The following is a 53,602-nucleotide window of genomic DNA, read 5'->3' on the forward strand; positions in this document are numbered from 1 at the left end:
TAATCGCGTCCTTCATCGGCTCCAGTGCCAGGGCATCCACCGTGGACCCTTAGTATCTTGACCCTTCCATTCATTCACGCACGTCCCGACCCACCCAGGCGAACCTGAGCGGCGCCCGGAAGGCGCTCTCTGTGCTTGTTCTCTCGCACACCTCTTCGCTTGTCATGCTCCCCGCCTCGCTTGAGGCTCAGAAAAGATACACCCCAACCCTGAACCTGTCAACACCCTCTATCTGTCCGTGCCTGAACCTCGCTCGGCCACCGGAAAAAGCTCACTCTGCCGAGCAAAATGCTTCGGCCTCGGCCCAAGTGCATCATGGAGAGCGTGACCCCGCACGTTCTCTCCTTCTTTCGACTCACGTTGCCCACCCTCCTGACCACCGCTTTGGTCGGGTGTGGGCAAGGGGAGGCCATGCAAGTTCGGCAGGTCACCTCAGGCGGCACCCTCTACACGGTGGCGACGGTGGACCTGACGCGGGACCGCCTGGAACTGCACTGGCTCAATCCCACCACGGGGGAGCCTTACGGAACGTTTCGGCAGGTCATGGCGCGGCTGGGCAAGAGTGGGCGGCGCGTGCTGTTTGCCACCAACAGCGGCATCTACGCGCCTGGGCTGAAGCCGCTGGGCCTGCATGTGGAAGGAGGCCGAACACTGGTGCCTCTCAACAATGCCCGTTCTGGCGGCAACTTTGCCCTGTTGCCCAACGGAGTGTTCTGGATCAGGGGCAAGCAGGCGGGGGTGACAGAGACTCAGGCTTACCGCCGTGCAGACCTGCGGCCCACCTTTGCCAGTCAGTCCGGGCCACTGCTTGTCGAAAAGGGGCGGCTGCATCCGGCCTTCAACAAGAGCGGCACCAGCTTCAAGGTTCGCAGCGGCGTAGGTGTGTGCTCGGACGGGAGGGTGCGCTTTGTGGTGAGCGGCGCACCCGTCAACTTCCACAGCTTCGCGGTCTTTTTCCGGGACACGCTGGGATGCCCGGACGCCCTTTATCTGGACGGCAGCATCAGTGCCTATGCGACACCAGGGACCGACACGCAGTTTGCGGAGTTTGCTGGAATCTGGACCGTCAGCCGGTAGGCAGCAAGAGGCCGCCCCCGAGGAGGCGGCCTGTGGAAGTAGGCGGGGTCAGTTGGCGACGGTCAGGTTGACGGTACTGAGGGGCTCGGCATTGGGGTCTTCCAAGGGGCGCACGTCATAAGTCACCTCGCCGGGACCGGGGCGGCTCTGGTAGCTCCAGCCGCAGGTACTGTCGAGCAGAACCCGCTTGGTGCCCACGACCCGCTCGCCCCGGCGCACCGTCACGAGGTAGCCCTCGCCCGCACCCACCCCGCCGAAGCGGAAGGGCTCGCTCACCGTCTGACCGTCGGAGATGCTGAGGCTGTAAGGCTCGTCGCAGGTGGCGGCGCTGGCGTTGGGATCGGCGGCGGCCACAGTCACGGAGACGCTGGTGAGTTCAGTACCCGCCTCGTCCTGCACGGCGTAGGTGTGGGCGCCTTCGACCGGGCTGGGCACGTCCAGGCTCCAGGTGCCGTCATCCGCGACTGTGACGGTGCCGAGGCTGGTGCCGTCTTCCAGAATCTGCACGCTCTGGCCGGGCTCACCCGTACCGCTCAACGTGAAGCCCCCAGCGGGCAGTTCGGCGTCGGCCGCAGGCTCGGCGATGGTGAAGGCCGCTGCGGGTTCGGTCGGCTCGGTCGCCGTGGTGTCGGGGGTCTCCTCCGTGGCCGCGCCCGCAGGAGGCGTGGCGGGGGGCTGCGCGGCCGGGGTTCCGGCGGCGGGGCGAGAGGGTGCAGTCGTCGCGCCGGACGCAGGGGTTCCACTGCTCGGCGAGGCAGGCTCGCTCGGCTGAGCGGCTGGAGTGGTGGCTTCGGTGGCTTCCTGCTGCGCCTGACCGTCCGACGCAGCGGTGTCGTCGGAGGCGTCATCCTCCACGACATTCACCCGGAACTGGCTCTGGGTGCCGTCCGAACCCTCCACGGTGTAGACGTGTTCCCCGAGGGTGGGGGCGGGAAGTTGGGCCTGCCAGTTGCCCGCGTCGTCCACCGTCGCGGTGGCGACCTCCTGACCCTGGTCGGAGACGGTGAGGGTGATGCCGGGCGTGGCGGTGCCGCTCATCTCGAAGGGTTCGGCGGGCAGATTCGCCCCGGCGGTAGGGTTGGTCACGAGGATGCTCTCGCCGTCTCCGGTTGCTGCGGCCGCGTCGTCCACGATGTTGACCTTGAACTGGCTGCGGGTGCCGTCCGAACCCTCCACCGTGTAGGTGTGTTCGCCAGGAGTGGGGGCCGGAATCTGGGCTTCCCAGTTGCCCGTGTCGTCCACGGTGGCGGCAGCGACCTCGTCCCCCTCGTCGGAGATGGTGAGGGTCACGCCGGGAGCCGCCGTCCCACTCATGACGAAGGCTTCGGCAGGAAGGTCGGCGTCCGAGGTCGGGTTGGTGACCAGAATGCTCTCGCCGCCCTGCTGGGTCGCGGCGGGGGCGCTGGCGGTCGCCGGTTCACGGTCGTTCTGCTGCGTCAGCCAGCAGCCGCCCAGGCCGAGCAGCAGCAGGAGGGGAATCAGCCACCAGGGGAAGCCGCCGCGCCGCCGCGTCTGGGTGACGGTGGTGGTGCTGGTCGTCGTGCTGGTGGCGGGAGTCGGCGAGGGCCGGGGCGCGGGGGCTGCCCGCACCTGCGGGGTCGCTGCCGCGACGGTGGGCGGATTCAGCAGGGCGGAGAGGCCCGACATTCCCGGAGGGATCAGCCCCGGCAGCAGGCCCGGTACCTCGCCCAGCACCCGGCTGAGGCCCGCCGCCGTGGTGCCAGTGGCCCGAGCCTCGCGGCCCAGCAGCCCCAGCACGACGGGAGCGAGGAGGGCCAGCAGCTTTCCGGCGCTGGCCCCCGAGCCGCCTACCGCCGAGCCGAGGCGCCCCGTCACGGCGTCGGCAGAGCCAAACAGGTGCGTGACGAGCGGACGGCCCTGTCCCTCCAGCCGGGCAACTTCGGCGGGATCGGTGGGGAGGGGACCGGCGGCCAAGTCCTCCAGGTCACGGCTGCGGTTCAGGAGGTCAGCCGCTCCAGCCTCGTCCTGCCCCTTGCGGGCGATGGCCGCGAGGAGGACAGGGAGAGAAGCCGATGCCGCACGGCCCGCCGTACTCGCCGTGAACCCGGCCGCGCGGCCCAGCGCCTCGCCGGACGACCCGCCCAGGCGACCACGCAGGGTCTCGATCAGCCCGGTAGCGGTCAGCCCGGCGGCGACAGGCGCCGTTCCCGTGCTTCCCCCTGTGGCCATTCCCACCAGATCGCCAGGCCTCATCCCCCGCCCTGCGAGCAGGCTCAGCAGGAGCGGCAGGGCAAGTTGCAGTAAGCGGGTGGTTCCCGCCGAATCCGCCGAACCGAGACGAGAGGCGAGGGACGGCAGCGGCTCGCGCAGCACGTTCGCGGAGAGCACCTCGCCCGCCTGCATCAGCTCGGAGGCGCCGCCGGGGGCATTCAGGGCCGCGTCCACGCTGGAGAAGTTGGGGATGGCTGCGTAAGCCTGGTCTATAGCGGCCCGGCCTTCCGGCGTGCGGTCAGTGTCGGCCAGCGCCTGGACGAGCAGCGGCAGGCCCTCGCGCAGCACGCGGCCGGAGTCGGCGGGAGACAGCCCAGCGACCTGACCCAGAGTGGGCGTCGCGGGGCCGAAAAAGGAAACGAGCGGGTCATTCACGGTCATGCAGGCTCCTGGGCAGACGGAAAAGGCGTGGGAAACTGCCGCCCACTGGGGCGGCCCGGCTCACCGTACCTCAGCGCCAGAGCCGTCTCCTGACCGTCACCATGACCTTTCCCTAAGGAAAAGAGGGAAGGCCGGGTAGCCCCTCCCCCTCTCCCCTGCCCGAGTCCTTACGCTTCCAGCGCGGGGTCCGCCCCGTCGCGGGACCGCTCCACTAGGGTCAGGATGTCGTAGGTGGCGACGAGTTCCTCATTCTGGTTGGTGATCTCGGCCCGCCACTCGACCACGCCGGTCGGCCGGGTTTCACCGGGGCGCAGGTCCTTGCGAATCTTGCGCTTGCAGGTGAGGCGGGTGCGGATGGTGTCCCCGATGCCCACGGGCGTGATGAAGCGCAGGTTCTCCAGGCCGTAGTTCGCCAGCACCGGCCCCGGCGCGGCGGAGACGAACTGCCCAGCAGCGGCGGAAATCAGGAAGTAGCCGTGCGCCACCCGCTTCCCGAAGATGCCTTCCTTCGCGCCGATCTCGTCCACGTGGGCATAAAAGTGGTCCCCGGTCAGGCCCGCGAAGTTCACGATGTCCGCCTCGGTGACGGTGCGGCGGTGGGTGAGCAGGCTGTCGCCCACCTGAATCTCGTCGAAGGACTTGCGGAAGGGGTGAACCACGTCCTCGCGCACCTCGGCGCCGGGCACGTACTCGCGGGTCACGGCGGCGAGCGTGGTGGGGTCGGCCTGCACCGCCACCTTGTTCATGTGGTGCTTGATGCCTGCTGCGCCCGCGAGTTCCTCGCCGCCTCCCGCCCGGCCGGGACCGCCGTGCTTGAGCTGCGGCAGGGGGCTGCCGTGTCCGGTGCTTTCCTTCGCGTTGTTCCGGTTGAGGACGAGCAGGCGGCCGTGCGTGCTCGCCAGACCCATCACGAGGTCGGTCGCCTCGGCGCGGTCGTGGGTGATGATGCTTCCGGCGAGGCTGCCCCGGCCCATCTTGGCTAGGCGCACGGCGTCGTCCAGCGTGTCGTAGGGCAGCAGGGTCGCCACCGGTCCGAAGGCCTCCAGCTCGTGTGGGCCACGGGCGGTCAGGGGCGAGTCGCACAGCAGCACGGTGGGGTCGAGGAACGCGCCCTTCTCGCGGTCGCCGCCCAGCAGGTCGCGTTCCTCGCCGCCGATAACCACGCGGGCCTCCTCGCGCAGCGCCTCCAGGGTGGCCTGCACCCGTTCGCGCTGGGCGGTGCTGACAAGAGCGCCCATCCGCACGTCGTCGCGGGCGGGGTCGCCCAGGGTCACCTTGCCGAGTTCCTTGCGGAGCGCCTCTACCACGGCTTCCACCCGGTCGCGGGGCACCAAGGCGCGGCGAATGGCGGTGCACTTCTGCCCGGCCTTGCCGGTAATCTCGCGGGCCACTTCCTTGACGTAGAGGGCGAACTCGGGGTCCTCGGGGCGCACGGTCAGGCCCAGCACGGAGGCATTCAGGCTGTCAGCCTCGGTCACGAAGGGCACGTTGCGGGCGACGATATTGGGATGGACCTTGAGCTTGGCCGCCGTCGCCGCCGACCCCGTGAAGGCCACCATGTCCTGTTCCTCCAGGTGGTCGAGGAGGTCGCCGGGGTCGCCCGTCACGAGTTGCAGCGCCCCTTCAGGGAGCAGGCCCGACGCCACGATGTCGCGCACCACCCGCTCGGTCAGGTAGGCCGTCTGCGGGGCGGGCTTGACGAGGGTGGGCATCCCCGCAATAAAGGCGGGCGCGAGCTTTTCCAGCATTCCCCAGACCGGGAAGTTGTAGGCGTTGATCTGCACGGCCACCCCGTCACGCGGCACGAGGATGTGACGGCCCACGAAGGTGCCTCCCTTACCGAGCTGCTCCACCTTGCCGTCGGGCAGGAATCGCTCGTCGGGCAGCTCGCGGCGGGCGAGGCTGGCGTAGGAGAACAGGGTGCCGATGCCGCCCTCGATATCCACCCACCCGTCACGGCGGGTCGCGCCGGTCAGCAGGTTGAGGGTGTAGTAGTCCTCCTTGCGCTCCATCAGGTGCGTCGCCAGCGCCCGCAGCGCCCGCGCCCGCGTGTGGAAGGTCAGCCGCCGGAGGGCCGGGCCGCCCACGTCACGCCCGTAGGCCAGCGCCTGCGCGAAGTCCACCCCCTCGGAGGAGATGACGGCGACGGGGCGGCCGTAGATGGCGTCCACCAGCGTCTCGCCGTCGGGGTTGGCGTGCCAGGTGCCGTACACGTAGGAGGCAGGGCGGAGGAGGTCAGGGGTGGGAAGGGTGGTCATGGGGACTCCTTACAGAGTGGGGACGAAAAGCAAAGGCAGATGGCAAAAAGCCTGAAGCCTTCTGCCATCTGCCGTTCGTCTGCGGCGGGATCAGACACTCTTGAAGCCCTCAAATGGCTCCTTGCACGCATCGCACACATACAGCCGCTTACACAGCGTCGGGCCGAAGCTGCCCGTCATGCGGACATTGAGCGAGCCGCAGCGGGGGCAGCGGGTGGGTTCGGGGTCCAGGGTGATCAGGGGCGAGTCGCCCGCTGGGGCCGGGGGCGCGATCCCGTACTGGCGCAGGCGTTCGCGGGCGTCCTCCTGAATCCAGTCGGTCGTCCAGGGGGGGGTGAGGGTGCTGCGAACCTCCACGTCCTGTACGCCCAGCGCCCGCACCGCCTCCCCAATGGAATCTCGGATGACGTGCAGGGCCGGGCAGCCGGAGAAAGTCGGCGTGAAGGTCACGCTGACCCGCCCCCCGTCCACCGTCACGTCCCGGACCATGCCCATGTCGGTGACAGACACAACGGGGATTTCGGGGTCGGGCACGGCGGCGAGCGCGGTCCAGACCTGTTCGGGGGTAACGGGGAGGGTTGTCATGGTTTCACCAGACCTCGGCGTTCGGCACCGCGCGGGCCACGCTCTGCATCTCGGCGAGCAGCGGGGCGAGGTGCTCGGTGTGCGTGTCGCGTCCGGCCCCGGCGTCGGCGGGCACATCCGGCAAGGTCAGGCCGCACTTCCCGGTCAGGTGGGGCAGCACGAAGCTCTCCCAACTGCCGCGCAGCTTCTCCAGGTCGGGGACGATGCGGGCTGTCACCAGCTCGGCCTCGCCGGGCACAGGCTGAAACAGTTGCGCCGCGTAGGGCCACAGCTCGTCCAGTGCGGTCTGGGTGCGGCGGCGGCTTTCCTCGGTGCCCAGCGCCAGCCGCTCGACCCACAGCGCGGTGTGCTGAAGGTGGAACTTCTCCTCGCGCAGGGCCTTGGCCGCGACCTCGGCCAGCGGCGCGTAGGTGCTTGAGCGGGCCGCTTCCAGCCACAGCGCCTCGTAGGTGTCGAAGAGGAACTGCCGCAGCATAGTGAAGGCCCAGTCGCCCTTCGGCAGCTCCACGAAACGGGTGCAGCGGTACTCAGACGCGTCCCGGAAAAAGGCGAGCCGGTCGGCATCCGAGCCGTCCAGCGCCCGGCGCAGCTCCAGGTACAGCCCGGCGTGTCCCAGTTCGTCCTGCGCGATGTTCGCCAGCGCGATGTCTTCCTCAAGGATGGGCGCGTGCCCGGTCCACTCGCCATCCCGGTGCGCGAGGACGATCTCGTCGTCCGCGAGGGCCGTGAGCTTTTCAATCAGAGCGGCCCGCAGGCCCTCGGAGAGCGTCTCGGCGGCCTGCTGTTCGGTCGCAGTCATTCCTGCACCCCTTCCTTCGCGCGGCCGGGAATCAGGCCCTCGCGCTTGAGTTCCCCGATGTGGCGGCCGATGACCCCGTAGAACTGCTGCTGCTTGTAGGTCTTGTCCTTCGCGGGGGCGAACCAGCTTTCCACGGTGCCGGGGTCCTCGTCGGTGCGGACGACGGCGGACTCGGGAAAGACCAGCCAGGTCAGCGCGTCGGGATGCTGCCCCCGCGCCTGCCGCAGCGCGTCACCGGGGCCGCTCGCCTCCACGGTTCCCACGAGGTCCACGAAGGTCATGGAGCGCTTGTGCGTGCGCTTGAGTCCCACGTGGTAGGTGCCCGCCTCGCCGGGGGTGTCCAGCACCTCGGGGCGGGCGGCGAGTTCCTCCGGGGTGGCGGTCAGGATGTCGGCCTCGCGCACGGTCCACAGGCTCACGGCGGCGGGGCGACGCACAAAGACGTTGCGGGCGGTCACCAGCGCGTGCTGCGGGTCCCCCGCGTGGATGCTCCCCACCGCCTGATGGGGGCGGTTAGGGGCATCTTGCTTGAACACCTCCCAGCGGGGCCACTGGGTGTCAGGCGCGGTCATCAGTCCGCCGCCTGTCCCATCTGCCGGGCGGCGTAGGCTTCCAGCGCCTCGCGCACCCAGGCGCCGTCCTCGTGGGCCTCGCGGCGGGCACCGAGGCGCTCCCTGTTCAGCCCCTGCTGGCCTTTCACGACGGCCCAGAACTCGTCCCAGTTAATCGGGCCGTGCTTCCAGTTGCCGTCGGCGTCCTGGTGCAGTTCGGGGTCGGGGATGGTCAGCCCAGCTTCCAGCAGTTCGGGAGCATGCTCGTTGATAAACTCCTGGCGGACCTCGTCGTTCGTCTTGAGCTTGATGCCCCACTTGCTCAGCGCCCCGGTGTTGGGGCTGTCGGCGTCGTGCGGCCCCAGCATCATCAGGGCGGGCCACCACCAGCGGTTCAGGGCGTCCTGCGCCATCTGGCGCTGCTCGGGCGTGCCCTGCGCGTAGGCGACGATCATCTCCTTGCCCTGCTTGTGGTGGAAGGTCTCTTCCGAGCAGATGCGGACCATCGCCCGGCTGTAGGGGCCGTACGAGCAGCCCGCCAGCATGGTCTGGTTCTTGATCGCCGCGCCGTCTACCAGCCAGCCGATCATGCCCACGTCGGCCCAGGTGTGGGTGGGGTAGTTGAAGATGGACGAGTACTTGGCCCGGCCCGAGAGCAGCGCGTCCAGCATCTCCTCGCGGGAAATCCCCAACGTCTCGGCAGCGTGGTAGAGGTACTGCCCGTGCCCCGCCTCGTCCTGCACCTTGGCGATCAGGATGGTCTTGCGCTTGAGGGTCGGCGCCTTGGTGATCCACTCGCCCTCGGGCAGCATCCCGACGACTTCCGAGTGCGCGTGCTGCGAGATCATGCGGATAAGTTGGCGGCGGTACTCGGCGGGCATCCAGTCGCCGGGCTCAATCTTTTCGCCCCGCTGGATGCGGGCTTCAAAGGCGGCGTGCTGCTCGGCGGTCTCGGCGGGCGTCAGGGTCTGGGTCATGGCGGGCTCCTCCTGGGTCGGGACAACTTGCCTAACGAGCGTTTGTTAGATGGTACAGGATAGCAGCCTCCGCCACCCTCCCTGGCTCACAAAGTGAAGGGGGAGATCAAGGTTGAAAGTCGTCGTGGGGCGCGTCCGCGAGGGCTTGCAGGGCCGGGCGCAGAGCGGGCAACTCCACCCGCGCCGTGTGCCACACCAGCCGGGGGTCCACGCCGAAGTAATCGTGCGCGAGCAGGTTGCGAATGTCGCGCAGCCGGGGCCAGGGCACGCCGGGGGTGCGGTCCTGCACGCTCTGGGGAATGTATTTGGTGCCCTCGCCCAGCCGCAGCAGGTTGTGCAGGACGGCGTCCTGGCTGCGCTCGTCGGCGAGGAAGGAGGCCAGGGTGTGACCGTCCGTGGAGGCGGTCACGCGGTCCAGCGCCCGCAGCAGGTCGTGGACCCGCCAGCGCCAGCGCTTGCCCCGGTGCGAGTGGGGCGGCGGGTCGGGCACCTCCAGCACGTCCACGGCGTCGGCCAGAATCTCGCCGCGCAGGGCGGGGTGCAGACCGCCTTCCGTCAGCACGTCCACCCGGCGGCCCAGCAGGTCCTCAAAGACTTCTTTGGCCCGCATCAGGTCTAGCAAGCCCATCTCGCCCGCGAAGTCCAGCAGCAGGTCTATGTCGGCCGACGAGTCCGCCTCGCCTCGCGCGACCGAGCCGAAGACGCGCACGCGGGAGACGCCCGCTGCCCGCCACGCGGCCTCGCCGTCGCGCAGCACGGCGGCGATGGTGGGGAGGCGCAGGTCGGGGAAAAGGGGGGGAGGGGGCGACGCCACTGCCCCGGAGTGTAGAGCGTCGGCGCGGTCATTCCGCCCATGTTCCCCGGTCCACGCTTTACGATCCGACCTGTGATCGTCGCCATCGGCCATGACCTCATCGAGATTGAGCGCATTCGGGGCCTGCTGGTGCGGGAGGGGCGGCGGGCCGAGAAACTGTTTGCCCCGTGCGAGCTGGCCTACTGCGCTGAACATGCGGACCCCGCCCCCAGCCTCGCGGCCCGGTTTGCGGCCAAAGAAGCCTTTCAGAAGGTCTGGCCGCGCCCGCACGGGTGGCGCGACGTGTGGGTAGAGCGCGAGCGGACGCCGGACGGTCCCTTCCCCTTCGCCCGCCCGGTGCTGGGCTTCGCGCCAGAGATCGCGGCGGAACTGGAGGCGCGGGGCTGGGTGGCGCACCTGACGCTGACCCATACGAAGGAGCACGCGTCGGCAGTGGTGGTGCTGGAGGCGCGGTCAGGGCGCTAACGGGGCAAGGAGCGTATTCCTTCCACCCCAGTGAGTTGCTCGGTCAGGCGCACCCCCTCCACCAGATGCGCCCGCAGCACGCCAGGCAGCCAGGGGAGGCAGTCCGGCGGCAACGCGTCCGCTGCGAACCACCCCACCTCGGAGGTCTTGTCCAGTGGCTGTGGCTCGCCGTCCCAGGCGCCAGCCAGGAACAGGAAATCCACGCCCGCGACCGGGCCGCCCAGCCCGATCACGTCGTATCGGGACACGCCCAGCGAGCGCAGGGCGGCCGGGTCCACGCGCAGACCGACTTCCTCCCACGCTTCGCGGGTCACTGCGTCTAGTAGAGCCTCGCCCGGCTCCACCGCGCCGCCGGGTAAATTCCACAGGCCATCCGCAAAGGTCGTCCCCGAGCGCCGCCCCAGCAGCACCCGGCCCGAGGCGTCCCGCACGACCAGCCACACGATGAGGTGAATCACCGCCCCAGCGTAGAGCCTGCGCTATGCTGCCTCCGCGTCACCGGGGGTGCCCTGCTGCGATCAGCACGGGCTGAGATCACACCCCAGGAACCTGAACCGGGTCATTCCGGCGGAGGGAGCGTGACGGAAGGGCCGCCCCCCGGCGCGTGCCTTCCTCGGCTTCCCCTCGTGACGCGAGGGGGATTTTTTATGCGCAAAACACTGCTGCTCGGCCTGCTGCTCGCGGGGGCCGCCCACGCCCAGACCACCCTGACGGTGATTACCCATGACTCCTTCGACGTGGATAAGAAACTGGTCGCCCAGTTCGAGCAGGCGAACAAGGCCCGCGTGCGCTTCGTGCGGGGTGGGGACGCGGGCGAACTCCTCAACCGCCTGATCCTGACCCGCCGCGCCCCGATTGCCGACGTGGTGTACGGCCTGGACAATGCCATGCTGCCCCGCGCGAAGGCCGCCGGGATTCTGGAGGCGTACCGCTCGCCCGCGCTGGCGAGGGTGTCCGCCGCCTCCCGCCTGGACGATGCGGGGCTGCTGAACACGGTGAATTCCGGCCTAGTGGCGCTGAACTATGACCGCGCGGCCTGGGCGAAGACGGGCCTGCCCCTGCCCCGCAGCCTGGACGACCTGAAAAAGCCGCAGTACGCCCGCCTGACGGTGGTTTCCTCGCCCGCGACGAGCAGCCCCGGCCTCGCTTTCCTGCTCGCCACCGTGAACCACTACGGCGAGGCGGGCGCGTGGGCGTGGTGGCGCGAGGCCCGCGCGAACGGCATGAAGGTCACGCGCGGCTGGTCGGACGCCTACAACAAGGACTTCAGCAAGAACGGCGGCAAGTACCCCATCGTCCTGAGCTACGCGAGCAGCCCCGCCGCCGAGGTCTACTACGCGGACGGCTACGACCCGAAAAAGCTACCTGCCCAGGCGCCCACCGCCAACCTGTTCCTGCCGGGCAGCACCTTCCTGCAACTGGAGGGCGTGGGCGTGCTGAAGGGGAGCAAGCAGCCCGCGCTCGCCCGCAAGTTCGTGGACTTCATGCTGTCGGGCGGCGTGCAGGCCGACATTCCCACCCGGATGTGGGTTTACCCGGCGGTGAGCGGCACCAAACTGGACCCCGTCTTCCGCTTTGCCGAGAAGCCCGAGGTCAAGCCTGTGAAGGCCAGCGTGGCGGCCAACCCGCAGCGGCTGGTGGACGCCTGGGTGACGCAGGTACTGCGGGCACGGTGAAGGGGACGAGCTTCGCCCGCCACCCCCCTCTGCTTCGCAGCTCTACGAGTCCCAGCCTCCCCCGCAAGGGAGGATTAAAGACGCCACAGCTTGAGCCTCCTCAAAAACAGGCACAGTGGACGCCGCACAGGTGTGGGCCGGTGGCGTCCGCACCGCCTTCACCACGTCGGCTCGCGCAGCGAGACGGTGGCCGCAGCCAGCACGCACCAAGATCAAACTTTCCGCGCCGATTGCGACGACCCCCACCGCACCGGACGAAGGCCCTGCCCAGCGCAGCGCCGCTCCCCCTGCCCCCTCGGGGGGTAGGGGGCTGGGGGGTGGGGGCAAAACCGAATCAAGACCTCCGGCCCCCCAGCCCATGACCCCGTCCCCCCGCCTCGGCTGGCTCCTCGCCCTCCCGTCCCTCCTCTTCCTGACCCTCCTCCTCGCCCTCCCCCTCACCCGCACCTTGCTGGAAGGCGGCATCAACCTCGCCGTCTGGCAGGACCCCTACTTCCTGGGTCGCCTGACCTGGACCCTGGCCCAGGCGGGCGCGTCCGCCCTGATCGCCCTGCTGATCGGAGCGCCCCTCGCCTACCTTCTGTCCCGGTACACGGTCCTCGGCAAGGCCCTGCTCCTGCGCCTCCTGCTGCTGCCCTTCGTGACCCCGACCCTGGTGGCCGTGCTGGGCCTCTCGGCCCTGCTGGGACCGCAGGGCTGGATCAGCCGTCCGCTGGGACTGGACTTGGAGGAAACGCCTGCGCTGCTGATCCTCGGAAACCTCTTTTTCAACTTGCCCGTGATGATTCGGTTGGCCTACGCGGGCTTCTCGCGGGTGTCGCCGGGCCTGACCGAGGCGGCGCGAACGCTGGGGGCGTCGAGCCTGCGGGCGGCGCTGACGGTGGCACTGCCGCTGGCACTGCCGGGGCTGCTGGCCGGGGTCATCCTGGTGTTTCTCTACTCAGCGCTGAGCTTCGGACTGCCCCTGGCGCTGGGCGGCGAGCGCTACGCCACGCTGGAGGTCGAGATCTACACGCTGACGGCCTACCAGTTCCGGCTGTCGGAGGCGAGTGCCCTGATCGCCGGGCAACTCGCGCTGACGCTGGGGGCGACGTGGGCATATGTGGCCCTGCTGCGAGGCGGGACGGGCGTACCCGCGAGCGGTCTGCCCCCGGCGCGGGGCGTGGCGGCGGCGGGCCTGTGGGGCCTCACGGCACTGGTGGGCCTGATCTGCTTCGGGCCGCTGGTCGCCGTCGTGGCGCGGGGGCTGCTCGGGTCAGCCGGACCGACGCTGGCCTACTGGCAGGGCATCCTGGCAGACCCGGAGACACCGCTGCTGGTGGGCAACACGCTGCGCTTCGGGCTGCTGGCGCTGCTGGGGGCCGTGGGGCTGGGCGGATTACACGCGCTGGGGGCGTGGCGGGCGCGGTCACGGGTGCTCGACCTGCTCTCGCTATTGCCGCTGATGGTGTCGCCCGTGAGTCTGGCGGTGGGCTACCTGCTGGCGTACCCGGCGCTGTCGGCCACCCTGCCCCTCCTGATCGCGGCATATACCTTGCTGGGCTTTCCGCTGGTGACGCGCAGCCTGCTTCCGGCGCTGCGGGCACTGCCCCCCCACCTGACCGAGGCCGCCCGCACCCTGGGCGCCCGGCCCCTCGGGGCGCACCGCACGGTCACGCTCCCGCTCACGCTTCCGGCGCTGCGGGGCGGCGCGGCGCTGGCGCTGGCGACCGTGCTGGGCGAGTTCGGGGCCACGCTGGTCCTGACCCGGCCCGAGTGGGCCACCCTCAGCGTGGGCCTCTACGACCGCCTGGGCCGCCCCGGTGAGCGCAATCTGGGCGAGGCGTGTGCGCTGGCGACGGTGCTGCTGCTCCTAGCGGCTGGAGCCTTCACATTGCTGGACGGCGGGGAGGGGGAGGTGACGTAACTGGGGATGTCATACACTGTCAAACGGAGGTGCGAAATGCGCGTGAAACTTGGCAAACACGGCAACAGCCTGGGCTTCGTGGTGCCCGCCAGTGTGGTCCGCGAGGAGGCGCTGGAAGCGGGGCAGGAGTATGAACTGACGGTGGCCGCGAACGGTGGGTTCCACCTCCTGCCGGTCGAACGCCCCGTCTGGCGGCCCGACCTGAGCATCGACGAACTGCTGGCCGGGTTGCCGGAAGGACCTCTGAAGTACGAGGACATCCCCGAGTACAGGCCGGTGGGCCGGGAACTGGACTGGTGAGTGGCCCGGAGCAGAGTGACCCAGAGCGGGGGCAACTTATCTGGGTCACCTTCGACCCCAGCCTGGGCCACGAGCAGGGAGGCCGCCGCCCGGCTCTGGTGGTCAGCAACACCCGTTACAACGAGCGCACCGGGCTGATGATCTGCATGCCCGTGACCTCACGCGCCAAGGGCTACACCTCGGAGATCGCGCTCCCGGAGACTCTGAGCATCCGTGGAGTCGTGCTGGCCTCTCACGTTTACACGATGGACTGGCGGGCGCGGGACGTTCAGGTCATCGAGACGGTTCCCGCCGAGATTCTGACGGCGGCTCTGCAACGTCTGGCCGTCATCCTCTTGCAATGAGTTCTCCCGCCCTCGCCCTCCACCACCTCTCCAAGCGCTACGGCTCCACCGTCGCCGCCGAGGACGTCTCGCTGACCGTCGGCGCGGGCGAGACGGTCGCGCTGCTGGGGCCGAGCGGCTGCGGCAAGAGCACCGTCTTGAGGTGTGTGGCTGGGCTGGAACGCCCTGACGCGGGCCGGGTCGAGATCGGCGGACGGGACGTGACCCCCCTGCCCCCGGAGGCGCGGCACGTTGGGCTGGTCTTTCAAGACTATGCGCTCTTTCCGCATCTGAGCGTCCTGGGAAACGTCACCTACGGCCCCCGGATGCGCGGAGCGCGGCGGGCGCAGGCCGAGGGGCGGGCGCGGGAAGCCCTGGCGCTCGTGGGCCTGGAGGCCTTGACTGGGCGCACCCCCGCGCAACTCTCCGGCGGACAGGCACAGCGGGTGGCCCTGGCACGGGCGGTGGCGACCGGCTCGCCCTTGCTGCTGCTCGACGAGCCCCTGAGCAATCTGGACGAGCAACTCCGGGCGCGGCTACGCTCCGATCTGCGAGCACTGTTCGGGCAGGTCGGCGCAGGCGTCTTACTCGTCACGCATGACCAGCGGGAGGCGTTGGCGCTGGCCGCACGAGTGGCGGTGATGCGGGCCGGGCGGCTGGTGCAGGTGGGCGGGGCCGCCGAAGTCTTTGCCCGGCCCGCGACCGCGTGGGTGGCGGCCTTCCTGGGGCACACGAACGTGCTGACTGCCCCCGGCGGCCTGGCGCGGCTGGTCCCGGAAGGCGCGGTGCGGCTGGGCAAGGGTAACCCCCTCCCCGTCACCGCCTATCAACCCACCGATACCGGGACCGAGGTCACGGTCGTGCATCCCCTCGGCACCCTCACCCTGCACCTCAGCCCTCGGGAGGCGGGGGGCATTGATGAAGGACGGCTCAGGCTGAGCGTGGACGAGGGGCGGGTCTTGACCCTGCCCGACGACCGGGAGGGCGCGTGACCGCCTGGATTCTCGTCGGCGGACGGCTGGTGCCCACGCCTGCCCTGGCCGCGCTTCCCCACCCTGACCTCGTGGTGGCGGCGGACGGGGGGGCACGGCACGCGGCGACCCTGGGAGTCCGGGTCGACGTGTGGGTGGGCGACTTTGATTCCTCCGGGGACCTGGAGCTGAATGCCCCCCGCGAGATTCACCCCGCCGCGAAGGACGAGACGGATGCCGAACTCGCCGTGCAGGTGGCGCGGGACAGGGGCGCGACCGAACTGGTCTTTCTGGGCGCCTTCGGGGGCCGCTTCGACCATGCGGCGGCGCTAGCGCTGGGTGCGGTGCGGCTGGCGCGGGAAGGGCTGAGGGTCACTCTCCACAGCGGCGACGAGAGCGGGCATCCGCTGGTGCCGGGACAAGTCCTGAGCCTCGAACTTCCTCCCGGTGCCACCCTGAGCGTGCTCGCTCTAAGCGACCTCCACGGCCTGACCCTGACCGGGGTGCGCTGGCCGCTCACGGGCGCCGACGTGCCGCTGGGCAGTGGTTGGACCGTCAGCAACGAGGCGCTGGGCGGCGAGGTCCGGGCCAGCCTGGAGGCGGGCCTGGGGCTGGTGACGGCGCTGCACCGTCGGGAGGGTCAGACCGCGCTCGCCCGGTAAGGCCGGTTCAGGCGGCGCTCCAGCAGGGCAAACAGCCGCGCCGCCACGTTCGACAGCAGGAAGTAGATCAGCGCGACCGCGAGGTACAGCGGCACCGGCTGGTAGGTGATGGACACCAACCCACGGGTGGTCAGCAGCAACTCGGACACCGTGATCACGCTGGCGAGGCTGGAATCTTTCAGCAGACCGATAAACTGATTGCCCAGCGCAGGCACGGCGGTGCGGGCCGCCTGCGGAATCAGGACCAGCCGCAGAATGTCCCAGGGCTTCAGGCCCAGCGCACGCGCCGCCTCGGTCTGGCCCCGGTCCACGGCGTTCAGGCTGCCCCGAATAATCTCGGCGGCGTAGGCCCCGGCAAAGAGGCTCAGGCCCAGCACCGCCGTGTTGAAGGCGGGCAGAGAGACCCCCGTGATCTGCGGCAGCGCGAAGAAGAGGAAAAAGAGCTGCACCAGCAGCGGCGTGCCCCGGAAGGTTTCGATGTAGGCGCCCGCCAGCAGCCGCACCGGCGCGAGGCGCGACATCCGACCCAGTCCGGCGATCAGGCCCAGGATCAGCCCGAAGATGCTGGACAGGACCGTGAGAGACAGCGTGAGCTGGGCGCCGCGCCACAGGGCGGCCAGGGCGTCGGGCGTGAAGACCGTGGAGAGGGTGGACAGCATGAAAAACCTCCTTGCCTGCGGAGCCAGAAGAAGGGGCCGCACGGCTGATCCGCACGGCCCACTTCCGGCTTCCTGGGGTTACTTGGCGGGCACCGTGATGTCCGAGCCGAGGTACTTCAGGCTCAGACGCTTGAGAGTGCCGTCGGCCCGCATGGAGGCCATCGCCTTTTCCACGGCGGCCTTGAGCTGCGGCTGGTTCTTGCCCAGGGTGATATAGGGGTTGTCCTGTTGCAGCACCGGTCCCGCCAGCCGGAGCTTCAGCCCGTTCTTGATGGCGACGCTGCCCACCGTGCGGGTGGTGATCATCCCGGCGGCGCGGCCCGCGTTCAGCGCCAGGAAAATCTCCTGCTCGCCGCTGTAAGTCGCGACGTTGGTGTACTTGCGGTCTCGCAGGAACTTCTCGAACACGGTGCCTTGCGCCACCGCGACGGGCCGCCCGTTGAGGCCCGCGAGGGTCCGCGCCGACGAGTTGGCGGGCACGACCAGTTGCAGGCCGTCGTAGTAGTATGGGCGGCTCAGGAAGTCCACCGCCCGCTCGCGCTCGGGGGTCTTGCTCTGGGAGGCGACGGCGAGGTCGAACTGCCCGGCCTGCAACCCCGCGATGATGGAGGGGAACTCGGCCTTGATCAGCCGGGCGCGGACGCCGAGGCGCTTGGCGATCTCGCGGGCCACGTCGGCGTCGAAGCCGGTCAGCGAACCGTCGGGGGCGGGCTGCGAGAAGGGCGGGTACTCGCCGCTCATCACGACGCGCAGTTCGCCGCGCTTGCGGACATCGGCCAGTTCGGCGTGCGCCACCGAAGAAACGGTAAGCGCGAGGGTGGACAGCAGCAGCAGACGGGATTTCAACATGGGATTCTCCTGACCCTGGAACGTGAAAGAGGGCAAACGGGACCCACGCTACCCCGTCTGCCCTCCGATTGCCGAGAAGGGTTTCTTAAGTTGGTACGAGGGACTACAGGTCAGCGCCTGAGAATCATGGCGTTGCCGGGCACGCCTCCACACCCGCACGGGTCTTGCGGGTAAAGCGGCAGCCGTAGGTGGGACTGGCAACCGTCGCGGCCGTGAGCACGTCGTCCCCGGCAGGCCTGACCCCCGTGCGCTCCCAGGTCACGAGGTCGTTGAACGCCTCCACCAGTTCGGCCCCGTCAAACTCGCAGTGGCCCCCTGCGCGGATCGCCCGCTGCACGAGGCGGTCGCCGTTGCCATTCGCCTGTGCCGCCTGGCGGTAGAGCTGCTGGTGCCGGAAGGGCACGTAGAAGTCGCCCAGCGTGTGCAGGGTCAGCACGGGCACGCTGAATTCCCCGTTCACGGCGGGCAGCCAGCGCAGGCCACCGGGCCGGGCGGCGTTCGCGGCGGGATCGGCCCGCACACGCAGGATCACGTCGTTGAAGGTCTTCTCGGCGGCGGTGGGGTCGGCGGCGCTCGTCCAGCGGTAGACCCGGCCCTCGTTGCCGTAGAGGTTGCGGGTCAGGATGCCGTTCACGGTGCCGTCCGCTCCGCCCGTGCTGAACACCGCGTTCTGCGTCCCGGCGAGACGGAAACCCTGCTCGAAGACGGGACGGTCCCCGCCGGTCAGGCGGCGGGCGATCTCGCGCAACCGGGCGCCCTGGCCCTCGTTCTCGGTCCAGGTCGGCCCCTCGGTCTCGGTGAACAGCGCCTGTTTGATCGCGGGCAGCAGCTCCTGGTAATTGCTCTGGGGAAAGGTGCGCGGCCCCAGCCCGGCGAGTTGCGCGGCGGCGAGGGTGTAGTCGCCCAGCCACTCGAACTGGTACGCCTCGTCCATCACCCCGCACAGCGGGAGGGCGGCGGCGTAGTTGACCCGGCTCTTGGCCGTCGCCAGCGTCTCCTTTTCCACGGCGGCCCCGGCGATGTGGCCGCCCATCGAAACGCCCATGATCAGGTACTTGCTCGGTTTGGCGTGCTTGCCCCCGGTCAGGCGCTCGAAGGCCAGCGCGAGGGCGTTGGTGTCCTCCACCCCGGCCTGCACGTCGTAGTAGTTGGCCGAGTAGCTGCTCGCGGCCCAGGCGTACCCCTGAGACAGCAGGTAGGGACGCAGCGGCGGCGGCTCCACGGTGAGGTTCTCGCCCTCGCCCCGGTAGCCGTGCGCGTACATGACCAGGGTGCCGTTCCAGTTCGCCGGAACCTCGATCTGGTAGGCGGCGTCGCCGCGCAGCCCGGCGTAGCTGCCCTGGTAGAGGGTGGCGCCCGCCACGGGGGCGAGGGTCGGCGGGACGACCTTGAAGGTGCGGCCTGCCTGGGCAGGAACTTCGGCGGGAGGCCGAATCTGGGTGCAACTGCCCAGCAGGAGGCTGGCGGCGAGGAATGCGGGCACAGGGGAACGGAAGAGCGTCATAGAACCTCCGAGAAAGGGGGAGCCGTCCGGCGACCACGCGGGGTACCGGGGAGAGGCGAACGGATTGTGAAGAGAAGCCCCCCCAGTTAAGGGCACCCGCCGGGGCGCTGTCAATGCGGAAGCGGGCCACCTGGGCCGGGAACCACCCGCCCGCCTCGCCCGTATGGTGAACATATGACGAGACGTGGACCCGGATGTGGCTGCCTGGGGTGTGGGGGCGGCGGTTTGCTCGTGCTGGTGGTGCTGGGCGCACTCGCGTGGTTCCTGGTGATCCAACCCGCCCGCACCTTTCTGGAGTCGTGGCAGGGGGCAGGGACCACCACCACCCAGACGCAGACGCCGCCCTCCTCCACGGACGGGACGGGCATCGACGTGCCCACCCTGCCGGGGCCGAACGGCACGGCGACCACGCCCCCGCAGGAGGGGGGGGCAGCCCAGCCCGCACCCCCGGCGGGAGCGCCGCTGACCGCGCAGGACGTGCAGCGCTTCCTGGCGGTACGCCGCGACGTGCAGGCGGCGCTGGGCGACAGCTTCACGCAGCTTCAGCAGGTCTGGACCGATATCCAGCAGGGGCAGTCGCCCAACATCCTGACGCTGGCGCAGGTGCTGGGGCAGGTCAGCGGCAGCGTGGGCGCGGCCCGCACCGCCCAGGCCCAGGCCCTGACCCGCGAGGGCCTGACCCCCGAGCGCTACGCCCAGATTCGCGGTGCGGTGAACCGGGCGCTGGGCGTGCCCGACATCGATTTCGCTCAGGCCGCCGAGGCCCTGCGCTCGGGCCGTCTGCCCGACCTGGGCACCGCCGTGCAGACGGCCACCCCGGAGGAACGCGCCCTGGTCGCGCCGTACCGCGCCGAGCTGACGCAGACGGCGGCGCTGGGGTTGCTGGGGCTATAAACGTCGCTCCGCACGGACAGAGATGCCCTGGCCACGGCTGGGGCACCTTTTCTGTTGGCAGGCTCAGCCCGGATTACTGACGGGCCTTCCCCACACCCCGTAAGGTAGGCCCATGACCACCGAGTCCCTTCCTTCCACCGCCCGGTCGGAGGCGCTGTTTGCCCGCGCCCGCGCCGTGACGCCCGGCGGCGTGAACAGCCCGGTGCGGGCATTCAGAAGCGTGGGCGGCACCCCCCGCTTTATCCGGGAGGCCCACGGCGCCCATCTCACGGACGCGGACGGCACCCGCTACCTCGACTACATCGGCTCGTGGGGGCCAATGATCCTGGGGCACGACCACCCCGCCGTGCGGGAAGCCATCGCCTCGGCGCTCACGGGCGGCACGTCCTTCGGGGCACCGAATGAGCGCGAGGTGCAACTGGCGGAAACCGTCACCCGCATCACCGGGGTGGACCGCGTGCGCTTCGTGAACAGCGGCACCGAGGCCACCATGAGCGCCCTGCGACTGGCGCGGGGGTTCACGGGCCGGAAATACATCCTCAAGTTCCGAGGCAACTACCACGGCCATGCCGACGGCCTGCTGGTGGAGGCCGGAAGCGGCCTGATGACGAACGCGGCGGGCGCCCTGGGACAGGCGGCCCCCAGCAGTGCGGGCGTGCCCCAGGAGTACGCGGCCCTCACGCTGGTGAGCGAGTACAACGACCCGGCGGCGCTGGACACCCTGATGGCCGAGCGCGGCCACGAGGTCGCCGCCGTCATCTTCGAGCCGGTGGTGGGCAATGCCGGGGTGCTGATTCCCACGCCCGAGTTTCTGGCCGCGCTGCACCGGGTACGCGAGCACGGCGTTCTCCTGATCGCAGACGAGGTGATGACGGGCTTTCGCCTCAGCCTGAAAGGCGCGACCGGGCTGCTGGGCTTGACTCCCGACCTCACCTGCTGGGGCAAGATCATCGGCGGTGGGCTGCCGGTGGGGGCCTACGGCGGGCGGGCCGACGTGATGGACTTTGTATCGCCCCAGGGGCCGGTGTACCAGGCCGGAACGCTCAGCGGCAATCCGCTGGCGATGGCGGCGGGCCTCGCCACCTTGGAGATCTTGGAGGGCGACCCCGGCCTCTACGGGCGGCTGGAGGCGTACACGGGCACCCTAGCGGACGGCCTGCGCTCGGCGGCGCGGGAGGCGGGCGTGATCCTCAGCGTGAACCACATCGGCTCGATGCTCACCGCCTTTCATCAGGACGCGCCCGACGGGTCCATCCGCACCTATGCGGACGCGGCCCGCAGCGACACGGCGGCCTTTGCCGGGTGGTTCCAGCACATGCTGGGCCGGGGCATCTACTGGGCGCCCTCGCAGTTCGAGAGCATCTTCGTGAGTGGGGCGCACACCGACCACGACCTGAACGCCACGCTGGACGCCGCCCGCGCCGCCTACGCCGGGCTGGGAGGAGCCGCATGACCCTGCTGGAAAGCACCCCCGACGTGATTCGCGTCTTGCAGGAAAACAAGGTGGTCGCCGTGGTGGGCTTTCACCCCGATCCGATGAAACCCGCCCACTATGTCCCCGAGTACCTGCACCGCCAGGGCTACACGGTCATTCCGGTCAACCCGGCGCTCGCGGCGCGGGGCGAGAGCTACTTCGGGCAAAAGGCGGTCGCCACCCTCGCCCAGATCGGCACCCCGGTGGACGTGGTGGAGATTTTTCGCCGCAGCGACAAGGTGGGGCAGCATCTCGACGACATCCTCGCCATGCAGCCCCTCCCCCGCGTGGTGTGGCTGCAACTCGGCATCCGCGACGACCGCACGGCGCGGGCACTGACGGGGCGCGGCATAGACGTGATTCAGGACCGCTGCATGCTGGCGGATCACCGGGCGCTGCTTTGAGTCGCCAGTCGCCAGTCACCAGGAGAAACGCTGGAGCGGGAGCTTTGGCCGGACTGCCCTGGCGACTGGCGACCGGTCACTGGCGACTCAGACCCACACCACCTCCACCTCCTCCCCCACCCGGACACCCGGCCCCTCCGGGATGACCACCAGCACGTCCGCCTCGCCCAGCGAGCGCAGCACCCCGCTGCCCTGCTGCCCGTAATCGCGGACCTCGCCGCCCGACACGACGCCGCGCCAGAAGGCCGTCTTGTCGGGCAGCCCCCCAAAGGCGGTCCCCGCCCGCAGCCGCAGCGTCCGCAGAGGTTGTCCGGTCAGCACAGGCCGCACGATCACCCCAAACACGACGAGGCTGCTCACCGGATTGCCGGGCAGCCCGAAGACCGGCAGGCCCTCCCAGCGTCCCAGAAGGGCAGGACCACCCGGCCGCATCCGGATTTTCCAGAAGGCCACCTCGCCGCGCCCCAACAACAGATCGCGCATGAAGTCATACCGGCCCATGCTGACGCCCCCGCTGGTGAGCAGCAGGTCCGCGCCGCCCGCCGCCGCGAGGGACCCCGCCAGCGCGTCGGGGCTGTCGGGGGCGTGGCCGAGGTTCAGGACCTCGCAGCCGCACTCCTCCAGCAGGGCCGTGAGGCCGTAGCGGTTGCTGTCGTAGACCTGGCCGGGCAGGAGGGCCTCTCCCGGCTCGCGCACCTCGTCCCCGGTGGACAGCAGGGCCACGCGCAGGCGGCGGCGCACGGGCACCTCGGCGTGCCCCAGCGCTGCCGCAAGCGCGACGCGGGGGGGCGTCAGGAGGGTTCCGGCCCGCAGGACCACCTCGCCCGCCCGGAAGTCGCCCCCCTCGGGCCGCACGTCGGCGGAGAGGGCCGGGCGGCGCAGGAGGACGTGGTCGGGGCCATCCTCCGCCAGTTGCTCGACCGGACAGATCGCGTCCGCGCCGGGCGGTAGCGGCGCCCCGGTGTAGATGCGGACGCACTCGCCTGGCCCCACCGTGCCCGCGAAGGGCAGCCCCGCGCGGCTCTCGCCCATCACCCGCAGCCGTGTGGGTGTGTCCGAGCTGGCCCCTATCGTGTCGGCCTCCCGCGCGGCGATGCCGTCCAGCGCACTCTCGGTCGCGCTGGGGTGGCTGACGCGGGCGGCGAGGTCGGCCGCGAGGGTCCGACCCCGCGCCCCGGCCAGGGGAACTGGCTCGGTGCCGGGGTCGGGGAGCAGGGCCGCGAGGCTCTGCCGCGCCTCGGCCACACCGACGTGCATGGGAAAGGTCGGGCGGGTCATGGGGGCAGCATAGGGCGGCGGGCAAGCAAAGCCGGAGCGACAGGGTAGACTCCGGGGGTCAGTCCCTTTGTAGAGGCCACGCTCAAGGCCGCCGATTCGTGAAACGGAGACTCGCCGAATGCACATCACTCAGGACAAGGTTGTCGAGATTGACTACGTGCTCAGGGTCGATGGTGAGGTTGTCGACGCCAGCGAACCCAATGAGCCGCTCAACTACCTGCATGGGCATGGCAACGTCATTCCTGGCCTGGAACGCGCCCTAGAAGGCAAACGTCCGGGTGACAGCATGCGCGTCACGGTGCAGCCCGAGGACGGCTACGGCACCCGCGACGACGAAAACGTCGAGACCCTCTCTCGCGCAGATTTCGATGACAACATCGAAGTCGGCGCAACCTACTATGCTCAGGCGGAAGACGGCTCTGTACTGCCCTTCACCATCCTCGCTGTCGATGGGGACACTGTGCAGGTGGACTTCAACGCGCCCCTCGCGGGCAAGGTGCTGGACTTCGACGTGACGGTCAAGGCCGTGCGCGACGCCACCGCCGAGGAACTGGAGCACGGGCACGTCCACACGCCAGGGATGTACGGCAGCGCTGAACCGTCCCCCACCAACGAAACGGAGACTCCCATGAACATTACCCAGGATAAGGTCGTCGAGATTGATTACGTGCTCAAGGTGGACGGCGAGGTCGTCGACGCCAGCGAGGGCGGCGAGCCGCTGACCTACCTGCACGGCCACAACAACATCATTCCCGGCCTGGAGCGGGCGCTGGAAGGCAAGCGCTCCGGCGACAGCCTTCACGTGACCGTGCAGCCCGAAGACGGCTACGGCGCCCGCGACGAGGACAACGTCGAAACCCTCGACCGCGAGGACTTCGAGGATGACATCGAGGTCGGCGCGACCTACTACGCGCAGGCCGAAGACGGCTCCGTGCTGCCCTTCACCGTCCTCGCTGTCGATGGGGACACTGTGCAGGTGGACTTCAACGCGCCCCTCGCGGGCAAGGTGCTGGACTTCGACGTGACGGTCAAGGCCGTGCGCGACGCCACCTCCGAGGAACTGGAGCACGGACACGCGCATACGCCGGGCATGCACGACGAGGAGTAAGCTTTCAGCCGTCAAAGAACGCTCCGGCCTGAAGCTGGAGCGTTTCTTTTTGTGCTGGGAGCTGAAAGCTGTCCGCTCCTACACCCTCGCCGCCGCCCGCCCCGCCAGCACGTCCACCAGATGCGCCCGGTACTCGGGGCTGGCAAAGCGGTCGCCCAGCAGGTTCGCGGCGTCCACCAATCCCTCCCCGGCGGGCTGGCCCGCGTTCAGGCGTTCTTCGAGGAGGGTCAGGCGCTCGGCCTTCTCCCCCGCTCCGGTGTAGGCGGCGCGAATCTGTCCGTCCGCGTGCCTGACGACCGCCACCCCCGCAATCGCGTAGTGGCTCGCCGGGTGTTTGAACTTCTCGTAGGCACTGGCCCGCACAGTCGCCGGGATGCGGACGTGGGTCAGCAGTTCGCCGGGCTGCACGGCGCTCTCGAACATGCCCACAAACATCTCGTCGGCGGGGACCACGCGCTCGCCTCCCATACCCCGAATCACGAACTCCACGCCGAGGGCCAGGGCCGCCGCCGGGTAGTCCGCGCTGGGATCGGCGTGCGCGAGCGAGCCGCCGAGGGTGCCCCGGTTGCGGACCATCGGGTCCCCGACCTCGTGGGCGACCTCGGGAAAGAGGGGCAGCTCCGAGCGCAGCACCTGCGCGTGGGTGGTCATCGCGCCGACCACGAAGGTGCCGCCCTCGCGCCGGATGCCGCGCAGTTCCTCCAGCCCGAACACATCGAGCAGGGCGGGCGGTTGCGCCAGCCGCAGCCGCATGGCGGGCAGCAGCGAGTGCCCCCCCGCGATCACCTTGAGGTCGGGATTCTCGGCCATCATCGTCAGGGCTTCCTGCACGCTGCTGGCGCGGTGGTAGTCAAAGTTGACGGGGTACATAGGCCTCCTTGTGCTCGGCGTCGAGAGGTCGGGAACCGCTTACCTCCCCGACTTCCTGACCTCTCGACTCATCTCAGTCGTCCGCCGCCTGCCCCATCCCCGCTCCCTGCCGGGCCTCGCGGATCGCCCGCCAGACCTTCTCGGAGGTATAGGGCATGTCCAGATGCGCGATGCGGCACTCGTGCCACAGGGCGTCCATCACGGCGTTGGCGACGGCGGCGGTGCTGGCGATGGTGCCCGCCTCCCCGATGCCCTTGACCCCCAGGGGGTTGTGCGGGCTGGGGGTGACGGTGTGGTCGGTCTGGAAGTTCGGCAGGTCGTCGGCGCGGGGCACGGCGTATTCCATGAAGGTCCCGGCCAGGAAGTTGCCCTCCTCGTCGTAGGCGGCGTCCTCCCAGAGGGCCTGCCCCGCCCCCTGCGCGATGCCGCCGTGGACCTGCCCTTCGGCAATCAGCGGGTTGATGAGCGGGCCGCAGTCGTCCACGCAGCCGTAGTCGCGCAGCTTGACCACACCCGTATCGGTGTCGATCTCCACGACCGCCACGTGCGTCCCGAAGGGGTACACGAAGTTCTTGGGGTCGTAGAAGGCGGTCGCCTCCAGCCCCGGCTCCATGCCGTCGGGCAGGCTGTGGGCGAGGTGGGCCATCAGCGCCACGTCGAAGAAGGTCTTCTGCTGCCCCGGAGCGCCCCTCACCCGGAAGACGCCGCCCTCGTGCTCGATGTCCTCCTCCGAGGCTTCGAGAAGGTGCGCGGCGATCTTTTTCGCCTTGGCGGTGATCTTCTGGAGGGCCATCTTCAGCGCGCTGCCGCCCACCGCCGCGCTGCGTGAGCCGTAGGTGCCCCAGCCGTAGGGCATCCGGCCCGTGTCGCCGTGGATGAGGTCGATGTCCTCGATGGGAATCTGGAGTTCGTCGGCGGCGATCTGCGGGAAGGCCGTCTCGTGGCCCTGCCCGTGGCTGTGCGAGCCGGTGTAGAGCTCGACCTTGCCGGTGGGGTGGACGCGCACCAGCGAGCTTTCCCACTGCCCCGCCTGCGCCCCGAGTTGACCGACGAGCGCGGACGGCGCCAGCCCGCACGCTTCGAGGTACGAGATCACGCCGACGCCCAGAATCTTGTTCGTGCCCTTCATCCGCTCCTGCTCGGCGCGGAGCTCGCGGTACTTCATCATGTCCAGCGCCATGTCGAGCGCGGGTTCGTAGTTCCCGGAGTCGTAGACGAGCGCGACCGGCGTCTGGTACGGGAACTCGTCGGGCTGGATGAAATTGATGCGGCGGAACTCGGCCGGGTCCATGCCCAGCTCGTGCGCCATCACGTCCACCGTGCGCTCGATCAGGTAGGTGGCCTCCGGGCGGCCCGCGCCCCGGTAGGCGTCTACGGGCACGGTGTTGGTGACCACGCCCGTCACCTTGGCGTGAACGGCTGGGAACTTGTACACGCCGTTGAGCAGCGTGCCATACAGGTAGGTCGGCACGGCGGGAGCGAACAGGGTGAGGTACGCGCCGAGGTTGGCGACCGTGTTCACCCGCAATCCCAGCATCCGCCCGTCCGCGTCCACGGCGAGTTCGGCTTCCGATTCGTGGTCGCGGCCCTGCATGTCGGAGACGAAGCTCTCGGAGCGGCGGGCAGCCCACTTGATCGGCTTGCCCAGCAGCCGGGCGGCGAGCAGCACGACCACTTCCTCCTGATACTGGAAAATCTTGGAGCCGAAGCCCCCGCCCACGTCCGGGCTGATGACCCGCAGCTTATGCTCGGGGATGTTTAGCACGAAGGCGGCCAGGATCAGGCGGTGGATATGTGGATTCTGCGAGGTCGTGTACAGCAGGTATTCGCCGCTCGCGGGCGAGAACTGCGCCAGCGACGCTCGCGGCTCAATCGCGTTGGGCACCAGGCGGTGGTTCCGCAGCTTCACCTTCACCGTCTTGTGTGCCCGGTTGAAGGCCTCGTTCAGGGCCGCCTCGTCCCCGATTTCCCAGCGGAAGGCCACGTTGCCGGGCACGTCGTCGTGGACCTGCGGGGCACCCTCCTCCAGGGCCGCGCTCCCCAGCGCCACCGAGGGCAGGGCGTCATAGTCCACCGCGAGCAGGGCCGCCGCGTCCTCAGCCTGCGCCCGCGTCTCGGCCACCACGACGGCCACGATGTCCCCGACGTGGTTGACCTCGCCCTGCGCGACCGCGTGGTGCGGGGGCACCTTGAGGTCGGGCAGCAGCCAGCCCACCGGGATCGGCCCCGCGCCCGCCGCCGCCACGTCCTCGCCGGTCAGGACGGCGACCACGCCGGGCATCTCCTCCACGCTGCTCTTGTCAATCCCGGTGATCCGGGCGTGCGCGTAGGGACTGCGGACCATCGCCGCGTGCAGCATCCCCGGCAGCACGAAGTCGTCGGTGTACTGCCCCGCCCCGGTGATAAAGCGCGGGTCCTCCTTGCGCTTGAGGGCCTGGCCCATGTACTTCTCGGTTCGGTCGGTCATTGTGCCTCCCTTTGTTCGGCGTCGAGAGGTCGGGAGTCGAGGGGCCGAGGAAATAAGCGGTTCTCGACTGCTCGACCTCTAGACCCATCTCAGTCATCCGCCGCCTGCCCCGCCTCCCGCTCCCGCATCGCCGCCGCCGCGTGCTGCACGGCGAGGACGATGTTGTGATAGCCGGTGCAGCGGCAGTAGTTGCCTTCGAGGTGGTGGCGAATCGTGGCCTCGCTGGGGTCGGGGTCGTGGCGCAGGAGTTCGGCGGCGCTCATGATCATGCCGGGCGTGCAAAAGCCGCACTGGAGGCCGTGTTTCTCCCAAAAGCCTGCCTGGAGGGGGTGGAGGTCGGCGGCGGTGCCGATGCCCTCGATGGTCGTAACCTCCATGCCGCCCGCCTGCACCGCGAGGACCGTGCAGCTTTTGACCGCCTCGCCGTTCAGGTGGACCGTGCAGGCCCCGCACTGGCTGGTGTCGCAGCCAACGTGGGTGCCGGTCAGGCCCAGGTTCTCACGCAGGAAATGCACCAGCAGGGTGCGGGGTTCCACGTCGCGGGTGTGGGCCTTGCCGTTGACCGTCACGGTGACGTTCACGGCCGCCTCCCGGCGCGGGCGGGAAGAGGAAAGGACGGGGAGCGCTCCTGCATGGTCGACCTCCGGGTGGGGGGTGAGCGGGCGGGGCAAGCAGCAACCGGGTTGTGTGTACCTCCCCATTCAAGCATGAACGCTGGCCCCATACGCCGGGATGCCGCCTGGCGTCCCCCCGACCCGGCCCCGCCCTGGAGAAATCCCCTAGACCTGGTGTTCCCGGTGACAGACCGGGTTGGTGTAAGCTGTACGCTGTTGTCACGACCGGGGCAGACCCCCCGGCGGCTTTTTGTGGGACGCTCCACCGCCCCGGAGCCAACTCGTGAATTCCTTCACTGGAGAGTGTGCATGAAGACCCTGATCCTCGGTGCTGGCTACGCGGGCCTCGCGGTGGCCACCAAACTCAAGCCCATGCCGGGCCTCGAAGCCCTGCTGGTCGAACAAAACCCCTTTCATACCTTTGAGACCCGGCTGCATGAGGCCGCTGCCCACAACACCCGCGTGACCCTGCCCATCGAGCCGCTGCTGCGCGGCACGGGCGTGGGGTTCGAGCAGGCCTCGGTCGAGGGCGTGGACATTGACGCCCGCGAGGTCACCCTCAAGGACGGCCGCGTGCTGACCTACGACACGCTGGTCGTGGGCCTGGGGTCGGTCACCAACTTCTACCGGATTCCGGGGCTGGCCGAGCACGCCTCCGAACTCAAGCAGCTCAGCGACGCCGACGAGATCTACGGCTTCGTCAATCAGGTCTACTCGGGCGAGTACGAGGGCAACCGCGACATCGTGGTGGGCGGCGCGGGCCTGACCGGCGTCGAGCTGGTCACCGAGCTGGCGCAGCGGGCCGAGGTGCTCTCCAAGGCGCGGGGCCTGCCTCCCTTCCGCATCTACCTCGTGGAGGCCGGACCCAAGATCCTGCCTATCCTCGACGAGGCCCTGCGCCAGAAGGCCGAGCGCGTGCTGCGCGACTACGGCATCGAGATTCTGGTCGGCCACCGCATCACCCAGGCGACCGAGGGCAGCGTGACCGTGCAGACGGCAGACGGCGAGCAGAAGGTCATCGAGGCGGGCAAGATCATCTGGACCGGCGGCATCCAGGCCCGCGACATCGTCAAGGGTGAGCGGCTGGAGAAGGGTCCCGGCGGGCGCATCGCCGTGGACGAGTTCCTGCGGGCCAAGAACTACCCCGACGTGTTCGTGGTCGGGGACATGGGCCTCGCCCTGAACCAGGAAGGTAAGCCAGTGCCCACCACCGCGCAGCACGCCGGGCAGCAGGGTCGCCTGACGGGCAAGAACATCCTGCGCCTGGTGCGCGGCGAGGAGCTGGAGGCCTACGAACCCAGCACCCTGGGCGAGTTCGTGTCCCTCGGCGGCCTGATGGCGGTCGGCTGGATGAAGCTGCCCTGGAACCAGAAGCTCGCCATCACGGGCGGGATCGCCCACGTGATGAAAAAGGCCAGCGAGTGGCGCTGGCGGGCCAGCATCGACTGACCCCCAGGGGGTCGAGCGGTCAAAAACGTCAAGAAGTCGAGGGGGCTACCTACGGGGGGCCTCCTCTTGCGTTGCAAGAAAGATTCTCCAACCCGTCTAGCTCTGGGAGAGGGGCACTACGCGGCAGCGGGGTGAGGGCTTCCCCGCTGTCAGACCTCTGCATGAGTGCCTCCCCTACACTGCCCCTCATGGTGCGCGGTGATCTGGCGGTCTTTCCGTTCCTGCCCGTGATGCAGATGTTGCTGTCGAGCGGTCGCCGGGGGCGGCTGAGCGTGGCGCACGCACGGGGCGGCGAAGTGTGGGTCGAGCCGGGCGAGCTGGTTCACGCCCGCTCCGGGGGGCTGACCGGTGAGGGTGCCCTGCAGGTCCTGAGCACGCTGGACGGCGGGCAATTCACCTTCGCCCCCGACGTACCCGCCGCCGAGCGCACGCTCTCGCTGCGGCGCGAGGCGGCCCTGCGCCGACTCATTGAGGAGTCGGACGCCTGGGGGCCGCTGCTGCACGTCTTCCCTGACTGGAGCCGCCCGCTGCGCTTCACCGCCCGCTGGACCGAGGCCCAGCCCGTGACCCGTTCGCAGTACATGGCCCTCAGCCTCGTGCCCGAGGGGTTGCCGCTGCGAACCATGCTCGACCGCTGCGGACTTCCGCCCCGAAGCGCTCTGGAAACCATTCACCCCTTCGTGACGGCGGGGCTGGTGGAAGTCGCCTAACTAGGCCCGGACCTCTCCCAGCGCGGAGAGCGGCACCGTGCCCCGGTAGAGCACGTGGGGCACGTCCGACCACAGGATCAGCGGGGCTTGCGGCGGGAGGGACCGCAGCCGTTGCAGGGTCGTGGCAGACGGCTCGCTGACCCGCGCCAACGTGGGAGCGTCGTAGGGCGCGTAGTCCTCTAGGACGGGCGGTGTGTACCGTCCTCCTGGCCAGGGCCGAACCCGCTTCACGCACGCCCGCGCCGGATTGAGCGCGTCCGCCCGCAGGGTCCAGAAGCGGAGGGGAGGCACCTCGCGGCCCGCCTCCCGTGCTGCGTTCAGCAATGGGCCAGGATGAACCGGCGAGAAGAACAGCACGTCGCCCCAGCCGCAGTCCAGGGGGAGGACCCGTTCGGCGGCCAGTTGCTTACGACCCGCGTACTTGGCAGCCTCGCGGGCATAAATGTCGGGGTGGGCGTCCCGCAAGGCATTCAGCGGCAGCAACCTGTCGCCGCGCACGTCCCGCACGGCCCGGTGGTAGAGGGTGAACTCGCTTAGAGTCGGCATTGCCCCAGGGTGACGGCCCCACGTCGCACCCACCATTCGCCAGGAGGCGGATTGCAACCCGCCCGCCCGCGCCCTAGAACAGTTCTCCGAACTCCGCGTGCGTCGGGAGAGCACCGCCACCCGCTCCGTTCTCCGCCCTGTTCACTCACATTCACTCGCTTCGCTCGGCCAAACAGACTGCATCTGTTTGGCAAATGTTCTAGACTCCCGGAGCAGTGACCGGGAGGAGTACCCGGCAGGAGCGCACCCACAGAGAGCCGGGGCCGTGGCTGAAAGCCCCAGCGGGAAAGGCGCACCGGGGAAAGTCGCCCGCGAGCGTGGGGGAAGAAAGGCACCTGAACAGAGGCCGAGTAGAGCCCTCCGGGACGCGCCCGTGACAGCGCGGCACGAGTGCCCCACACGGGTGGGGAAACGCGGTGGTACCACGGGACCTTGACTGTTTCAGAGACAGCACGTCTCGTCCGCATCCGGCACACGCCGGTCGGACGGGGCGTTTTTCGTCGTGGAAGGAGGCGGGGTTATGACACCAGCGCAGATTCAGCAAACCGGATACGAACTTCCCCTAACCGAGGCGCGGACCCTGGCCGCCCGCCTGGGGTGCCGTGAGAAGGTTCTGGCGTACATCACCCGACGGCCGGACGAGCTGCTGGTTTTCGAGCACGAGTCTGGATTCGTGGACGCGGGCATTCAGGTGCCCGCCGGAGGACTGGAACCGGGCGAGACGCCGGAAGTAGCCGTCTTGCGCGAGACGTTGGAAGAAAGCGGCCTGGGCCTCAGCGCCCCCGCCCACCTCGCCTCGTTTCACTGGACGCGTGGGGAGCGGTCCCAGGTCTGGCATTACTACAGGCTGACCGCCCCGCCGGGGACGCCGGAGGCCTGGACCCACCGCGTCACCGACGGCGAACGCGACCGGGACATGCTCTTCCACCTGCGCTTCGCCCCGCTCAGCCACCCCGACCTGATCGCAGGCTACGGCTACGACGCCGCCCTCCCCCACCTGACCCGGCACCTCGCCGCCCTCCAAGGAGCCCCCGCATGACTGACCTCCCCACCGCTGACACGAACGATGCCGCCCTCACCAAAGCCTTCGACCCCGCCGCCATCGAACCCGGCTGGGCGCAGAGGTGGCGCAGCGAGCCCTTCCGTGCCGACGCGAGCAGCGCCCGCCCGCCCTTTACCATCGTGATTCCGCCGCCCAACGTGACCGGAAATCTGCACCTGGGGCACGCGCTGGACAACACGCTGATCGACACCCTGATCCGCTACAAGCGCATGGCGGGCTTCGAGGCGCTGTATCTGCCCGGCACCGACCACGCGGGCATCTCGACGCAGGTGGTGGTGGAGCGGCAACTCAAGGAGGAGGGAAAGACCCGCTTCGACCTAGGGCGCGAGGCCTTTCTGGAACGCGTCTGGGATTGGAAGGCGCAGTCGGGCGGCATGATTCTGGAGCAGCTCACCCGCCTGGGCGTCTCGGCGGACTGGACCCGCGAGCGCTTCACGATGGACGAGGGGCTCTCGAAGGCGGTGCGGGCGCAGTTCGTGCGGCTGTACCACCAGGGCCTCGCCTACCGGGGCGAGCGCATCGTGAACTGGGACCCGGCCTCGCAGACCACCCTGTCCGAGCTGGAAATCGACCGCGAGGTGAGGAAGGGCAAGATGTCCACCCTCTCCTACCGGCTGGAAGACCCCAGCGCCCCGGCCAGCAACGGCGACCCCGGCGAGATTCGTATCGCCACCGTGCGCCCGGAGACGATCTTCGCGGATCAGGCGATTGCCGTGCACCCGGAGGACGAGCGCTTCGCCCACCTGATCGGCCAGCGGGCGCGAATTCCGCTGACGGACCGCTTCATCCCCATCATCGCGGACGAGGCTGTGGAGCGCGAGTTCGGGGTGGGGGCGCTGAAGATCACGCCCGCGCACGACCCCACCGACTTCGAGATCGGGGAGCGGCATGGGCTGGCCCGTCCCAGCGTGATTGACCTACATGGCAACCTGACCTCGGACCTCGTGCCCGAGAGGTTCCGGGGGATGGAGCGTTTCGCCGCCCGCAAAGCGGTGGTGGCCGCGCTCACCGAATCCGGCGACCTGATCGAGGAGAAGGACCACGACACCGCCATCGGCCTGTCCGAGCGGACGAAAGTGCCCGTGGAACCCATCGTGAGCACCCAGTGGTTCGTGAACACGCGGCCGATGGCGGGGCGCGTGCTGGAGGGGCTGGACGCGGGTGAAATCCGGCTCACGCCCGAGCGCTACGGCAAGGTCAACCGCGACTGGCTGGAAAATATCCGCGACTGGAACATCTCCCGCCAGCTCTGGTGGGGCCACCAGATTCCCGCGTGGTACGACGAGGAGGGCAACGTCTATGTGCCCGACCCGGGGAACCCCGAACTGGACTGCGACCAGGACCCGCGCTACGCGCACCTGAATCTGCGCCGCGACCCCGACGTGTTCGACACGTGGTTCTCTTCCAACCTCTGGCCCTTTTCCACGATGGGCTGGCCCGACACCGATTGCGAGGACTACCGCAAGTTCTACCCGACACAGGTGCTGGTCACCGGCTACGACATCCTCTTTTTCTGGGTGGCGCGGATGGAAATGGCCGGGTACGCGATGACTGGGCAGGCCCCCTTCGAGACGGTGATGCTGCACGGCCTGTACCTCGACGCCAAGGGCCAGAAGATGTCCAAGAGCAAGGGCAACGGCATCGACCCGCTGGAGCTGTTCGGCGAGTACGGGGTGGACGCCTGCCGCTTCGCCTTTACCAGCCTCAGCACGGGCGGGCAGGACATCCGGCACGACCCCCGGCGCTTCGAGCAGGGCCGCAACTTCGCCAACAAGCTGTGGAACGCGGCCCGCTTCGCCCGGCTACGGCTCGCGGAGGCGGCCCCGGCGCTCACGGGCGACGACGAGCTGACCCGCTACGTGCGGAGCGCGGTGGAGCAGCCCGATGCCCACGGCAGCGACCCCATGCGGAGCCGGGACGTGCTGGCGGCGCTGAGAAACCGCCTCGACCTCACGCTGGCCGACCGCTGGATCATCAGCCGCCTGAACGCGGTGACGGCGGAGGCGACGGCCCAGCTCGACGAGTACGACATCGGAGCGGCCATCCGGACCCTCTACGCCTTCACCTGGGACGAGTTCTGCGACTGGTACATCGAGGCGGCCAAGCCTGCGCTCGCGGCGGGGCACCTGGGCACGCTGGCGACCCTCAAGGCCGTGCTGGAGCACATCCTGAAGCTGCTGCACCCCTTCATCCCCTTTATCACCTCCGAGCTGTACACCCACCTGGGGCACCGCCGCCAGATCGCGCTGCACTCGTGGCCGCAGCCCGACGCCGCGCTGCACGACGCGGAGGCCACCCGCGCCTTCGACGCGCTGCGGGCCGCCGTGAGCGCTGCCCGTTCCCTCAAGAACGAGCTGGGCCTCTCGCCGCAAGACCGCCTGGGCGTGGCGGTGGAGGGCGACCTCGCCGCGACCGTGCTGGAGAACGCCCGCATCGTGGAGGGGATCGCCCGCGTGACGCTGGTGCCGGAGCTGGAGGGCCGCACGCTCAGCGCCGTGGAGCAGGGCGTGACCGTCCGCGCCCCGCTGGAGGGCACGGTGGATATCGCCGACTGGCTGGGCAAACAGCAAAAGCGGCTTGCCGAGTTGGACAAGCAGATCAAGCAGGCCCAGGGCAAGCTGAACAACGCCGGATTCGTGGCCCGCGCCCCGCAGGAGGTCGTGGAGGAGGAGCGCCGCCGGGTGCAGGACTTTTCCGCGCAGAGGGAACGGCTGGAGGCGGTGCTGGCGCAGTTCGCGTAAGCAGAAGAATAAAACTGGAAGCCGACTTAGTATTTGTAATATTTAATTCTCAGCGTGAGGTTGATATGGATAAGAGGTATACTGTCTTTGTTAGCAGTACTTATGAGGATTTGAAAAGCCATCGCGACGCTGTTATTAGAGCAATCATGCGCGCCGGTCATATCCCACTAGGTATGGAGGCTTTTGGTGCGGCGAATGCTAGTCAATGGAAGGTTATAACTAAAACCATTGACAATGCAGACTACTACGTTCTAATTATTGCACATAGGTACGGCTCTGTGAGCAAGGAGACAGGGCTGAGTTTCACTGAAATGGAGTTCAATTATGCTCTTGAGATGGGCATACCCTGCCTTGTCTTCCCAATACACGAGGACGCTTACTGGGATCGAAAACTTACCGACGCCAACTCAGATAATGTAAGCGAATTTAAAAGGCGTGCGATGGAGGACCGACTGGTGGCCTTTTGGAGAGATGAAGCCGAACTTAAATCAGAGGTGACATCCGCCCTATTAAACGCCTTCAGCGATTCTCCTAGGCCAGGCTGGATGAGATCACCAAAAAACGATAGCTTTGAAACAGCATCGGAGATTGCCAGATTGAGCCAAGAGAACTCTGAGCTTCGTCAAAGAATATCCTCAGAGCATTCAGAGATAAACGATATAATAAATTTTTTGAAGAATAAGCATATTATTGTTAGATATAGGGAGAATATTTCGCATGATGAAGACTATGATGAAATAAGCGCCTCCGCCATAGATGTATTTAATAAGCTTTCATCCGCTCTTATTAGTGGTGTGGGAGAGGCTTATATAATTGATTACTTAGTGCAACGAGATGACGACGGTCCCTACTTTATTCAGTCATCATACGATGCGCAATCTACTATGAAGTCATTGGTAGACTCTGGTCTAGTAGATGTGGATTCAAGCGACAAGCCTGGTGTGAAGATATATAAAATGAGTCAGCTTGGGAGGAAGGTCCTCCAAAGCATTGTTATTAGGTCCGTGAAAACGCAAATAGGAGAGTGATGTTATGGTTACCTTCCACCTTCTCGTCGGTCTGCCCGGCTCCGGCAAGACCACGCTGGCGCGGCGGCTGGAAGAGGGGCACCGGGCGCTGCGGCTGACGCCCGACGAGTGGATGCTGCCCCTCTTCAGCGCGGGCGAGTCGGGAGACAGACGCTGGGTGCTTGAAAACGAGTTGCTGTGGGGTGTGGCAGCCCGCGCCCTCAGCCTGGGTGTCAGTGTGGTGCTGGACTACGGGCTGTGGTCGCGGGCCGAGCGCGACGAGTTTCGGAGCCGGGGCGAGGCGCTGGGGGTGAGGGTGGAACTGCTGTGGCTGGACGTGCCGCAGCCGGAGCTGTGGCGACGGTTGGAGGCCCGCAACCGTGACCTGCCTCCACACACCTTCTCCATCTCGCGGGCGGAGTTGGAAGAATGGTGGACCCTCTTCCAACGTCCTGGTCCCGACGAGCTGAGCCAGAGCGAATGGCGCATCCTGAATCCATGACTCTGCCCACCCTCACCGACCTCGCCCGCTGGCTTGGGGCCAAACTGGGCGAGTCTGAGCCGCTGCGCCGGGACGGTCCCACCGAGGTACGGCGGCTGGCCCTCGCGCTGGAGCCCGCCGACCTGCCGCCCACGCTGGAGGCCGACGCCCTCTTCCTGCACCGCTCGCGCCGGGTGGGGGACGGCTGGCCGGGGCTGGGCGTGCTGGCGGCGCACGACGGCTTCGATGACCAGCTCACGACCGGGCCGAATCACCGCCTGGCGCGGGCGCTGGGCTGGAGCGACGTGCGCGAAGTCATCCGCGAGGGAAAGCGGGTGGGTATCTCGGCCACCCCGCCCCAGGGGACGTGGCGGGAGGTGCGGGAGGCGTTGCTGGCCGAACTCGGGGGCGAGGACGACTCGTGGCCGCCCGCGCCGGACCCTTCCCTCCCGCTGCGGCTGGCGCTGATGAACGCGATGAATCCGGGATTGATCGCGCAGGTCGCGGAGGATGGTGTGCGGCTCTACCTCACCGGCCAGATGCGGCCCTCGGCGGTGGGGGCGGCGCGGGAGCGTGGGCTGGGCGTGATCGCGCTGGGGCACCGCCGCACCGAGCTGTGGGGGCTGCGACGGCTGGCGCGGGAGCTGGAGGAGGCGTTTCTAGGGCTGGAGACGCGGGTGTACGGGGGCGCCTGAGCCTCAGCGCTTCTCTTCGCGGGTGTCGATGCCGAAGGGCAGGTAGGCGGGGCAGGTGCCCACGGCAGAGGTGCCCAGCATCACGGCGGCCAGGGTGCCGCTCGCCAGAGCCAGCGGCCCACGGGTGGTGGCCGCCAGCCCGATCAGGCCCACGCCAGCCACAGTGCGAAGGGTGCGGTCAGCGGTGCCCATATTTTTCTGCATAGCTTCAGTGTAGGCCCGTCAGGGACGGCGCTTCTGAGTCTCGCCTCATATCCGGCTGAACTCCGCCGCCTGCACGAGCGCTGCCGCCGCCGCGTCCACCTCGGCCTCCGTGGTCGCCGCGCCGAAGCTGAAACGCAAGGTGGCGCGGGCGTCGGCCTCGCTGAGGCCCAGGGCGGTCAGGACGTGGCTGGGCTGCATCGTCCCCGCCGAGCACGCGCTACCCGCGCTCGCGCACACGCCCATCAGGTCGAGGTTCATCAGCAGGGCCTCGCCGTCCGCGCCGGGGACCGTCACCGAGGCGACCTTGGGGCTGCCGTCCGCCGGGTGGTTGAGGCGCAGACCGGGGATGGCCGAGACGCCTGCCAGGAAGCGGTCGCGCCTCCGGGTCAGGTGGGCGAACGTCGCCTCCCGTGCGGCCTCCGCCGAGGTCAGGGCCACGCCCGCCGCGTACACCCCCGCCGTGTTCCCGGTGCCAGGGCGCAGGCCGCCCTCCTGCCCGCCGCCCAGAGTGACGGGCGGCAGCTCGGTCCCGCGCCGCACGTACAGGAAGCCCACCCCACGCGGCCCGCCCCACTTGTGGGCGCTGAAGGTGGCGAAAGTGACCCCCCAGCCGGTCAGGTCCAGCGGGAGCACACCGGGGGCCTGCACTGCGTCGGTGTGGTAGGCCACGCCCCGTTCCTGCGCTGCGGCCGCGAGCGCTGCCGTGTCCTGTACAGTCCCGATCTCGTTGTTCGCGTGGTGGATGGAGACGAGGGCGGTGTCGTCCCGCAGCACTTCTGCCAGTTCCGCCGGGGCGTAGTGCCCTCCCGCGTCCGGCGTCAGGAAGGTGACCGCCCACCCTTGCGCCGCCAGAGCGCGGGCCGGGGCCAGCACCGCCGAGTGCTCGGTGGGCGTGGTGACGAGGTGGCCGGGGAGCCCGTGCCGCTCCCGCCACGCCTGGGCCACCCCCAGCAGCACGTGGTTGTCGCCCTCGGTGCCGCCGCCGTTGGCGATCACGGTGCGGGGGTCCACGCCCAGCGCGGCGGCGACGCGGGCGCGGCCTTCCTCCAGCCGCTCGCGGGCGGCCTGCCCCGCCGCGTGAACCGAGGACGGATTGCCGGGCAGCGCGGCAGCCTCGGCGTAGGCGGCGAGCGCCTGCGGGGTCATGGGATGGGTGGCGGCGTAGTCGAGGTAGATCATTCGGGCGGTCGGGACGGGGGAGCCTTAAGGGGTCACCGTCGCGTATTCCTCGCCGTCGCGCCGGATCACGATAACCGCGTCGCCGCGCACGGTGAGGGGGTCAGCGGGATCGCTCTCGGCCACCGCGCCCGCGAGGTCGGCGCCGCTGTAAGGGCCGTCCACCTGGCGCTCGCCGTCGGCGTCGCGGACGGAGATGGTATAGGTCCCGGCGGGCAGGTCGGCGGGGAACTCGTAGCGGAAGTTGACCGTGCGGGTGGCGTCGGGCACCGCCTCCGGCTCGGCGGCCTCGGGGTCGGTGGGGGCCGTCTCCTCGGGGACGCTCTCGGGAGGCGTCACAGGGGTGGGCGTCTCAGTGGGAGCTTCCGGGGCAGGAGCCGTCTCGCCGGGTGGCTCGGCAGGTGCCGCACCCTCGCCGGACGGGTCTTCCGTTTCCTCTGGCTCGGGAATGACCGGGGGCGGCGGCAGGGGCAGGCTGCCCGCAGGCTCGGCGGGGGGGCTGTAGCGGGCGGTGGCGACCGTCAGGGTAACCGGGCTGCCCACCGCCACCCGCACATAGGGGGCGGGCGTCTGGTCGAGGATGGTGTTCTCGGCGGCGTCGCTGGGCTGCTGCACCACCCGCGTGACCACCAGCCCGGCCAGCCGGATGGTCTCGCGGGCGTCCTCGTACTCCAGGCCGGTCAGGTTGGGGAGGTAGGTTTCCTTGCCGCGCACCCCGGTCGAGACGATCAGCGAGACCGGCTGCCCGCGCTCGATGGTCGCGCCCGCCTCCGGAACCTGCGCGATCACGCGGCCTTCCGGTGTCTTGGTAAGGGTCCCGTCCGCGCGGATGATCTTGCCGGGCACCAGCGCCCCGTCGCGCAGGGCGGCGCGGGCCTGGGTCAGACTGAGTTCCTCCAGGCGGGGCACCGGCACCGAGGGCGGGTTGTTCACCGTCAGGGTGACGAGGCGGCCCACCGGCAGGTTGGTCCCCGCCGCCGGGTCCTGCCGGATCACGGCGCCCACGTCCACCCCCGAAGCGTCTCCCAGGGTGTATTCCACCCGGAACCCCGCGTCGGTGAGGGTGCGGGCCGCCTGCTGCCCCGGCTGCCCGGTCACCGAGGCCACCTCACGCACAGGCGGGTTGAGGTAGACCTGCGCGGCCTGGGCGCCCAGGTACACGGCGCCCCCCAGGAACACCAGCCCCGGCACGAAGGTGAGCCACGCGCCCGGCTGCCGCTTGCGCTTGATCCGGCCGCCGCCCAGGGCCGCGAGCGCCGCCGCGTTCAGACGCTGCACTTCTTCCGGAGTGCGGCCCTCGGGAGCGGGGCGCAGGTAGGCCACCCGCACCTCCTTGCCGTCCACGGCCACGTCGGCATCGGGCAGGGCGTAGCCGTGGGTGGCGAGGGCGGCGGCGAGGGCCTGCACCCCCTGCACGACCTCCTCGTCCTTGCGGGGCTGCGCGGCGACCTCCTCCAGAGGGAGGCCGGAGACGGGCTGCCACACCGCGTAGTAGGCGCCGGGGCGGGCGACCACATCGGTCAGGCCGGCCGGGTTCACGGCCCGCAGGGCGGCGCGGTAGGCGTGAAAGCCCTGCCGGGCGGCGGGCGAGGTCACGTCGAACCACGCGAGGCGCCGGGTGACGCCCTCGCCCGCGCGAACCTCGCTGAGGGTAACGTGCCCCTCGCGCGAGAGTTCCCGCACGACCTCGTACTTTCCGTCTATGACCCCGCCCTGGACCGTCATGCGCCGCCAGCATAGCGCGGCGGGGGGACTCGGGCGTCCGGACGCCTCTACAGGCCCGCCCCCCGGAGCAGCCAGTACGCCGCGAAGCCCCCCAGGATGCCGAGCGCGAGGTTGCGCGTGCGCCACAGCAGCAGCGCCCCCACCAGCGCAGCGGGCAGGCGCCGGGGCCACTCCGGGCTGCCCAGCACGTCGGGGACGATCAGCGCGGCGAACACGCTGACGGGCACGAAGCGCAGGAAGGCCAGCCAGAAGGGCGGCAGCCGCAAGCCCCCCAGCGACAGGCCCAGCAACCGCGCCGGGTAGGTGACCAGCCACATCAGCAAGGTGACGACCAGAGCACTCATGCCTGCCCCCGGCGCGTGACCAGCCACGCCCCCAGCAGCGCCCCGCCCACCCCCGCGACCAGCACGACGAGGCCGCCCGGCAGCACCCGCGCCAGCCCCCACGCCCCCAGCCCCGAGGCGAGGGCGACCAGTACGGCCTTGCGGTCCCCCAGCAGCGGCACCAGCAGCCCCAGGAAGGCGAGCGGGAAGATCACGCCCACGCCGAGCGCTTCCGGGTCAGGCAGCACCTCACCCGCGAGCGCTCCCGCCAGCGTCGCGGCGTTCCACACGAGGTACAGGCTGAGTTCGGCCCCCAGCAGGAAGGCGAAGCTCAGGCCGCCGGGCTCGCGCGGGCCGTGGACGACCGCCACCCCATACGCCTCGTCGGTGAGGAACTGCGCGGCCACGAGGCGCTGCGCCCCCGAGAGCGGCACCTGCCGGGCGAGGCTCAGGCCGTACAGGACATGCCGCGCGTTGAGCAGAAAGGTCGTCGCCACGATGCCCAGCGCCGAGGCGCCGCCCGCGAACAGCCCCGCCGCCGCGAATTGCGAGGCCCCCGCGAAGACGGTCAGGCTCATGAGCTGGGTCTCGAACACGCTCAGCCCCGCCGCCCGCGCCGTGACCGCATACGCGACCGCGAAGGGAATCAGCCCCAGCCACAGCGGCGTCAGGGCACGGAACCCGCGCCAGAAGGGGGGCCAGAAGGCGGAGGGGGTGGGGGCGGTCACCATGCCCCGGAGGGTAGCGGGCTGGGCACTCCGCCGGGCGGGGCCTGTCTGCCGGGGGCGCGGGGGTACGCTGGCCCCATGCTCCCCTCCTCCCTGCCCTGGCCCGCGCCCGCAGACTTCGTGCACGGCGAGCCGCTGCCCCCGCCGACTGCGTGGGACCGCCCCGGCCTGGTGATGTTCTTTAACCTGGAGTGCGCCGGGTGCGTGTCGCGCGGGATTCCCTTTCTCAAGCGGCTGCACGCCGAGCATGGCGACCGCGCTCACCTGATGGCCCTGCACACCAGCCGGGGCCACCGCCCGCTGCCCCGGGAGGACGTGGAACCCACGCTGGTGAAGTTCGCCCGCGAGTTCGCCCGCCTGCCCTTTCCGGTCGCGCTCGACGTGTCCGGCGACCTCGCCCGCGCGTGGGAGACGGAGGGCACTCCGCACTGGCTGGCCTTCGCGCCCGGCGGCGAGCTGCTGCGGAGCGTGTACGGCAGCCAGGAGAACGCGCAGACCCGCCTTCAGTACCTGCTGGAGGAGCAGGCGGGGGGCGGCTGATCCATGCGCCCCTGGATGCTTGAAGCCCCGCCTGCGGAGCCTTCCGACGCCGACCTCATCGCCTTCGGACGGGCACTGGAGGCCCGCGACCCCGGCCTGCTGCCGCCGGGCACAACCCGCTGGCTCTTTCTGGACTGGCTGACCGCGCAGGGCTTCCTGCTGCACGGCTCGCCCCAAGCGGGCATCCAGGAATTCGAGGTGCGGCAGGCGGTGGACCTCAGCTCCGACGGGTTCAGCAACCGGGCAGGCGTGTACGCCACCCCGGACGGCCTGTGGGCGCTGATGTATGCCCTGCGGAACCGCTCGCGGGTGGCACGGATGGTGAACATGGCCCTTCAAATTCGGAAGGAAGGCGGCTGGAGCACCATGCGCTATTTCCTCTCGCTCGCCCCACGCGGCCCCGCCGTGCCCGACGGGCGCTCGCTCCTCTCCCCCGGCTGGGTGTATGTGTTGCCCCTGCAAGGCTTCGATCCCATGCCGCCCTACGAGTGGCCGGGGATGGGCACCGTGCGCGAGCCGCAGTGGGTGAGCCCCGACCCCGTGCGGCCCCTCTTCCGGGTGCCCGTCGCGCCGGACGACTTTCCGCTCCCGGTCCGCACGCACGAGGCGGCGCGGGTGGACGCCCGGTGCGCGGCCGACCCCTGGGGCTTTCCGTGGCTGGAGGAGGAGGCGGTCACTCCGCCCCATCGCCCTTGCTGATCTCGGGGCTGCCCTCTTCCTCGGGGAGGTCGGGAGCGGGGACGGTGCCTCCCGCCGAGGAGTCCTCGAAGGTTCCGGCCTGCTCGGCGGCGGCCTCGGCGGTGCCCCGGTCGCGGTAGTCGTAGGTCTTGCCGTCCTTGCCCTGGATCACGATGGTGTAGGCACTCAGGCGGGTGGGGTCAAGGCGGATCACACTGCTCTGGACCAGTTCAGCCTGCTCGGCCGAGAGGGCGTACTCGTTCAGAACCGGGCTTTCGCAGCTTTGGCCGTCCAGGGTGCGCGGCAGGGTGCCCTCGTTCGGGCCGGGTTTGACCCGGAACCGCTCGATGGCCTCCACGCAGCGCGCGCGGTAGTACAGCGCATTGTCACCGGCCAGCCGGGTCGCCCGGTCCTCGTCGTACTTGCGCGTCGCTTCCTCGCACCCGGTCAGGACCAGAGCCCCGGCCAGCGCCCACCCGTACCTTGTCCGCATGGGACCACTGTACGGTGAACCGCCCCCAGCGGAGGGCCGACTTGCGGCGGGGCCACGCCCGCCCGTCCGGTACCCTGCCCCCTATGCCCGAGCGTGCGCTGCCCACCCTCCTCTCCCTTGCCGCCGCCGACGCGCTGGGGGCCGCCACCGAGTTCAAGACCCCGGAGGCGATCCGCGCCCGCTACGGCGAGTCCTTTACCGACTACCAGCCCGGCAGCGTGTTCGGCTTCGCGCCCGGCGAGGCCACCGACGACAGCCAGATGACGGCGGCCACCCTGCTGGGCTACGGGCGGGGCGGCGGGCTGGAGGGCGTCCTCGCGGCCCTGCGGGACTGGCTGGACACGGCTCCCCCCGATGTGGGCGGCCTGACGCGGGCGGCGCTGCGCGGCGGGGACTTGGAGGGCGGGGCGCGGGCCTGGACCCAAAGTGGACACCAGAGCGCTGGAAACGGCGGCCTGATGCGGATTGCGGCCGTGTGGCTGGCAGGCTTCCGGGGCGAGGCCCTGGACCGCGAGGCGGCGGCCGTGACGGCCCTGACCCACACCGACCCCCGCTGCGTCCACGCTTCGGTCTTCTTCACGGCGTGGCTGGAAGGGTTGGAGGCGGGAGGGGGGTACCGGGACGCGGCGGAGGCAGCGTTGGAGCGAATGGACCGCTTGGGCGCCCGCGCTACCCTGTTAGACGCCGGACTGTTTGGTCTGGACACCCGCCCCGCCCACGACGCCTTCCGGGAAGGCGACCGCGCCGCCCGCTCGCAGGTTCGCGCCCGCGTGCGCTCGGGCCTCTCGGGGCACGCCACCTCCCAGAGTGGCTACGTGCTGGACACGCTGGAGGCCGCCGTCGCCCACGCCCGCGCCGACTCGTGGCTGGGGTGCGTGGAACCCGCCGTCCTGCGCGGCGACGACAGCGACACGGTGGCGTGCGTGGTGGGGGCCGTCGCCGGGGCGCGGGGGCTGGAGGTGCCGCCCCACCTGCTGCCCCCGCTGCGCCTGGGCCACTCCTGGCCGGGCTGGGAGCGGGGCTGGAGTTGCGCGGCGCACTTTCCGGCGCTGCTGGAGGCTGCCCGTGCCCAGCTCCGGTCATGAACAGCGCTGAGTTCCGGGCGACCATCCGCCTGAACCTGGCAAACGCGGCGATTCTGGACCGCCTGCCCGAGCTGGGGGCACCGCAGGCGCACCTCGTCGCGGGAGCGCTCTTCCAGACCGTCTGGAACGTGCGCGGCGGGCAGGCCCCGGCGGCAGGCATCCGCGACTACGACCTCTTCTACTGGGACCCCGACCCCAGCTACGAGGCCGAGGACGCCGTCATTCGCCGCGCCGCCGACCTCTTTGGGGACCTCGGCGTGCGGGTGGAGGTCCGCAACCAGGCCCGCGTCCACCTGTGGTTCCCCGAGAAACATGGCCTGACCCGCCCGCCCATCCGCAGCGCCCGCGAGGGGATTGACCAGTTTCTGGTGGAATGCACTTGCGTCGGCGTGGACGCCTCGGGCCAGCTCTACGCCCCCTATGGTCTACGTGACCTCGCCGCCGGGGTGCTGCGGCCCAACCCCCGGAGCCACACGCCGGGCCTGTACGCGGCGAAGGTGGCCGACTACCGGGCGCGGTGGCCCTGGCTGCGGGAGGGGTGAGGGGGAGGAGGGGCTGGCCGCCAGCGGAGGTGGTCACACGCCCCCTCCGCTTCGCGGCTTTGCAAGTCACCCCGTTGCTTCGCAGCGCCCCTGCGCTTCGCAGTTCTACGAGTCAGCCGCAAGGGGAGAGGGGTCAGCTTCCGCTGTTGCTCAAGTCCTCTTTTCCCTGTGTGGGCCGCTCTCAACGTCCCCGCCTCACAACTCCACTTTCCAGGCAGACGAGCCGTTCGGCGCATCTGCGCCGGGGCCTTTCCCTTGGGTGGCAGGATGGCGTGGAGGTGGACACGGGGGCGAGGTAAGCCGCGCCGGAAAATGGGGGGACGACCTTTGCCCAGCGCAGCGCCGCTCCCCCTCCACCGAGTACCAGACGTGCCGTGTAAATCAGCGGCAACGCGCAGGCCGCCCTGCGCGGCGAAGACGTTCCCCCCTGGGGGAGGGGGCTGGGGGGTGGGGCAAACCGCAATCAAGACGCCCGGCCCACCCAACCCACACCCCTCACGCCATCCGCACCCGGCCCGCGTGCGCCGCGATCTGCCCCGCCGTCCACAGCGCCTCCCGCGTGTGCTCCAGCAACAATTCCCCCACGGGGCGCCCCCCCACCCGTTGCCGCAAATGCTCGGAGGTCAGCACGGCGGCGGCCTCGACCTCCCACGCCGCGAGCCGGGTCAGTCCGGCGTCATCGGGCGGGGCTGGGGTGCGGGTCGCCGCCGCGATATCAGCCCACAATGCCCGCTTGCGTGCCGTCAGGCCCGAGACAAGAGCAGCGATACGCGGCGGCGGCTGCCCATCAGCCAGCGCGAGGGCCGCCCGCACGCTGTAGTGCGGCCCCTCCTGCGCGTCGTGCAGCAGCCGGGCGAGGTCGGTCGGCGCCAGGGTCACCCCGCTCACCGCACCAACCGGAAGCTGTCGCCGTCGCGCACGAGTTGGCCCGTGTCCAGCATCCGCCGGGTGACCGTGCCGACCTGCTCGTCGGACAGGGGCGAGAGGCGGCGCAGTTCCTCGGCGGTGAACTGCCCGCCCCGGCGGTAGGCGACCTTCAGGACCATCCGCTCCTGCACGTCGCCGCGTGCCGCCTGCGCCCCCCGCGAGCCGAACGAGCGCCACACCAGCCAGCCCACCAGCAGGCCGATCAGGACTGCGACCGGAATCATCCGGGCGGCCAGCTCGGGATCGGCGATGCTCAGGGCGAGGGCACTGAGGTTGTCCTGGGCGGCCCGGACCACCGCCGCGCCCGCCCCGCTCGCCTCCAGGTCGCGCACGTCGCCGCGCTCGCGCAGGTAGCGCATCACGCCCGCCGTGTTCCCGCGCACGTAAAAGGCGCTGTAGGCGATCAGGGCCGCCGAGGCCCCGGTGAGGACGGTGACAAGCAGACGCGGCGCGTTCATGCCCCCATGCTAGCCGCTCGCCCCCGCCCAGCGCGGCGGCCCGGCTTACCGTCGGCCAGGACGCGGCCAAGTGAGGGATTTGTGACACGCGGGGGCCTACCTTCCCCGCCGGGCCTCCCCGTCAGGGCCTGGGGTGGCGTCCAATCCGTTCTCTCTCGTTCTGCTCCGGTTGACCAGTTCTGGACTGCTCAGCCGCATCCCCTCTTCAGGAGGACGCATGAAGGTCAACATCATCGGCGCGGGCATCGGCGGACTCGCCGTTGCGCGGGCGCTGTCGCTGCGCGGGCTGCGGCCCCAGGTCTACGAATCGAACCCCCGGATGGTCTCGCTGGGCGGCGGCCTGATCATTCCGCCCAACTCGGCCCGGATCCTCGACCACCTGGGCTTGGGGAGCGTGCTGGAGGAGCACGGCCTGCCGCTGGACGACATGCAGATTCTGGATTCGGGCGGCAAGCTGCTCTACCGCCGCGACCAGGGCGAGGTGCGCGAGCGCCACGGACGGCCCCTCTACGCCATCGCGCGGACCGCGCTGCACCGGGCACTGGCCGAGAGCCTGCCGGAGGGCACCCTCCACGCCGGGCACCACCTCGAACGCATTCAGCACCACTTCGACGGGGTGGCGGCCGTCTTTCGCGGCGGGCAGGAGGCCGACGGCGAGTTGCTGATCGGCGCGGACGGGCGCACCTCGCGGGCCAGGCAGATCATGCTGCCCGAGACCAAATTGGTGCCCACCGGCCAGACCGCCTACCGGGGGGTGGCGAGCACCGATCCGCTGCCGGAGTGGCGGGGCACCTTCGGGGAGTTCTGGGGCCGGGGGCGGCGCTTTACCTTCTTCCGCATCGGGCCGGGCCAGACCTACTGGCACGCGCCCGTGACCCAGGCGCCCGGCAGCTTCCTCGAGCGGCCCAAGACCGAGCTGCTGCGGCTCTACCGAGACTTTCCGGCGCAGGTGACCGAGCTGCTTGCCCACACCGACGAGGCGAGCATGAGTGCCGTGGAACTCGCGGACCTCTCCCCCATCCCAACGTGGTGGCGCGGCCGGGTGGCCCTGCTGGGCGACGCCGCGCACGCGACCAGCCCCAACCTCGGGCAGGGAGCCGCGCAGGCCCTGGAAGACGCCGAGGCGCTTGCCGAAGCCCTGATGGTCCACCCCACCCGCGAGGCCGCGCTGACCCACTACCAGCACTCGCGCGAAGCCTCGGCGAACGCGGTCGTGCAGCAGTCGCGCCAGCTTGGGGAACTCGGGCAGGCGGGCGGCGCGGTGCGGCTGCTGCGCAACCTCGCCCTCGCGGTGACCCCGGACCTGGCCCGGCGGCGCATCGAGTCTTTTTACGGCGAGGTGCGGGGCTAAACGGCCGCCCCACCGCGCTAGCCTGCCCCATGGCACTCTTTCGGCTGGACGGCAAACGCGCCCTTGTCACGGGCGGCAGCAAGGGCATCGGGCGGGCGGCGGCGCAGGCCCTCGCGGAGCTGGGCGCCGAAGTGACGCTGGCCGCGCGGGGCGAGGCCGCGCTGCGGGAGGCCGCCGCCGAGATTCCCGGCTCACGCTGGGTGGTGGCCGACGTGGGCACCCCGGGGGGCGTCCGGGCGGCGGTGGAGGCGGCGGGCGAGGTGGACATCCTCGTGAGCAACGCGGGCGGGCCGCCTCCCAGTCTGCCCAGCGAAGTGACCGAGGAGGGCTGGCAGCGCGGCTTCGAGACGACCTTCCTGTCCACCGTGCGCCTCGCGGACGCAGTGCTGCCGGGTATGCGCGGGCGGGGCTGGGGCCGGATTATCGCGGTGACCAGCCTGACGGTGGGGCGGCCCTCGCTCACCCTCCCCGTGAGCAACGCGATGCGGGCCGCCGTCACCAACCACCTGCGGACCCTCGCGCTGGAGGTCAGCCGCGACGGGGTGACCTGCAACACCGTCGCGCCCGGCTACACCGCCACCGACCGCCTGAGGGCGCTGCACGCCGACCCGGCAGCGGCCGAGGCGCTCGCGGGGCGCATCCCCGCCCGCCGCTTCGGGGGGCCGCACGAGGTGGGCGCGGCGGTCGCCTTTCTCGCCACCGGGGAAGCCGGGTACATCACCGGACAGGAGCTTCTGGTGGACGGCGGCTGGAGCATCTGAAGCCGGACAGAGCAGGCCCCGCCGCACTCCTCGCACGGTGGGGCCTGCTTCCGGTGACCTGAGTTCTTACAGGTTCAGCAGGGGCGTGTAGTTCACGGCCCCGCCCGCGGCGGTGGTGGCGCTCAGGCCATCGGGGAAGAAGCCGCCCTTCGCCTGTCCCTGGCTCAGGAAGACGATGTTCGCCACCTGACGCGGCGTGCGGCTGAAGGCCACCCCGTTCGCGTCGGTCGGCACGATGTTGGCGCTGCGGGCCGGGACGCCCGCGTTGCCGGTCGCGGTGATGCCCTGGTCGCGGTCGTCCGCGCCGTCGACCGAGTCGCGCAGGTTGCTGATCGCCTGCACGACCGCTTCCACGTTCAGGCCCGCCGCCGCCGCCTCGCCCCGGCGGCGGTAAAGCTGGGTGCGGATGGAGCCGGAGTGGTAGGCCTCGACCGCCAGGATTCCGGCGGCCTGCTCGAGATTGCCATTCGCGCTGTCGTCGGAGATCAACCGGGCCGCGCCCTTGTACGCGGTCACGCCCACGTCCTCGAAGATGAACGCCCCGTGCAGGAAGAACAGCTCGTTCGCGTAGGGGTTGAAGCCGGTGATCGCCCCACCCGAGGCCGCCCGCCCCGCCGCGTCGAAGGCCGGGCCGAGGTCCAGCCGGGGCTGCGCGACGGCGCCCGTCTTGAGCACGCCCCGAATAAAGCGCACGTGCGCGAGTTCGTCGTCCGCAATCTCGTTCGCCATCGCCAGCATGTCGCCGGTCAGGCCGGGCAAGGTGGCCCCGCCGCGTCCGGTAAAGCCCGCAGGCAAGATGACCTTGCCCGCGTCGCCGCCCGCCGCCGTCAGCTCGTCGAGGCGGCCGACCGCCGCGAGGTAAAAGGCGGCTTCGAGGTATTCGAGGTTGAGGGCGAAGTTGAAGATGGCCGCGTCGAGGTTGGGCTTCTTCGGTGTCGTGGCGATCACGCTGGTGCAGCTCGACAGCACGGCGCCCGCGCCGACGAGGCCAGCCATGCCCAGGAACTTGCGGCGGGTGCTCGTGTTGGGTGTGTCGTTGCTCATATCGGGGTCCTCCGGGAGGGAAAGGGGGCAAAGGGACAGTCCAGCGGCCACCGAAGACCAGCACCCACCCGCCGGAGCAGGTCAGGGCGCCTGTCCGTGTTCAGGAAAGTCGGGGGTCTTCTGGAGGGCTGTATCCCGGCCGGGGAGGATTGGATCAGGCCCCGCGCCACGATGAAGGGGCGATGAACCCCCGGCCCGTCACAGCGGCTGCACGAACAGCGGCGTGGTCGTGGGCTGCGGGCTGCCGCCGGGCGGCTCCACGCTGACGGCCAGGGTGGAACCGGGGGCGAGGGTGACCAACAGGCCGCGCTCGAAGGTCCCCAGCGAGACGGGCGTGCCGTTCTCGATTCGCCACAACTGGTAGGTCCGCTGGGGGGGCAGGGGGCGCGACAGCTGGACGAAGACCCGGCCCTGCGGCAACTGCACCAATGTGCCCACGCGCTCGCCGTCCGATTCCAGAGACCGCTCGACGGCGCCGGGCGTCTCCAGGTACGCCTCCAGCGGGTCGGCCTGCGGGCGCGGCAGCAGGACGAAGACCAGCGCCAGCGCGGCCACGAGCCCCACGGCAACCGGCCAGCGGCGTGGCGGGCGGGCGGACGGGAGAGGGATTGGAGCCGCTCCCGGCCCAGGTGACCCCTCTGCCCGCACCCGCGCCAGCAGCGTCTGCTCGGCGCCTGCGGACACGGGCACCGCCTGCGGGTCGAGGTCGTCCAGCAGCAGCGCGAGCGCGTCCAGGTCGGCCCGCAGCTCGGCCCGCAGCGCCGGGTCGCGGTCCAGGTCGGCCTCGACCCGCGCCGCCTCCGCCGGGGAAAGGGTCCCCAGGGCGTAGGCCAGCAGGTCGTCGCGGTCGGGCGTCATGGGGTGTCCTCTCCTTCTGCCGGGTGCAGTACGCCGCGCATCCGCTCCAGGGCCGAGCGCAGGCGGGACTTGACCGTGCCCAGCGGCAGCCCGGTCAGCGCGGCAAGTTCCGAGTGCGAGTGGCCCCGGTAGTACGCCAGTTCGATCAGCTCGCGCTGCGCGGGGTCCAGCACGCCCAGGGCGCGGCCTGCCAGCAACCGGCCCTCGTGGTCCGGGGCGGGGGTGGGCGCGTCCCAGTCTCCAAGTTCCAGGCCCGCGTCCGGGCGGTCGCGCAGGTGCTGGAGAAAGCGGTGGTGCGCGATGCTCACCAGCCACGTTTTCGCCCGTGCCCGCGAGGGGTCGAATCTCCCCGCGTGCCGCCACGCGTTGAAAAAGGCGTCCTGCACGCAGGCGTCCACGTCCTCGCGCTGGCGCAGCATCCGGTAGCCCAGGGCGGTCAGCAGGCGCACGTAGCGGCGATGCAGCTCCAACAGCGCGGCCTCGTCGCCCCCGGCCATCTGCCGCAGCAGCGTCTCGTCGGTGGGTTCGGCGGGCGGCGGCTCGGCGGACATGGGGTGCGGGCAGGCTAGCACCCCAGGCGGGGCCGGGTCACGGACGGTCGCGCCCATCCTCCAGCCCGCCGCGCAGTTCGTCTGTCACCTGGGCGGTGGTCCGGCGGAACTCGCGCAGGGCCTGACCGACGCTGCGGCCGAGTTCGGGCAGCTTGCGCGGGCCGAAGACCAGCAACGCGACCACCGCGATCATCATCAGTTCAGCAGCTCCGATATTGGGCATAGTCACCGCTCCTTTCGCCGCCCTGGGGACGGTTCACCCGGCTGTATGCGCGGGCACCCCCGACTGGATGACCCGGGAGCAGGCACCTTCAGGCTTGATGAGGGTGGAGCGGGCATCCAAGGGCGGCGCGGCCGCATAAGGCCAGGCAGGACCAAAGCGCCTCGCCGCATACCGTCCCCCTCATCCCGCCGCGTTACCCTGAGAGGTCCCCGGCGGAGCGCCGTCTCCCGCCCCCACCCTGCTCTTCCCCCTCCGGAGGTATCCCCATGCCCGGTCCAATGGAACTGATTCTGATTCTGCTTGTCGTCGCCCTGATTTTCGGGGCCAAGAAACTGCCTGAACTCGGCAAGGGGCTGGGGCAGGGCATCCGCGAATTCAAGAGCGAGACGCGCGACCCCGCCCCGCCCCCCCAGGCCACCACGCCCCTGAGCGACGTGACGGTCACCGACGTGCAGGCCCGCCCGCTGGACGCCGAAGCGGCCCCAGCCGCCGCCGAGCGCGACCACCGCGCCTGAGTCGGAGGCCCCGCCCATGACGAGGCCCTCCGCCGCGCCGGAACTGCACAGCGCTCCCCTCTTCGACCATCTCGAGGAACTGCGAAGGCGCCTGCTCTACAGCCTGATTTTCCTGGCCCTGGGCATGGTCGCCGCGTTTCAGTACCGCTTTCAACTCATCGAACTGATCAAGGCGCCGCTGCGGGCCTCCGAGCAGTACCAGCTCGGCAACGTGAAGCTCGTGACGGTCAACCTCACCGACCAGTTTCTGCTGAGCCTGCAACTGTCGTTCTGGGCGGGGCTGGCGCTCGCCCTGCCGCTGATCTTGTGGCAGGTGTGGGCCTTTATCGCGCCGGGCCTGTATGCCCACGAGCGGCGCTGGGCGCTGCCCTTCATCCTGGGGGCGGGGCTGTCCTTTCTGGCAGGGGCGGCGTTCGGGTATACGTTCGTGTTGCCCGCGATGGTGCGCTTCCTGCTGGACTTTCTGGGCGGCACGGTCGAGCAGATGCAGAGCCTCGCCAATCTGGTGGGCCTCTTTACCAGCTTCCTGATCGCCTTCGGGCTGGCCTTCGAGATGCCCATTCTGGCGGTGATTCTCACGCGGATCGGGCTGGTCAACCACGTGATGTTGCGCCAGGCCTGGCGCGTCGCTTTGGTCGTGGTGCTGCTGTTCGCGGCCTTTATCACGCCCACGCCCGACCCCTTCAACATGCTGCTGGTGGGGGTGCCGCTCTACGCCCTGTACGAGCTGGGCATCCTGCTCTCGCGCCTGTTCCGGGTGGTGCCGCAGGAGGACGAGGCCGCGCTGGGCACCTGAGTCGCCCCCCTCCTTTTCTCCCAGGAGCCCGGTCCCCGCAGGCCGGGCTTTTTCTTTGCCGTGCCTTCACGGTCCCATTCGCCCTACACTGCTGCTGACTTATGGACCCGGTATTCCTTCAGATCGGCAATTTTACGGTTGCCTGGTACGGCGTGCTGATCACGCTGGGCATCGTCCTGGGGCTGCTGGTCGGCACCCGGCTGGCCCGTCAGCGCGGGCTGAACGTGGACCTCTTCAACGACATGGTGCTGTGGGCGATCATCTGGGGATTGGTGGGCGCCCGCATCGTGTTCGTGGCGACCTCGTGGGAGCAGTTTGCGGGCACCCCCATGCCCCGGCTGCTGCTGGACATCATCAACCTGCGGCAGGGCGGCATCTCGATTCACGGCGGGCTGATCGGCGGGATTCTGGTGCTGGTGTACTACGCCCGGCGCTACCGGCTGAACTTCTACCAGTACGCCGACCTGTTCGTGCCCGGCGTGGCGTTCGGGATCATCGGCGGGCGCATCGGCAACATCATGAACGGCACCGACACAGTGGGCCGCGTGACCGGGTGGCCGATCGGCTACCGCTGGCCGGACAGCGCCCGCGCCTTTCACGAGGGCATGTGCGTCCCCAACCCCAACCCCGACATGGACCTCTCGCGCTACTGCCAGGAGATCGGCGGGCAGCTCGTGATGACGGCGCCCGTGCACTTTACCCAGCTCTACGGCGTGTTCATCGGCATCGTGCTGAGCATCGCCGCCTATTTTTGGCTGCGCTCGCGCAAGGTGGGCTGGGTCTTCTGGCAGTTCTGGCTGTGGTACTCCATCCTGCGGGCGGGGCTGGAGGAAACCTTCCGCCTCAACCCCCTGGCGATCAAGACCTACCTCAACCAGGGCCTCGACGCGCCCGGCATCGGCCTGTGGACCGACACGCACATCATCAGCGTGCCGCTCATCCTGCTGAGCATTTACATGCTGGTCAAGATCCGGCGCCAGCCCGACACGGTCACTCCTGTGGCGGCACCGGCGGCCCCCCAGCCCGACGTGCGCTGAGCCAACAGGAGAGCGGGGGTGGTGGCGCGGGACAGGCCACCACCCCGCCTCCTGTCTCCGGCTGAGCGACCCGGCAAGGCCCCTTCATGCGCCTCGCAACCAGGGCCGGGGCCGGGCGGGGCACACTCGGCGGGCAAGGAGGCACGAGCCATGAAGAACAAGGACACCCATCTGGACCACGTCGACCAGCTTCGCAAGGCGGCCAAGAAGGGCCAGCACGACCTCGAGCGCGAGATCACCCAGGCCGTCATGAAGCAGCACGCCGAGACTGCTTCCCTGATCGCCCGCCAGCAGCACGACATCCGCGAGCTTCAGGGCGAAGTCACGGCCCTGCGGATGCAGAAAAAGGGCGGGGGCGGCTTTCCCTGGACGCTGGTGCTGCTGGGCGGCGCGGGCTACGGGGCCTACCGGCTCTACCAGCAGAACCCCAGACTTCAGCAGCAGGTGCAGGACCTGCTGAAGCGCGTCAACCCCGGTCCCGAGGGCAACCTGGCCCGCGCGGGCGACGCCGTGAAGACGGGCATGTCGGACATGACGCGCGGCGAGTCGCCCGCCGCCGCCTTCCAGACCGCCGGGGGCGAACTGCGCCGGGGCGGCGAGAAGATGGTGGACCGCGTGGAGAGCAACCTCCGCGATGGTGAACCAGGCCGCTGAATCCCGCCGCACCCCAGGGGGCCGCAGCCGCTGCGCTGCGGCCTTTTGCTGGCGACTGGGAGCGGGCGACTTTCCCGTACACTTCTGGGCGGACAGGTGAATTTGAATGACACAAACTGAACGTCCCCTGGACGTGGTGATTC

The 53,602-nt window shown here is 69.8% G+C and carries 58 protein-coding genes, 1 pseudogene and 1 riboswitch (1 of these 60 cut by a window edge); of the genes and pseudogenes, 31 read left to right on the forward strand and 28 right to left on the reverse strand.

What is annotated here, in order from left to right:
* Window positions 1–411 precede the first annotated feature (411 nt).
* On the forward strand, window positions 412–1,077 hold the full coding sequence (locus F8S09_RS11270) for a phosphodiester glycosidase family protein (protein WP_227978656.1): 666 nt from the start codon (window positions 412–414) through the stop codon (window positions 1,075–1,077).
* Window positions 1,078–1,125: 48 nt separating this feature from the next.
* Here F8S09_RS11270 and F8S09_RS11275 read toward each other — a convergent pair whose 3' ends face one another.
* The 7 genes from F8S09_RS11275 to F8S09_RS11305 form a co-directional block, all read right to left on the reverse strand.
* Window positions 1,126–3,690, reverse strand: a complete 2,565-nt coding sequence (locus F8S09_RS11275; RefSeq protein WP_152871607.1) for a DUF937 domain-containing protein — start codon at window positions 3,688–3,690, stop codon at window positions 1,126–1,128.
* 167 nt (window positions 3,691–3,857) lie between these two features.
* Window positions 3,858–5,948: a phenylacetic acid degradation bifunctional protein PaaZ gene (paaZ, locus tag F8S09_RS11280; RefSeq protein WP_152871608.1), complete on the reverse strand. Its 2,091-nt coding sequence runs from the start codon at window positions 5,946–5,948 to the stop codon at window positions 3,858–3,860.
* 90 nt (window positions 5,949–6,038) lie between these two features.
* Window positions 6,039–6,533 (reverse strand): 1,2-phenylacetyl-CoA epoxidase subunit PaaD, encoded by a 495-nt coding sequence (gene paaD, locus F8S09_RS11285; RefSeq protein ID WP_152871609.1) that lies wholly within the window; start codon window positions 6,531–6,533, stop codon window positions 6,039–6,041.
* Between the two features lie 4 nt (window positions 6,534–6,537).
* Window positions 6,538–7,332: a 1,2-phenylacetyl-CoA epoxidase subunit PaaC gene (paaC, locus tag F8S09_RS11290; RefSeq protein ID WP_152871610.1), complete on the reverse strand. Its 795-nt coding sequence runs from the start codon at window positions 7,330–7,332 to the stop codon at window positions 6,538–6,540.
* Complete coding sequence (locus F8S09_RS11295) at window positions 7,329–7,904, reverse strand: phenylacetic acid degradation protein (RefSeq protein WP_152871611.1); 576 nt, start codon at window positions 7,902–7,904, stop codon at window positions 7,329–7,331. Before F8S09_RS11295 ends, paaC begins: the two co-directional genes overlap by 4 nt.
* The gene (gene paaA, locus F8S09_RS11300; protein ID WP_152871612.1) at window positions 7,904–8,860 is read right to left on the reverse strand and encodes a 1,2-phenylacetyl-CoA epoxidase subunit PaaA; all 957 of its coding nucleotides are present in this window, start codon (window positions 8,858–8,860) and stop codon (window positions 7,904–7,906) included. The genes F8S09_RS11295 and paaA overlap by 1 nt, the downstream gene beginning before the upstream one ends.
* 106 nt (window positions 8,861–8,966) lie before the next feature.
* A complete protein-coding gene (locus F8S09_RS11305) occupies window positions 8,967–9,674 on the reverse strand; it encodes a HepT-like ribonuclease domain-containing protein (RefSeq protein ID WP_322618759.1) in 708 nt (235 codons plus the stop codon).
* 72 nt (window positions 9,675–9,746) lie between these two features.
* Here F8S09_RS11305 and F8S09_RS11310 point away from each other — a divergent pair, with 72 nt between their 5' ends.
* Entirely contained in the window at window positions 9,747–10,139 is a 393-nt protein-coding gene (locus F8S09_RS11310) for a 4'-phosphopantetheinyl transferase superfamily protein (RefSeq protein WP_322618760.1), read from the forward strand.
* On the opposite strand, the gene F8S09_RS11315 is transcribed toward F8S09_RS11310, so the two are convergent.
* Complete coding sequence (locus F8S09_RS11315) at window positions 10,136–10,597, reverse strand: NUDIX domain-containing protein (RefSeq protein ID WP_322618761.1); 462 nt, start codon at window positions 10,595–10,597, stop codon at window positions 10,136–10,138. The genes F8S09_RS11310 and F8S09_RS11315 overlap by 4 nt on opposite strands.
* A 32-nt stretch (window positions 10,598–10,629) precedes the next feature.
* A riboswitch (TPP riboswitch) is annotated at window positions 10,630–10,733 on the forward strand.
* A 53-nt stretch (window positions 10,734–10,786) separates the two neighbouring features.
* Here F8S09_RS11315 and F8S09_RS11320 point away from each other — a divergent pair.
* From F8S09_RS11320 to F8S09_RS11345, 6 genes are all read left to right on the forward strand, one after another.
* On the forward strand, window positions 10,787–11,815 hold the full coding sequence (locus F8S09_RS11320; protein WP_152871615.1) for a thiamine ABC transporter substrate-binding protein: 1,029 nt from the start codon (window positions 10,787–10,789) through the stop codon (window positions 11,813–11,815).
* Window positions 11,816–12,173: 358 nt separating this feature from the next.
* Window positions 12,174–13,721, forward strand: coding sequence for an ABC transporter permease (locus tag F8S09_RS11325; protein ID WP_152871616.1), 1,548 nt, complete (start codon window positions 12,174–12,176; stop codon window positions 13,719–13,721).
* Window positions 13,722–13,757: 36 nt separating this feature from the next.
* Window positions 13,758–14,021, forward strand: a complete 264-nt coding sequence (locus tag F8S09_RS11330) for an AbrB/MazE/SpoVT family DNA-binding domain-containing protein (protein WP_152871617.1) — start codon at window positions 13,758–13,760, stop codon at window positions 14,019–14,021.
* Window positions 14,018–14,365, forward strand: coding sequence for a type II toxin-antitoxin system PemK/MazF family toxin (locus tag F8S09_RS11335; RefSeq protein ID WP_322618762.1), 348 nt, complete (start codon window positions 14,018–14,020; stop codon window positions 14,363–14,365). The genes F8S09_RS11330 and F8S09_RS11335 overlap by 4 nt, the downstream gene beginning before the upstream one ends.
* Complete coding sequence (locus tag F8S09_RS11340) at window positions 14,362–15,336, forward strand: ABC transporter ATP-binding protein (protein WP_152871619.1); 975 nt, start codon at window positions 14,362–14,364, stop codon at window positions 15,334–15,336. Before F8S09_RS11335 ends, F8S09_RS11340 begins: the two co-directional genes overlap by 4 nt.
* Window positions 15,333–15,977, forward strand: coding sequence for a thiamine diphosphokinase (locus tag F8S09_RS11345; RefSeq protein WP_322618763.1), 645 nt, complete (start codon window positions 15,333–15,335; stop codon window positions 15,975–15,977). The genes F8S09_RS11340 and F8S09_RS11345 overlap by 4 nt, the downstream gene beginning before the upstream one ends.
* Here F8S09_RS11345 and F8S09_RS11350 read toward each other — a convergent pair.
* The 3 genes from F8S09_RS11350 to F8S09_RS11360 all read right to left on the reverse strand — a co-directional run bounded on the left by F8S09_RS11350 (window position 15,956) and on the right by F8S09_RS11360 (window position 18,989).
* Window positions 15,956–16,636: an amino acid ABC transporter permease gene (locus tag F8S09_RS11350; protein ID WP_152871620.1), complete on the reverse strand. Its 681-nt coding sequence runs from the start codon at window positions 16,634–16,636 to the stop codon at window positions 15,956–15,958. The genes F8S09_RS11345 and F8S09_RS11350 overlap by 22 nt on opposite strands.
* 78 nt (window positions 16,637–16,714) lie before the next feature.
* Window positions 16,715–17,485 carry a transporter substrate-binding domain-containing protein gene (locus F8S09_RS11355; RefSeq protein WP_152871621.1) on the reverse strand — a complete coding sequence of 257 codons (771 nt, stop codon included), beginning with the start codon at window positions 17,483–17,485 and terminating at the stop codon, window positions 16,715–16,717.
* Between the two features lie 124 nt (window positions 17,486–17,609).
* Window positions 17,610–18,989: an alpha/beta hydrolase family protein gene (locus F8S09_RS11360; protein ID WP_152871622.1), complete on the reverse strand. Its 1,380-nt coding sequence runs from the start codon at window positions 18,987–18,989 to the stop codon at window positions 17,610–17,612.
* Between the two features lie 231 nt (window positions 18,990–19,220).
* Here F8S09_RS11360 and F8S09_RS11365 point away from each other — a divergent pair, with 231 nt between their 5' ends.
* From F8S09_RS11365 to F8S09_RS11375, 3 genes are all read left to right on the forward strand, one after another.
* Entirely contained in the window at window positions 19,221–19,883 is a 663-nt protein-coding gene (locus F8S09_RS11365) for a hypothetical protein (RefSeq protein ID WP_322618789.1), read from the forward strand.
* A 112-nt stretch (window positions 19,884–19,995) separates the two neighbouring features.
* Window positions 19,996–21,336 (forward strand): glutamate-1-semialdehyde 2,1-aminomutase, encoded by a 1,341-nt coding sequence (gene hemL, locus F8S09_RS11370; protein WP_152871624.1) that lies wholly within the window; start codon window positions 19,996–19,998, stop codon window positions 21,334–21,336.
* Window positions 21,333–21,761 (forward strand): CoA-binding protein, encoded by a 429-nt coding sequence (locus F8S09_RS11375; RefSeq protein ID WP_152871625.1) that lies wholly within the window; start codon window positions 21,333–21,335, stop codon window positions 21,759–21,761. Before hemL ends, F8S09_RS11375 begins: the two co-directional genes overlap by 4 nt.
* 87 nt (window positions 21,762–21,848) lie before the next feature.
* Here the strand turns inward: F8S09_RS11375 and F8S09_RS11380 are convergent, their stop codons facing one another.
* On the reverse strand, window positions 21,849–23,039 hold the full coding sequence (locus tag F8S09_RS11380; protein WP_152871626.1) for a molybdopterin molybdotransferase MoeA: 1,191 nt from the start codon (window positions 23,037–23,039) through the stop codon (window positions 21,849–21,851).
* A 118-nt stretch (window positions 23,040–23,157) separates the two neighbouring features.
* Between F8S09_RS11380 and F8S09_RS11385 the strand changes: the two are divergent.
* Both F8S09_RS11385 and F8S09_RS11390 read left to right on the forward strand, forming a co-directional pair.
* Window positions 23,158–23,625: pseudogene (locus F8S09_RS11385) on the forward strand (FKBP-type peptidyl-prolyl cis-trans isomerase); the annotation flags it as partial.
* 42 nt (window positions 23,626–23,667) lie between these two features.
* Window positions 23,668–24,147, forward strand: coding sequence for an FKBP-type peptidyl-prolyl cis-trans isomerase (locus F8S09_RS11390; RefSeq protein WP_152871770.1), 480 nt, complete (start codon window positions 23,668–23,670; stop codon window positions 24,145–24,147).
* A gap of 78 nt (window positions 24,148–24,225) precedes the next feature.
* Here the strand turns inward: F8S09_RS11390 and F8S09_RS11395 are convergent, their stop codons facing one another.
* The 3 genes from F8S09_RS11395 to F8S09_RS11405 all read right to left on the reverse strand — a co-directional run bounded on the left by F8S09_RS11395 (window position 24,226) and on the right by F8S09_RS11405 (window position 28,065).
* Window positions 24,226–25,017, reverse strand: a complete 792-nt coding sequence (locus F8S09_RS11395; protein WP_152871627.1) for an FAD binding domain-containing protein — start codon at window positions 25,015–25,017, stop codon at window positions 24,226–24,228.
* Between the two features lie 73 nt (window positions 25,018–25,090).
* The gene (locus F8S09_RS11400) at window positions 25,091–27,484 is read right to left on the reverse strand and encodes a xanthine dehydrogenase family protein molybdopterin-binding subunit (protein ID WP_152871628.1); all 2,394 of its coding nucleotides are present in this window, start codon (window positions 27,482–27,484) and stop codon (window positions 25,091–25,093) included.
* An 89-nt stretch (window positions 27,485–27,573) separates the two neighbouring features.
* A complete protein-coding gene (locus F8S09_RS11405) occupies window positions 27,574–28,065 on the reverse strand; it encodes a (2Fe-2S)-binding protein (protein ID WP_322618764.1) in 492 nt (163 codons plus the stop codon).
* A 342-nt stretch (window positions 28,066–28,407) separates the two neighbouring features.
* Between F8S09_RS11405 and F8S09_RS11410 the strand changes: the two genes are divergently transcribed.
* Window positions 28,408–29,547, forward strand: coding sequence for an NAD(P)/FAD-dependent oxidoreductase (locus tag F8S09_RS11410; protein ID WP_152871629.1), 1,140 nt, complete (start codon window positions 28,408–28,410; stop codon window positions 29,545–29,547).
* Window positions 29,548–29,735: 188 nt separating this feature from the next.
* Window positions 29,736–30,257: a DUF4388 domain-containing protein gene (locus tag F8S09_RS11415; protein WP_152871630.1), complete on the forward strand. Its 522-nt coding sequence runs from the start codon at window positions 29,736–29,738 to the stop codon at window positions 30,255–30,257.
* Here F8S09_RS11415 and F8S09_RS11420 read toward each other — a convergent pair whose 3' ends face one another.
* On the reverse strand, window positions 30,258–30,803 hold the full coding sequence (locus tag F8S09_RS11420; protein ID WP_152871631.1) for a hypothetical protein: 546 nt from the start codon (window positions 30,801–30,803) through the stop codon (window positions 30,258–30,260).
* A gap of 520 nt (window positions 30,804–31,323) precedes the next feature.
* On the opposite strand from F8S09_RS11420, the gene F8S09_RS11430 reads away from it, so the two are divergent.
* From F8S09_RS11430 to F8S09_RS11450, 5 genes are all read left to right on the forward strand, one after another.
* Complete coding sequence (locus F8S09_RS11430) at window positions 31,324–31,842, forward strand: NUDIX hydrolase (RefSeq protein ID WP_152871632.1); 519 nt, start codon at window positions 31,324–31,326, stop codon at window positions 31,840–31,842.
* Entirely contained in the window at window positions 31,839–34,607 is a 2,769-nt protein-coding gene (locus F8S09_RS11435; RefSeq protein WP_152871633.1) for a valine--tRNA ligase, read from the forward strand. The genes F8S09_RS11430 and F8S09_RS11435 overlap by 4 nt, the downstream gene beginning before the upstream one ends.
* A 65-nt stretch (window positions 34,608–34,672) precedes the next feature.
* A complete protein-coding gene (locus F8S09_RS11440; RefSeq protein WP_152871634.1) occupies window positions 34,673–35,635 on the forward strand; it encodes a DUF4062 domain-containing protein in 963 nt (320 codons plus the stop codon).
* 4 nt (window positions 35,636–35,639) lie between these two features.
* A complete protein-coding gene (locus tag F8S09_RS11445) occupies window positions 35,640–36,116 on the forward strand; it encodes an AAA family ATPase (protein WP_152871635.1) in 477 nt (158 codons plus the stop codon).
* The gene (locus F8S09_RS11450; RefSeq protein WP_152871636.1) at window positions 36,113–36,790 is read left to right on the forward strand and encodes a Nif3-like dinuclear metal center hexameric protein; all 678 of its coding nucleotides are present in this window, start codon (window positions 36,113–36,115) and stop codon (window positions 36,788–36,790) included. Before F8S09_RS11445 ends, F8S09_RS11450 begins: the two co-directional genes overlap by 4 nt.
* 3 nt (window positions 36,791–36,793) lie before the next feature.
* Here F8S09_RS11450 and F8S09_RS11455 read toward each other — a convergent pair whose 3' ends face one another.
* From F8S09_RS11455 to F8S09_RS11475, 5 genes are read right to left on the reverse strand one after another with little or no spacing between them, the layout of a single operon-like run.
* Window positions 36,794–36,994 carry a YgaP family membrane protein gene (locus F8S09_RS11455; RefSeq protein WP_152871637.1) on the reverse strand — a complete coding sequence of 67 codons (201 nt, stop codon included), beginning with the start codon at window positions 36,992–36,994 and terminating at the stop codon, window positions 36,794–36,796.
* A 45-nt stretch (window positions 36,995–37,039) separates the two neighbouring features.
* Entirely contained in the window at window positions 37,040–38,173 is a 1,134-nt protein-coding gene (locus F8S09_RS11460) for a cysteine desulfurase family protein (RefSeq protein ID WP_152871638.1), read from the reverse strand.
* A gap of 24 nt (window positions 38,174–38,197) precedes the next feature.
* The gene (locus tag F8S09_RS11465; RefSeq protein WP_152871639.1) at window positions 38,198–39,895 is read right to left on the reverse strand and encodes a PASTA domain-containing protein; all 1,698 of its coding nucleotides are present in this window, start codon (window positions 39,893–39,895) and stop codon (window positions 38,198–38,200) included.
* A gap of 47 nt (window positions 39,896–39,942) precedes the next feature.
* Window positions 39,943–40,239: an AzlD domain-containing protein gene (locus F8S09_RS11470; protein ID WP_152871640.1), complete on the reverse strand. Its 297-nt coding sequence runs from the start codon at window positions 40,237–40,239 to the stop codon at window positions 39,943–39,945.
* Window positions 40,236–40,949 carry an AzlC family ABC transporter permease gene (locus F8S09_RS11475; RefSeq protein WP_152871641.1) on the reverse strand — a complete coding sequence of 238 codons (714 nt, stop codon included), beginning with the start codon at window positions 40,947–40,949 and terminating at the stop codon, window positions 40,236–40,238. Before F8S09_RS11475 ends, F8S09_RS11470 begins: the two co-directional genes overlap by 4 nt.
* Before the next feature lie 75 nt (window positions 40,950–41,024).
* Between F8S09_RS11475 and F8S09_RS11480 the strand changes: the two genes are divergently transcribed.
* Window positions 41,025–41,486 (forward strand): TlpA family protein disulfide reductase, encoded by a 462-nt coding sequence (locus tag F8S09_RS11480; RefSeq protein WP_194165320.1) that lies wholly within the window; start codon window positions 41,025–41,027, stop codon window positions 41,484–41,486.
* A 3-nt stretch (window positions 41,487–41,489) separates the two neighbouring features.
* Window positions 41,490–42,185: a hypothetical protein gene (locus F8S09_RS11485; protein WP_152871642.1), complete on the forward strand. Its 696-nt coding sequence runs from the start codon at window positions 41,490–41,492 to the stop codon at window positions 42,183–42,185.
* Here the strand turns inward: F8S09_RS11485 and F8S09_RS11490 are convergent.
* Window positions 42,160–42,657 (reverse strand): hypothetical protein, encoded by a 498-nt coding sequence (locus F8S09_RS11490; protein WP_152871643.1) that lies wholly within the window; start codon window positions 42,655–42,657, stop codon window positions 42,160–42,162. The genes F8S09_RS11485 and F8S09_RS11490 overlap by 26 nt on opposite strands.
* A gap of 83 nt (window positions 42,658–42,740) precedes the next feature.
* On the opposite strand from F8S09_RS11490, the gene F8S09_RS11495 reads away from it, so the two are divergent.
* On the forward strand, window positions 42,741–43,742 hold the full coding sequence (locus tag F8S09_RS11495) for an ADP-ribosylglycohydrolase family protein (protein ID WP_152871644.1): 1,002 nt from the start codon (window positions 42,741–42,743) through the stop codon (window positions 43,740–43,742).
* Entirely contained in the window at window positions 43,739–44,284 is a 546-nt protein-coding gene (locus tag F8S09_RS11500; protein WP_152871645.1) for a nucleotidyltransferase family protein, read from the forward strand. Before F8S09_RS11495 ends, F8S09_RS11500 begins: the two co-directional genes overlap by 4 nt.
* Before the next feature lie 495 nt (window positions 44,285–44,779).
* Here F8S09_RS11500 and F8S09_RS11505 read toward each other — a convergent pair whose 3' ends face one another.
* Window positions 44,780–45,163, reverse strand: a complete 384-nt coding sequence (locus F8S09_RS11505; protein WP_322618765.1) for a hypothetical protein — start codon at window positions 45,161–45,163, stop codon at window positions 44,780–44,782.
* A gap of 5 nt (window positions 45,164–45,168) precedes the next feature.
* Entirely contained in the window at window positions 45,169–45,669 is a 501-nt protein-coding gene (locus F8S09_RS11510) for a hypothetical protein (protein WP_152871646.1), read from the reverse strand.
* A 217-nt stretch (window positions 45,670–45,886) separates the two neighbouring features.
* Between F8S09_RS11510 and F8S09_RS11515 the strand changes: the two genes are divergently transcribed.
* Together F8S09_RS11515 and F8S09_RS11520 are read left to right on the forward strand one after the other, a co-directional pair.
* Window positions 45,887–47,020 carry an FAD-dependent monooxygenase gene (locus F8S09_RS11515; RefSeq protein ID WP_152871647.1) on the forward strand — a complete coding sequence of 378 codons (1,134 nt, stop codon included), beginning with the start codon at window positions 45,887–45,889 and terminating at the stop codon, window positions 47,018–47,020.
* A gap of 29 nt (window positions 47,021–47,049) precedes the next feature.
* Window positions 47,050–47,781: an SDR family oxidoreductase gene (locus tag F8S09_RS11520; RefSeq protein WP_152871648.1), complete on the forward strand. Its 732-nt coding sequence runs from the start codon at window positions 47,050–47,052 to the stop codon at window positions 47,779–47,781.
* Window positions 47,782–47,847: 66 nt separating this feature from the next.
* On the opposite strand, the gene F8S09_RS11525 is transcribed toward F8S09_RS11520, so the two are convergent.
* The 4 genes from F8S09_RS11525 to F8S09_RS11540 form a co-directional block, all read right to left on the reverse strand.
* Entirely contained in the window at window positions 47,848–48,825 is a 978-nt protein-coding gene (locus tag F8S09_RS11525; RefSeq protein WP_152871649.1) for a ferritin-like domain-containing protein, read from the reverse strand.
* A 198-nt stretch (window positions 48,826–49,023) separates the two neighbouring features.
* A complete protein-coding gene (locus F8S09_RS11530) occupies window positions 49,024–49,683 on the reverse strand; it encodes an anti-sigma factor (RefSeq protein ID WP_152871650.1) in 660 nt (219 codons plus the stop codon).
* A complete protein-coding gene (locus F8S09_RS11535; RefSeq protein WP_152871651.1) occupies window positions 49,680–50,234 on the reverse strand; it encodes an RNA polymerase sigma factor in 555 nt (184 codons plus the stop codon). The genes F8S09_RS11530 and F8S09_RS11535 overlap by 4 nt, the downstream gene beginning before the upstream one ends.
* Window positions 50,235–50,271: 37 nt before the next feature.
* Window positions 50,272–50,457, reverse strand: coding sequence for a twin-arginine translocase TatA/TatE family subunit (locus F8S09_RS11540; protein ID WP_152871773.1), 186 nt, complete (start codon window positions 50,455–50,457; stop codon window positions 50,272–50,274).
* A gap of 266 nt (window positions 50,458–50,723) precedes the next feature.
* Between F8S09_RS11540 and tatA the strand changes: the two genes are divergently transcribed.
* From tatA to glmU, 5 genes are all read left to right on the forward strand, one after another.
* A complete protein-coding gene (tatA, locus tag F8S09_RS11545) occupies window positions 50,724–50,972 on the forward strand; it encodes a twin-arginine translocase TatA/TatE family subunit (RefSeq protein ID WP_152871652.1) in 249 nt (82 codons plus the stop codon).
* Between the two features lie 16 nt (window positions 50,973–50,988).
* Window positions 50,989–51,768, forward strand: a complete 780-nt coding sequence (gene tatC / locus F8S09_RS11550) for a twin-arginine translocase subunit TatC (RefSeq protein ID WP_152871653.1) — start codon at window positions 50,989–50,991, stop codon at window positions 51,766–51,768.
* A 101-nt stretch (window positions 51,769–51,869) separates the two neighbouring features.
* Window positions 51,870–52,805 carry a prolipoprotein diacylglyceryl transferase gene (gene lgt / locus F8S09_RS11555; protein WP_152871654.1) on the forward strand — a complete coding sequence of 312 codons (936 nt, stop codon included), beginning with the start codon at window positions 51,870–51,872 and terminating at the stop codon, window positions 52,803–52,805.
* Between the two features lie 150 nt (window positions 52,806–52,955).
* On the forward strand, window positions 52,956–53,459 hold the full coding sequence (locus F8S09_RS11560; RefSeq protein WP_152871655.1) for a type 1 periplasmic-binding domain-containing protein: 504 nt from the start codon (window positions 52,956–52,958) through the stop codon (window positions 53,457–53,459).
* A 106-nt stretch (window positions 53,460–53,565) separates the two neighbouring features.
* Window positions 53,566–53,602, forward strand: partial view of a bifunctional UDP-N-acetylglucosamine diphosphorylase/glucosamine-1-phosphate N-acetyltransferase GlmU gene (glmU, locus tag F8S09_RS11565; RefSeq protein ID WP_152871656.1) — the start only. 1,412 nt of this gene lie beyond the right edge of the window; 37 of the gene's 1,449 nt are visible here — the first part of the coding sequence; its start codon is at window positions 53,566–53,568; its stop codon lies beyond the right edge, outside the window.

This window comes from Deinococcus terrestris, assembly GCF_009377345.1.
GTDB lineage: Bacteria > Deinococcota > Deinococci > Deinococcales > Deinococcaceae > Deinococcus > Deinococcus terrestris.

Bases quoted from the DNA above. Each gene is read 5' to 3' on its own strand.
- F8S09_RS11360 (WP_152871622.1), bottom strand. From the start codon at position 18,989: ATGACGCTCTTCCGTTCCCCTGTGCCCGCATTCCTCGCCGCCAGCCTC.
- F8S09_RS11510 (WP_152871646.1), bottom strand. From the start codon at position 45,669: ATGAACGCGCCGCGTCTGCTTGTCACCGTCCTCACCGGGGCCTCGGCG.
- paaD (WP_152871609.1), bottom strand. From the start codon at position 6,533: ATGACAACCCTCCCCGTTACCCCCGAACAGGTCTGGACCGCGCTCGCC.
- F8S09_RS11395 (WP_152871627.1), bottom strand. From the start codon at position 25,017: ATGTACCCCGTCAACTTTGACTACCACCGCGCCAGCAGCGTGCAGGAA.
- F8S09_RS11530 (WP_152871650.1), bottom strand. From the start codon at position 49,683: ATGACGCCCGACCGCGACGACCTGCTGGCCTACGCCCTGGGGACCCTT.
- F8S09_RS11435 (WP_152871633.1), top strand. From the start codon at position 31,839: ATGACTGACCTCCCCACCGCTGACACGAACGATGCCGCCCTCACCAAA.
- lgt (WP_152871654.1), top strand. From the start codon at position 51,870: ATGGACCCGGTATTCCTTCAGATCGGCAATTTTACGGTTGCCTGGTAC.
- F8S09_RS11460 (WP_152871638.1), bottom strand. From the start codon at position 38,173: ATGATCTACCTCGACTACGCCGCCACCCATCCCATGACCCCGCAGGCG.
- F8S09_RS11320 (WP_152871615.1), top strand. From the start codon at position 10,787: ATGCGCAAAACACTGCTGCTCGGCCTGCTGCTCGCGGGGGCCGCCCAC.
- paaC (WP_152871610.1), bottom strand. From the start codon at position 7,332: ATGACTGCGACCGAACAGCAGGCCGCCGAGACGCTCTCCGAGGGCCTG.
- F8S09_RS11390 (WP_152871770.1), top strand. From the start codon at position 23,668: ATGAACATTACCCAGGATAAGGTCGTCGAGATTGATTACGTGCTCAAG.
- F8S09_RS11540 (WP_152871773.1), bottom strand. From the start codon at position 50,457: ATGCCCAATATCGGAGCTGCTGAACTGATGATGATCGCGGTGGTCGCG.
- F8S09_RS11535 (WP_152871651.1), bottom strand. From the start codon at position 50,234: ATGTCCGCCGAGCCGCCGCCCGCCGAACCCACCGACGAGACGCTGCTG.
- F8S09_RS11470 (WP_152871640.1), bottom strand. From the start codon at position 40,239: ATGAGTGCTCTGGTCGTCACCTTGCTGATGTGGCTGGTCACCTACCCG.
- F8S09_RS11525 (WP_152871649.1), bottom strand. From the start codon at position 48,825: ATGAGCAACGACACACCCAACACGAGCACCCGCCGCAAGTTCCTGGGC.
- F8S09_RS11500 (WP_152871645.1), top strand. From the start codon at position 43,739: ATGAACAGCGCTGAGTTCCGGGCGACCATCCGCCTGAACCTGGCAAAC.
- F8S09_RS11515 (WP_152871647.1), top strand. From the start codon at position 45,887: ATGAAGGTCAACATCATCGGCGCGGGCATCGGCGGACTCGCCGTTGCG.
- F8S09_RS11325 (WP_152871616.1), top strand. From the start codon at position 12,174: ATGACCCCGTCCCCCCGCCTCGGCTGGCTCCTCGCCCTCCCGTCCCTC.
- F8S09_RS11445 (WP_152871635.1), top strand. From the start codon at position 35,640: ATGGTTACCTTCCACCTTCTCGTCGGTCTGCCCGGCTCCGGCAAGACC.
- F8S09_RS11350 (WP_152871620.1), bottom strand. From the start codon at position 16,636: ATGCTGTCCACCCTCTCCACGGTCTTCACGCCCGACGCCCTGGCCGCC.
- F8S09_RS11375 (WP_152871625.1), top strand. From the start codon at position 21,333: ATGACCCTGCTGGAAAGCACCCCCGACGTGATTCGCGTCTTGCAGGAA.
- F8S09_RS11380 (WP_152871626.1), bottom strand. From the start codon at position 23,039: ATGACCCGCCCGACCTTTCCCATGCACGTCGGTGTGGCCGAGGCGCGG.
- F8S09_RS11270 (WP_227978656.1), top strand. From the start codon at position 412: ATGCAAGTTCGGCAGGTCACCTCAGGCGGCACCCTCTACACGGTGGCG.
- paaZ (WP_152871608.1), bottom strand. From the start codon at position 5,948: ATGACCACCCTTCCCACCCCTGACCTCCTCCGCCCTGCCTCCTACGTG.
- F8S09_RS11465 (WP_152871639.1), bottom strand. From the start codon at position 39,895: ATGACGGTCCAGGGCGGGGTCATAGACGGAAAGTACGAGGTCGTGCGG.
- F8S09_RS11480 (WP_194165320.1), top strand. From the start codon at position 41,025: ATGCTCCCCTCCTCCCTGCCCTGGCCCGCGCCCGCAGACTTCGTGCAC.
- F8S09_RS11410 (WP_152871629.1), top strand. From the start codon at position 28,408: ATGAAGACCCTGATCCTCGGTGCTGGCTACGCGGGCCTCGCGGTGGCC.
- hemL (WP_152871624.1), top strand. From the start codon at position 19,996: ATGACCACCGAGTCCCTTCCTTCCACCGCCCGGTCGGAGGCGCTGTTT.
- F8S09_RS11455 (WP_152871637.1), bottom strand. From the start codon at position 36,994: ATGCAGAAAAATATGGGCACCGCTGACCGCACCCTTCGCACTGTGGCT.
- F8S09_RS11355 (WP_152871621.1), bottom strand. From the start codon at position 17,485: ATGTTGAAATCCCGTCTGCTGCTGCTGTCCACCCTCGCGCTTACCGTT.
- paaA (WP_152871612.1), bottom strand. From the start codon at position 8,860: ATGACCCAGACCCTGACGCCCGCCGAGACCGCCGAGCAGCACGCCGCC.
- F8S09_RS11275 (WP_152871607.1), bottom strand. From the start codon at position 3,690: ATGACCGTGAATGACCCGCTCGTTTCCTTTTTCGGCCCCGCGACGCCC.
- F8S09_RS11495 (WP_152871644.1), top strand. From the start codon at position 42,741: ATGCCCGAGCGTGCGCTGCCCACCCTCCTCTCCCTTGCCGCCGCCGAC.
- F8S09_RS11400 (WP_152871628.1), bottom strand. From the start codon at position 27,484: ATGACCGACCGAACCGAGAAGTACATGGGCCAGGCCCTCAAGCGCAAG.
- F8S09_RS11560 (WP_152871655.1), top strand. From the start codon at position 52,956: ATGAAGAACAAGGACACCCATCTGGACCACGTCGACCAGCTTCGCAAG.
- F8S09_RS11485 (WP_152871642.1), top strand. From the start codon at position 41,490: ATGCGCCCCTGGATGCTTGAAGCCCCGCCTGCGGAGCCTTCCGACGCC.
- F8S09_RS11340 (WP_152871619.1), top strand. From the start codon at position 14,362: ATGAGTTCTCCCGCCCTCGCCCTCCACCACCTCTCCAAGCGCTACGGC.
- F8S09_RS11415 (WP_152871630.1), top strand. From the start codon at position 29,736: ATGGTGCGCGGTGATCTGGCGGTCTTTCCGTTCCTGCCCGTGATGCAG.
- F8S09_RS11295 (WP_152871611.1), bottom strand. From the start codon at position 7,904: ATGACCGCGCCTGACACCCAGTGGCCCCGCTGGGAGGTGTTCAAGCAA.
- F8S09_RS11475 (WP_152871641.1), bottom strand. From the start codon at position 40,949: ATGGTGACCGCCCCCACCCCCTCCGCCTTCTGGCCCCCCTTCTGGCGC.
- F8S09_RS11420 (WP_152871631.1), bottom strand. From the start codon at position 30,803: ATGCCGACTCTAAGCGAGTTCACCCTCTACCACCGGGCCGTGCGGGAC.
- F8S09_RS11450 (WP_152871636.1), top strand. From the start codon at position 36,113: ATGACTCTGCCCACCCTCACCGACCTCGCCCGCTGGCTTGGGGCCAAA.
- tatA (WP_152871652.1), top strand. From the start codon at position 50,724: ATGCCCGGTCCAATGGAACTGATTCTGATTCTGCTTGTCGTCGCCCTG.
- F8S09_RS11520 (WP_152871648.1), top strand. From the start codon at position 47,050: ATGGCACTCTTTCGGCTGGACGGCAAACGCGCCCTTGTCACGGGCGGC.
- F8S09_RS11330 (WP_152871617.1), top strand. From the start codon at position 13,758: ATGCGCGTGAAACTTGGCAAACACGGCAACAGCCTGGGCTTCGTGGTG.
- F8S09_RS11490 (WP_152871643.1), bottom strand. From the start codon at position 42,657: ATGCGGACAAGGTACGGGTGGGCGCTGGCCGGGGCTCTGGTCCTGACC.
- tatC (WP_152871653.1), top strand. From the start codon at position 50,989: ATGACGAGGCCCTCCGCCGCGCCGGAACTGCACAGCGCTCCCCTCTTC.
- F8S09_RS11440 (WP_152871634.1), top strand. From the start codon at position 34,673: ATGGATAAGAGGTATACTGTCTTTGTTAGCAGTACTTATGAGGATTTG.
- F8S09_RS11430 (WP_152871632.1), top strand. From the start codon at position 31,324: ATGACACCAGCGCAGATTCAGCAAACCGGATACGAACTTCCCCTAACC.